We start from the raw sequence: 40491 nt of genomic DNA on the forward strand, positions 1-40491 counted from the left end.
AACGACGGCCTCCGGCCGGCGGCCTGGGGGCGCTACACCAACCTTCCCAACCAAGGGAAAACAGCGCGCACACTTTCAAACACTCGTGTACCGTACCGTTAAACAGCGGCACATAGAACAACGGGCCCACACATAATGATTCGCCGTAGAAGTTCTATACCGCCCGAAGGAACGGAAGACGATCATGACCATCGCTCGCACCCACGGACTGGTGAAGAAAATCGCCGCGGCAGTCGCCCTGACCGGCGCACTCGTCCTGGCGCCCGCCACCCTGACAACCCAGGTGGCCCAAGCCGACGTCGGCCACAGCACCCGCGGTGATTCACACCCGGGTAACGGCACATACAACGACACCCATTCGATTCCCGCCGATACCAGCAACCGCAGCGAGCCGGTGCACGCGATCCCCGCACATCGCAGCGAGACCTACGACGGCGACGGAGTCTTCCACGATATCTGCGCGTACAAGCCGTACTTCTACGCCTGTAGGTGAGCCGGATGCGGCCTTACCCTGATCCCGGTTCCCGGCGCCGGCCCCGCCGACCGGCGCCGGCCCGTTCGGAATCGACGGCGGCGGCCAGCTCGTCCGGAACATGACCGGCGATCTCGCGGCGCGAGCCGATGAGCAACTTCTGCCGGATACTGGCGACCTGTGCGTCCACGGTGCGCACCGAACTCCCCCGCCGCTCGGCGATGGCGCTGTTCGTCCAGCCCGCGGCGGCCAGCACCGCGACCGCGCGTTCGGCCGGTGACAGCACATCCCAGCGCTCGGGACCCGGTACGGCGGGCACCACGACCGGGTCCGCCACGATCGGCCAGCTGTGCCGGAGATATTGCTGAACCATCGTGCTGCCCGGCCGGTACTGCCGGCCGCGGCGTTCGGCCGCCGCGACCTCCCCCGGCCCCATGATCGCCGCGGCAACCGCCGTCGCCCGGCGCACACCCCGCGCCATCATCGGGACTCGTTCGACATTGATACCCATCGAGCGGTGGCAAGCTCGGAAAACACCGGCCAGCCACGCCAGTTCACCGGCCCGCGCGTACACGGCGGCCGGTGTACCCACCGCTGCGGGATCGCCGGACAGCACATGAGTGAGCACGACCATGCATACGCCGACCGACCACGAGGCCTTCCAGGTATCCCCGACGGCGAACCGCCCGGACACCACCGCGTACGCCGGTTGCAGTGCCGACGCCGGCTCGGCCGACCGTGCCAGCGCCAGCGCGCGCGCTACCTGGGCCCAGTGCACCGAGAGCGCCGATTCCACGGCCAACGAACGGTCCAGGTGCGCGCGGGTGTACGCGTCGGCCTGCGCCGGCTCACCGAGCATCGCCGCCGCCAATGCGGTGAACACCCGGGCGCGTTCGATTCCGATCCGGTCCCCCAGCTCGGTGAACTTACGGTCCGCGCGGTCCAGCACTGGCACGGCACGGGGGTCCAGTTGGAACAGCATGAGTTCCAGGCCCCTTATCCATTCCACCGAAGGCGGCAACCCGATATCGGTTTCGGGATCCCGGCGCCACGAATCGTCCCCGGCCCGCCCGGGCAGCCATCCGGCCACACAGTCGTTCAACAGCCGGCCGGCACGCTCGCTGTCGCCCTCCCACAGGCTGAACCAGCCCAGCAGTGCGGTGGCACGGACCCGGTGCGGGTTGTCGGTACGGTCCCGCGTGACCTCGAGCGCCGCGGCGGTCAGCCGGGAGAGCGCACAACTACCGCCGTTCACGAACGGCACCCAGACCGACAACAGCACCGAAGCCGTTTCCAGACCGATCAATGCCTCGCCGGGATCGGCCAATCCGGTTTCGATTCCGATCAAGATATCGTCCCACGAGGTGCGCGCCCAGGACAGCCACGTTTCTTCCTCGGGTCCATACCAGCGCGAACGGGCCTCGGCCACCCGATCCCGGTAGTACCGCCGGTGGCGGCCGGCCAGCCGTGCCGATTCGCCCGGATCGCGCCGCAGCCGGTCACCGGCGAAAAGGCGCACACTCTCCACGAGATACCAGCGCACACTGTTCTCGGTGCGGAAGGTGGAGACCAGTGAGCGTTCGGCCAGCCGCTCCAGTAGTGGCGCCACCCGCTCAGGCGGTAACAGCTCGTCGGCACAGACCGCGGCGACGGCATCCAGTTCGACACCGTTGCGCTGCGGTTCCACCCCATCGGTCTCGTATCCGGCTGCGAAGACCGACATCCGGCACAGCAGGAGTTGCTCATCGGCGGAGCACAGATCGAACGACCAGGCGATCACATCGAAAACACCGCGGTGGCGCCGCTCACTGCCCGATCGGATGCTCTGTGACCAGCGCATCCGCTGATCGTCGGCGCCGCCGGTGAGTTCGGCCAGCACCATGGCCGGCGGCTGGTGCCGAAGCCGCGCCGCGGCCAGCCGGATGAGCAGCGGAGAATGCTCGACCCGGCGGCAGATGCGGCGCACGATCGCGAGCTGGCCGGGTTCGTCGGATACGGGGCGACCGGTGAGTTCGGCACGCTGGCGGAACAATTCCAGCGATTGCTCCGGAGACAGCGGCCCCACCGCGACGAGGTATTCGTCGGCCCAGCCGATGGGTTCGCGGCTGGTGGCCAGAATCGTCAGGTCCGACGTGCCGGAGAGCAGGTCGATCACCACCCGGCCCACCGCCGCCAGCACGTGTTCACAGTTGTCCAGGACCAGGACGGCGCGGTCGCCCCGTACACCGGTTCGCCCGGGCACCCCGAGATCGAACGAGCACGGGTCGCTGATATCGGTGCGTACCACCGACCGCAGCACGTTCTCGGCCGAATTACCGCAGTCCCGGTCGAGTTCGGCCAGCCGGGCCCAGTACACGGGGCGACCCGGATCGATCCGCCGCAGCGCCTCGGCAGCCAGCCGCGTCTTACCGATACCGCCCGGACCGACAAGCGTGATCAGCCGCGCCGCCGGCGAGTCCAGCAGGTCGTGTAGGCGTGCGAGTTCCCCTTCCCGACCGAAGAACTCGGTCGCGGATGCGGCGGGTACCGCACCATCCGGGTAGATCACCACCATAGAGACGTAAATTAGTGCACGCGGAGGTCGGCCGTGCGGCGAACCCGTTCATTTACGGTTACCTGAGGTTGCGCTCAGGCGTAACGCTCAGCACAGCATCCGTTCCGGATGCCGGTAATGCATCTGTACCACCGCACTGTCGAAGGTCAGGACATCCACCAGACACAGTCCGGTGGTGTCGACCGGTGAGCGGAACAGCGGCACCCCGTCCCCGAGCAACATCGGATGGACGAACAGGCGGTATTCGTCGACCAGATCGTGTTCGATGAACGTTGCGGCCGTTTCGGCTCCGCCGAGCAGGACGATGTTCTGCCCGGCGGCTTTACGGCGCCGCACCTCGGCAACGAAGCCGGGGCCGAGGACCTCGGTGTTCCAGGACGGATCCCGGAGCGTCCGGCTGACCACGAGTTTGGGAATCGCTCGCCAGAACCGCGCGAATTCCACATAGAACGGCGAAACCGGGGTGAGATCGGCGGTCGGCCAGAATGCCGCCATGATGTCGTAGGTCTTACGCCCGTACAGCAGAACGTCGGCCTGCCGGAGTTCACTCAGGTACCGGGTACAGAGTTCCTCGTCGACGACCGGCCAGTGGACCGCCTCGTCGGGGCCCTCGGCGAACCCGTCGAGGGATATCTGCATCCACAGCGTCACACTTCCCATTGCCCATGCCTCATCTACCGCGTCGGGACCAGGCAGCAGATTGTGCCCGTACCGCGGGAACCGCGCATCGGTATCGGCCGGAAACATACTTAGGTATATGGACGCCGGCAGTCTATGGGTATATCGACGCGGAAACTGGAGCGCCACCGCCGAATGTACCGTCACCGAACGAAACATCGCCACATTCGTTCCCAGCGCGGAGAAGAGGGCAATAGGCCGGATTCAGCTGTCGGCAGGCAGTTCGGACAACTCGCTGTCACTTTCGATGTAGTGCGCGACGAACCGGTTGACCAGGTCGGCGGCCGCCTTTCCCGGTAGCGTCCGCGCCAATTGGAGCTGACCGGTCAGCTCCGCCAGATCCGCGGCGTTCTGCTCCGATTCCCGGTACTTCTGCCAGGCGGTGCGATGGAACAGATCGACGAACCGGCGTGCCATCCGGTCACAATCGGACCGCATCCGTTCCAGTTCGCCCAGAACTTCCGCGTCGGGCACCCCTGCCGCCGCCAACTGCTCGGCCATCCGGATGAGCTGCCGATCGGCGGGCCGATAAGTGGCGGCATCCACCGGCTCGTACAAACCGATGGCCACGATCCGCGCCAGCCCGTTGGGTACCGACGCGTACCGTTCCTGCAGCTCGGTCGCCGGAATGGTATCGGGAGGCGGAGCCGGTACCCCGGCCGACGGCTCTCCGGGTTCCGCACCGCCGAGCAACGCGCCGACGCCGAGGATATCGCCCAGATCGTCACCGCGGTCCCACGCGTTGAGCAGCTCCTTGATGCCGTTGAGCTTGATCCCCCTGTCCAGCAACCTGCTGATCGTGCGCACGCGATTGAGGTGATCGGGACTGTAGTAGCCTGTCCGCCCCTTTACCTGCGGTGGGGGCAGAACCCCCCGTTCGTGATAAACCCGCAGGCTGCGCACGGTCGTACCGGCGGCGCGCGCCAGTTCATCGATCGTGTACTCCACACCAGCAGCCATACATCAAGGAAACCACATCGAAACGATAACCAGCCGCGCTGGACACAACCGAAACGTCCGATTCGTCCCGAGTTGGCCGAGGATTCGTCAATTAGTTGCTCTCCGACCGGCGGTACGTTGGGCATGGGTGCGTCGTTCGTCTTCCGACATGCCGCCCCAGACGCCGTACGGTTCACCCACCGCCAGCGCGTAACTGCGGCAACTGTCCAGCACCGGACAGGCGTCACAGATCTGCTTCGCCCGGCGCACCCGGGCGGCGCGAGCCCGGCCGCGCTCGCCCTCGGGATGGAAGAACACCGTCGATTCCAGACCGCGGCAGGACCCGAGCAGCTGCCAGTCCCATACCTCGGCGGCTGGGCGCCGATACGGGATCACGGTGGCCATATAGAAACTCCTTACCCGCAATTTTGTAGGCCAGCCTAATTACTCCCCACCTTTGGGAATCGACTTTCCGAGGGCGTCTCGCGGCTTCCCGGCAGTGGCGAATCCGGTTTTCACCCGACTCGGCGAAACAGTCTTATTCTGCGGATATGAGCGAGCTACCGGGGGCACGGATAACCGTCGGGGAGCGCGAACGCGCGTTGCGGGAGCTCGCCGAACATCTGGGCGCGGGCCGGTTGACACTCGACGACTACGAGGACCGCGCCGTGGGGGGGCCCCCCCCCCCCCCCCCCCCCCCACGCCGGGCTGTGGCCGCTGGGACAACCGGATTTTCGTACCGGCACCGCGCCGGTACGCCCGGCCTTCGCGAACGCCCGCGCCGGTACGAATCGGCCCGCGCCGTATCGCGACAGGCAGCCGGACCCCCGTTCCGATTCGCACTACGCTCTCTCGGAGTACCGGATTCACATTCCGGCCGAAGCGAGGGGGTCGCCGATGCGACAAGTGCTCAGAGGCGTGGTGCTGTCTCTGCTAGTGGTGCTCGCCGGGGCTACGCACGCAGGCGTGGCGACGGCGCAGGATCCCGGCCGGCCGGTGGTGAAGGTCGGTACCGAAGGCACCTATCCGCCGTTCTCGTTCCACGATCCCGGCAACCGGCAGCTGACCGGCTACGACGTCGACGTGATCCGGGCGATCGCCGACCGGGCCGGATGGGAACTCGAATTCGTCGAAACACAGTGGGACGCGATCTTTCCCGCACTGGATTCCGGCCGGATCGATGTCATCGCCAACCAGGTCTCGGTCAACGACGAGCGCCGGGCGAAGTACGGGCTGTCGGACACATATACCTATTCCCGCGGCGTGATCGTCCGGCGCACCGGCGACGAGCAGATCCGGACCCTGGACGATCTGGCCGGGCGCACCACCGCGCAGTCCAGCACCAGCAACTGGGCCCAGGTCGCGCGGGACGCCGGCGCCCGTGTCGAAGCGGTCGAAGGGTTCGCACAGGCGGCAGCGCTGCTCACCCAGGGGCGCGTCGACGCGATCGTCAACGACAACATCGCCGTGCTCGACTACCTGGCCAGTACCGGGGCCACGGATATCGAGATCGTGGGCGACGCCGGAGCGGAGACCAGCGAGCAGGTCCTCGCGTTCCGCAAGGACGACACAGCGTTGCTCGACCAGGCGAACCGGGCGATCGCCGCGCTGGCGGCCGACGGCACGCTCGCCACCATCTCCCAGAAGTATTTCCGGGCCGATGTCTCGATACCCGACGGCGGCACCGCCGACCTGTCCGAGGGACGCGGCCCCCGCAGCACCTGGGAAGTGCTGCAGGGGGCGGCGTGGCCGATGTTCGTCGGGCTGGTGAAGGTGACGGTCCCGCTGACCGCGCTGAGTTTCGCCATCGGGCTCGTGCTCGCGCTGCTGGTAGCGCTGGCGCGGATATCGTCCTATCGGCTCCTCGCCGGTCCGGCCCGCGCGTTCATTTCGATCATTCGCGGTACGCCGCTGCTGGTGCAGTTGTTCATCGTCTTCTACGGGCTACCGCAGATCGGGTTGAAGTTCGATCCGTTCATCGCGGCGGTGATCGCGTTCAGTCTCAATGTCGCCGGCTATGCGGCCGAGGTGATCCGGTCGGCGATTCTGGCGGTGCCGAAGGGTCAGTTCGAGGCGGCGGCGACGGTCGGGCTCGGGTATGCGCAGACGCTGCGTCGTATCGTCCTCCCGCAGGCGACCAGAACGGCGGTGCCACCGCTGTCCAACACCCTTCTCTCCCTACTCAAGGACACCTCGCTGGGCTCGGTGGTGCTGCTCACCGAACTGTTCCGGGAGGCCCAGCTCGCGGCGGCCGAGAGCAATGACTTCCTCGCGCTGTACACGTTCGCCGCGCTGTACTACTGGGTGATCTGTGTAGCCCTCTCCGCCGGACAGAAACGACTGGAGACCCGACTCGACAGGTATGTGGCCAAATGACCGACACCACTGAGCACAACGCCGAACCTGCCCGAATCCGGGTGCGGGGCCTGGAGAAATCCTTCGGCGACCGACAGGTGCTGCGCGGTATCGACTTCGAATCCCGGCGCGGCACCTCGACCGTCCTGCTGGGCCCCTCGGGATCGGGCAAGACCACCGTGTTGCGCTCCCTCAATGCACTCGATATCCCCGAGCGCGGGGTGGTCGGCATCGACGATGTCGAGGTCGACTTCGCCCGGCTGCCCCGCGGCCGGGCCGGGCGCCGGGAGGCGAGCCGGCTACGCGCCCAGAGCGGAATGGTTTTCCAGTCCCACAACCTGTTCCCGCACCGCACGGTGCTGGAGAACATCATCGAAGGCCCCGTCGTCGCCCAGCAGCGACCCCGGGAGGAAGCCGTCGCCGCGGCCCGGACCCTCCTGGAGCAGGTGGGGCTCGGTGACCGCGCGGACGCCTATCCCTTCCAGCTTTCGGGCGGCCAGCAGCAGCGCGTCGGGATCGCCCGGGCGCTGGCCCTGAAACCGCAGGTGGTGCTGTTCGACGAGCCGACCTCGGCGCTGGACCCCGAATTGGTCGGCGAGGTGCTCGCGGTGATCAAGGATCTGGCCGCCCAGGACTGGACGATGGTGATCGTGACCCACGAGATCCGTTTCGCCCGGCAGGTAGCCGACCAGGTCCTGTTCCTCGACGAGGGAGCTATCGTCGAACGCGGCCCGGCCGACCAAGTGATCGGCGAACCCGGGGAAGAACGAACCCGCCGCTTCCTGAAACGCGTACTAGACCCTGGCTGACGGTTATCGGCGGGACAGGCGCCTCGGTCCCGCGACACACGGACGGTCCCAGTGTGGCGAGAGACCGACGCCTGGAGTCGTCCCCGGTCTCCAGCGTGCGTGCATGCAGGGCGGCGGAATTATGCCGATAAGCCAGCCCGCTGTGCAAGGTCCCGGCCGTCCCACCGGCTCCCCATCGAACGCCTCTACCTCCACCCCCGAACCAAGCGCCGGCGCTAGATCAACTCGAACGCCGATCGGATTGCCGCGGTCAGATCCGGCTCAGCGTCGGCGTGAAGGTAACCGAGCAGGCGGCCGAGGGCGTCTTTCGGCACGGTCACGATGTTGTCGCAGGACACCACGCTGTCATGCTCCAGCCCGTTTCGAGGGCCCACGGGCAGCTCAGTGGACAGACCCCGGATGGTGCTGGTGATCGGAGCGACGGTGACCCGCGCCAGGTAAGGGCGTACAGCGTCGCGGGTGAGCACCAGGACAGGGCATGTCTTATCCAGCCGCGCGAGGTGAATTGCCCTCACTCTAGATCATCCATAGGCGTGCTCGCCGCATAGGTGGCGAGTGCGTCCATGTCGTCATCGACCAGGGCGCCGGCGAGAATCGCGGCGTCACGCTCGGCGGTCCTGCGTAGCCGATCACGCTCTAGAGCCTGCTCGATGATGGCAGCGCGGCTCGGCGCCGCGCCACTGGAGACGGTGCGGTCGAGGTAGCGCACTGTGGCATCGGTGAGCCGAACCGATATCTGAGTACTCATCCCATAATGGTACCCGTTTCGGGATTCATGTCGTCGGGGTGCTGAAGTTGCAAGGATGCGCCGCCTACGACGACTCGGACGCCAGCGTCATCGCCTCCTCGAACGTGCCTCTCCCTTGAAAGAGACTTTCGGCTGGACTGAGGTGCACTCCGCCGTCACGGCCGGGCCGCGTTGCGCTGCATCCGGCGGCGGGCACACTGGGAGGATGATCCCCGCCGGGGCTTTCACTCCGATTACCCACCCAGCCGTACCGCGTGAGCCCATTTGCCACGCACCAAGCGGGACATCACCAGGCTCAAGTATCTTTCTTGCCGCATACATATATCAACGAAATAACGTCCACAGGCCCTTCTTTGCCGAGTTCAGAAACATCGTCCAAGTAGGGTCGGCCTGCCTCCGAATCGGTATCTATTCGCTTGACGAAAACCCTGCAGTCATCGCCGTCGAACTCACCATGAGCTACCCAGTTGTACCGTGGAGGACCTTCGACCTCCCGGATCCAGTAGATATCCAGACCAGGAGCAGAAATCCTCTCGGTAACGTGTTCGTCCCGAGGCCCTGCGTACACGGTCTCGATCCCGTTCTCGTCCACTCTGCGCTCATAGATTTGTTCATATCCGGGTATTACTGTCTCGTCGGCGTGTCGACGTTCCGGCGACGGCCGAACTGCAACGAAAAAAAGAATGACGCCCACAGAAAGCACCAGAACAACGAGGAAGAGCACCCACTTCCCTTGCCCGGATCGGGAAATTATCGGCAATTGTACGCTCCATCCATCAGGTCCGTAGCGATCTTCCAATTTTCATTCGTCATATTGATGTAGTTCTGCCCGTGGGTTCCCACTTCGCCCGCAGTGTTGTAATCGCCCAGAAAACTTTCGGCATTGTAACCTAAAGCAAGGTATTCATTGTGCGAGTACTGTTCGGTGATATTTTCATTCACCACTCCCGACCAGTCGGAATCAATCCTTTTCAGGCTGTAGGCCACGGCCTTGATAGCGAGGGAGTCATCCTCGGTCATATCTTGCCAGGTCGCGTTTCCGAAATCTTCGGGATATTTCGACTTGAGTGCGTTGAAAGTGTCCTCTTTGATATTCGCCAGTCCTAGTGACATACCCACCCCGTCGTCGATCAGCTTGCGTGGGCCGTTTCCCATTTCTCGCACTTGATCCCACCAGTGCGAACCGATACGGTCCTCGATCCAGGTATCCGATCGTTTTGCACCTTCGTTGTAGAGAACGGTCAATACCAGGCGCGGATCGACACCCGCCTGGTTGCCGTATTCGACCGCGTCCTGAATCCAGCCCTTCACCCGGTCGTTGACTCCCCCGAAGTCTTGCTCACCCTCCGGCTTCAGCGCGCATTTCACCGGACCGGAGTTCCAGGTGGCGCGATTGGCCAGCTCGTCTATCGGCGACTGGGCGATTTCTTCCAGCTTGGCCTGGATTGTGGGCAGAGCATCGGTGTCGGGGAAATTCGGCTGTGCGGTCACGGCGTAGAGGTCATGACCGGACACCGCAGCCGCGAGGGTCGCCGCGCCGGTGCGAGCCGACTCGGTGAAGATCTCACCGGAGCATGCGATCAACACGGCCGCGTCGAGTGTCGACGCCGATGCCGCCGCATCGGGGAATGCGCCGGGGACTGTGCCCGACAGGCAGGATCGGAAATCCGCCAGGCTTGTTTCGAAGCCACGCACTGCTGTGGTGAAACCCTTCGCAGCGGCCCCGACAGCGTTCGCGCCGTCTCGCAGGATCGTGAGATCATCGAGGATGTCGGGTGCTTCCGGTGCGCGAACCGAAGCGAAGGTTCCGATCAGATTCTGTAGCCTACTTCCCCCGCCGGAGCAGGCATTGTGGTCGGCGAACGCTTGCCATGCCGCCGCGGCTCTGCCGAGGGCGGCCGTGTCGCCCTCAGGGATCTGGGTGTTGTTCTGTCTCAGCGCGGTGAGCAGCTGGTCGGCGAGCGCGGCCGGTTGAGCCGTGAGCCCACGATCGTGTGTCGTATAAGGGGCGGGCTGGGCGTCCGGTATCCCGACACGGGCAGCGTCCATCTTCTGCCCCACGCGCGGCGGCGGCATCGCCGGCTGCGGCCCCTTGTTCGGATTACGGTCGGCGTCGTAGTTCGCCGCCGCCCAGTTGTAACCGGCCAGGTTCAACATATCGCTGAATGTGAGCAGCGCGTTCCCGTACGACACGACGGTCGCGATCATATGGTCGGCGACTCTACGGTATTCACTGTTCCAGTGGCCGGCGACATGGTCGTTGCCGCCCATACCATAGGTATCGGCCAGCTGAGGAACGAGAACCTGCGTGACCGCATTGTCGAGGGTGCCGTACTCGGTGAGAAGTTCTCGCGCGCATGCGTAGTAGACCTCGGGGTCCACCTGAATGGGGGGTGCCATGAATGGTTGCCTCCGAAGGTCGTCGGGCCGGATCAGCGGCGGCGGAAGATTCCGGCATTTGCAGTGGCAGCATTTGTGTAACTGGTATGCGCCGCTGCCGCGGATTTTTCCAGGTCGGTCACGCTGTCCCGGATGTCCTGCACTTCCCTGCTCCAGTCCCTATGGGCATCGTTGAACGCCGTCGCGGCCAGACCCGACCACGATGGGTCCATCCCTCGAATATGCGATTCCAGGCCGGACAGACAATCTTCCAGAAAGCCCTGGTATCCGCGCAGGCGTGCGGTCAGGTCGTCCAGTGCGGCCGGGTCGACAGCGAATTCACCGGTCATCGTGGCTACTCCTCGATCCGAGCGTCGGTGGTCACAGATTCAGACTGGATACGGCGGCTGCGGTGGAGTCGTCGGTCTCGACATAGTTGTCGGCGGTAATTCCGAGTTTTTCCGCCAGTTCGAACAATTCGTTCCACACGACCTCGGAACTGTCGCGCATCTCGGCCCACGCCGCGCGATACGAATCGGCTGCCGTACCGGTCCAGGAACCCAGGAGTGTTGTCACGTCCAGATCCAGCGTCGATGCTCCCGAGCGGAGCTCGGTCGCAATACGATAAGCGACACGACCGATGTTCCTGACCTCCTCAGGAACTACGGATAGCCCACTATCCACCACGCCGCTACCCCCATCGATCAAACTTCAGTCGTCCTGCGGGGGTGCTGGAGACACGCGCGAACGAAGTACAGCATACCGGCCGAAGCCGTCCAGAGAACCGCAGCGGGAGTGCTTTCCCAGCACACCGGTACGTCAGGGACCGGTCTCTGCGTAGGCGAGGGCATGGGTCCGTTGATAGGTAACGTTCGGGCGGCGGCACCGACGTACCATGCAGTGCGGATACGGAGGCCGAGTCACCACGCGCTCGGGATCGCGCACAGGGGCGGCGGCCGCCGGCGGATCGTCATCGATCTGCCCTACGACGAAGGCCCGCGCACCCCGATCGAAGACGCCAATCGCATGCGCGGGCTGCGGGAACGCCAGCAGGACAACCCGGCGCGCACCGTGGCCTGGCTGCCCACCCATCTGTCCGAGAAACGCCGCGCCGATTTCGGCCGGCTCGTGGTGATCGACAAAGCGCTGGCCGACGAGCGCCGGTTCGACACCCAGTACGCCCAGCACCTCAACGCCGATAATCGCGCTGCCGCGAAACAACTGTTGCAGTCGCAGCACGAAACCCTGCGCGGCCAGCTGAAAGCCGCTTTCGAACAGGCCTACGGCCTGGCCGAGAAAATCGATGTCACCACCGAAATCGAACAGCACTTCCATCCGCTACCCGAGGCAGAGGGGCTGACGCTCCCCATCGGTCAGTCGATGCGCGAGGGGATTCGCGATATAGCCAGGAAGCTGATGGCCCACCAGTTCCCCGATCACCCGGATCTGGACCCGGAACGCACCTGTTCCGCGGTCCGCGCGGCAGATACGAAAACCGTGCTCACCCAGAGCCGTTCAGCTGCGGAATCGCGAGACGGGCGCGTGGAGGTGCCCGCGAAGGACCGGGCGCTGATGCGCCGACTGGCCACGGCACCCTCGGCGACCGGGTATGTACCGAAGAATGGAACGGGCTCCCTCCGTTCGACGCAACCGCCGCCCCCATCTTGCGAAATCTCCTCGCCAACGGTTACCTCGACGAGGACGGCGGGCTACTGCATATCGGGCCTGCCGCCGAGAAACGCTTCGGCACCCGGCACTTCCTAGAGCTCACCGCCGCGTTCACCGCCCCACCCCAGTTCACTGTGCTTGCCGGCCGTCAGGAGGTCGGAGAAGCGGATCCCAGCATGCTCACCGACGACCGTCCAGGTGCCCGACGTCTGCTGCTCGCCGGGCGCAGTTGGCAGGTGGGCTACATCGATTGGAAGCGACGTCGGGTGTTCGTCGAACCCGCGGACGGCGGGGGCATCGCAAAATGGTCCGATCGAGGAATCCGCGGACTCTCGTTCGAATTCACCCGCACGGTACTGCGCGGAGCTGATCCTCCTGTCGACCTCACACAGCGAGCGACGGCCAGGCTCGCGGAACTGCGCGCCACCCGGTCCGGCACGATCGACGGTGGGGCGACAGTCGTCTACTTCGAGCCCGCCGCAGCGCGGTGGTGGACATGGGCCGGATATCGGGCCGATGCCACGCTGGCCACCGCACTGCCGACAGTTACCGCAGGACACCGACCGGACGATTTCGGCATTACGCTTCGACCCGACCTCACTGCCGAAGAATGGCGAATTTTCCTCACGACAGCACGCGCCGAACTCCCGGATCTGGAACTGCCTACCGCTGATAGGCAGGCTGTGGACGGACTGCAGTTCTCCGATGTGCTCCCACCCGATCTCGCCGCGGCGACCGCCTCCGCTCGACTCGCCGATCTCTACGGCGCACGCCGAGTGTTGAGTGAGTTATGTGCGGTTCATCCGCATCGCTCGAGCGTTCACACGGAGTCAACTCACTCCTACCCGCATCCCATTCCGTCGAGCGGCCCCGGCCGACCAGACGATCGGCGAGCCACGGGAGAACTAACAACCCGCTTCCCGAAACGCGTACTCGATCCCGGCTGCCGGGTTACCCATCGCCTACATCGGCATCGGCAGGTCAGCCCGCACACCGCCGTGCAGCAGTATTCGCGACGCCTGCAACCTCCGGCGAGAGTCGTTGCGAAGACGCCGCGCTCATACCCGCGTATCGCAAGCGGGCTGACAGTTCGGCACCACAGAGTGAGGCGAGTCTGGCCAGGGCTTCCTAGCATCGGTCCTGCCGAGCCGATGGAGGACGAAATGCACAGCAGAATCGAAACTTTCGGCGCTGTATGCGTCGCGGCCGCACTGACTGTGTGCGCATGCGGAACCGGGAACGACCTGGGTACCACCCCTACCCGCGGCTATGCCGCCGTACAGGATGTACTGCAGCGGCTGACCACCGTCGACGGCGCACCGGGGGCCTTGCTCGAAGTACGCGATGGACACGGCAGAACGGTTCTGACCAGCGGTGTCGCCGATATCGAGACCCGTGCGCCGATGGCCGGCGACAGTAGGTTCCGGATCGGCAGTATGACCAAAGTCTTCGTGGCCACTGTGGTGCTGCAACTCGTGAGTGAGCACCGGGTAGCGCTCGACGCGCCGATCGAGCAGTACCTGCCCGGAACGATCCGGGGCAACGGCCACGACGGAAACGACATCACCGTGCGGCATTTGCTCCAGCAGACCAGCGGGCTGCCCGACTATCTGGACCATCTGACCCCGGAGCGGATTCTGCGGAACCCACTAGAACACCATGATCCACAGGAACTGGTGCACATCGCGCTGGCTCATCCTCGGCTGTTCCCGCCGGGCACCGACTGGGATTACTCCAGCACGAATTATCTGCTGGCCGGCCTGCTCATCGAGAACGTGACCGGCCGGCCCTACGGGGAGGCGGTCGGTCGGCGCATCATCGAGCCACTCGGCCTGCGCGACACCTCCGTTCCCGGAAGCGAACCGAGCATTCCGGGCGATCATCCGCGTGGTTACGGCAGGCAGGGAAACTCCGGTCCGATCGACCTGACCGAGTTCAGTCCGTCCAGCGCGGGCGCCGCCGGGGCGATGATCTCCAGCGCCGCGGATGTGAACCGATTCCTCGACTCGCTCGTGAACGGCCGCCTGCTGCCCCGGCCCGAACTCCAGGCGATGATGACGACCCGGCCGACCGGCAATTCCCGCAACGCTGCCTACGGGCTGGGTTTGCAGAGCACGCCGCTGCCCTGCGGAGGGTCGTCCTGGGGCCATTCCGGGGAGATATTCGGCTTCCAGACGATCGGCGCGACCACGACAGACGGCCGGAGCGCGACGGTGATGGCCAACCTTTCTCCCGGTGCGAGCGACGCACAGGACGCCGATATTCACACCGCCCTCAGCGCGGCGTTGTGTGCGAGTAAGCCCTAGCCGCCTCGAAAACAGCGGAGTCCACTCGAGATCGGCCGTATCGCCGTCGACGCGGGCCACCTCGCCGGCCTCGTCATGCCCTCGGCCGCGCCCACGCCGTCCATATCGACCTCCGGCACTGCCACCGCCCCGCCGCCGCACAGTTCCGCAAGCCGCCCCAGGCAATGGGGCGCTCACGTCTGCCCGCACTTGCTCGGAGCACCCCGCCCGTAGTCGTCTAGAACAGTTCAGGTGTCGCCGGTGGCATATCGTCGAGAAACGAACTCACCATCGGTACCAGCACCGCCGACTCCCCGCTGATACCGATATGCGATGTCGCGGGTAGAATCACCAAGCGCGCAACCGGTGCCTTCTGCAGCATCCCCGAGGCCGCCGCTTCTTCGTCACCGCCCCCGCGCAACGTGAACATCCGCAAGGCATGCTCCGGTTTCACGCCGTCCGCATCACCGACTATCACCATCGTCTTCGCCGAAATCGAACGCATCTGCGTGTCACTGATGTTCTGGTCTTCGATATTCAGCACTTTCATCTTTTCGACATAGGCGTCGAATGCCGTGGGGTCCGGCGTGTGCTCCCGGAACGCCTTTTCGACAGCTGTACCGGCGAAGGCTGACGCGTCGAGACCCCCGATGCCCTCCAGCACCGAGGGATACCAGCCGTCCCGGCGGAAGGTGGCCGACATCGGAACCAGCTTGCCCACGAGCATCGGATGGCGAAGCGCGAGCTGCAGCGCGACCCCGCCACCTTGCGAGTAGCCCATGACATCCGCGCGCTCGATATTCAAGGCGCGCAGTAATTCCGCCGCATCGTCGGCGAATTGCTCGTACGACATAGCCCGCGCAGTATCCGAAGTGCGGCCGTGCCCTTGCTGATCGAAGACGATCACTGCCCGCTCACCCGCGAAACCGGATACCCACGGCGTCATCGAGTCGGTGGCCATGAACGCACCGGGTATGAGCAGCAGCGGAGGTGTTGTCGAATCGCCGAGCTCTCCGTGTACTTCGTAATACAAGCTCAGACCGTTGATCGGCAGGTGACCACTGCGCGAAGGCTTCGTTACCGTCATTTCGCGCGTCCCCGGGAACCGGCGGCGCTCGCGGGCCCCGCAGTAGCGTCTGCCTCCGGACCGTAGAGCCGGGCAACGTCAGGAGAGTCGAGCCACTTGGAGTAGGTGGGCGATTTCGGCCACCCGTCGGGTGAATCCTGCCATTCCTCCTGGCGACCCCACGGCAGGATATCGACCAACGCGAACGTGTAGCTGAGCTGCTCGGTACCCCGGCCGTTGGTGTGCCAGGTGCGGTAGACCTTGTCGCCGTCGCGGAGAAACACATTCACCGCGAACCCCCCGCCGGGCGGTGCGTCCACATCGGCGCCGAACGAACTCTCCGACGACGAATACCAGTCCATCGTATTGCCGACCTTCGTCTTGTAGGCCAGCGCCTCGTCGATGGGTCCGTTGGTGACGATGACGAAGCGGGCGTCGTAGTTGTCGAGCCAGCCCAACCGGACATACTGCGATGTGAGCCCGGTACAGCCGCCGCACTGCCACTCCGCGCCGTCGGACCACATGTGGTTGTAGACGATGAGCTGAGAGCGCCCGTCGAAAACGTCGACCAGCCGGACCGGGCCGTCCGGGCCGATCAGTGTGTAGTCCGGGAGCTCGACCATCGGCAGCCTGCGGCGTTGCGCGGCGATCGCGTCCAGTTCACGGGTGGCGGCCTTCTCCCGCTTCCGCAGGTCGTCGAGCGCGGTCTGCCAAGTCTGCCGGTCGACGATCGGTGGCAGGGCGCCGGCGGTGTGCTCGGTCATGATTTCCTCCAGAGTCCGGATGGATCTGCTCTGGAGGTATCGACCGGGTACGAACCCAGAAATCATCGGTCCCGGGGCCATCTACGATAATTTTCTGCCCCGGCCGCTGCCGCTCGGCATCGACGTGGCGTTCGTCGGAGAGGCTGACAGCTACGACGCCACGGTAACGATCACCGTCAAGAGATAGAGAAAGGCCGTGGTGGCGATAGCGGCGACCAAACCGATTCCGAAGCGTCTGGGCTTCCCCCGAAAAGCGCATAACACCACCGCGAGAACGAATTCGACACCGTACATTGCGGCGAATAATACGCTCAGTATCGGGAAAACAGTGACGGGCACAATATTGATGAACATGAGCAGGAGTGCGGTGATCCACGATGAACTTCCGAAATCGGCTCGCGGAAGTTCCGGGTGAGTGTTCCCCTCGTGAGCGGTCACGTTATTCCGCCATCGCTAATGAAACCAACGAGATCACTACTCCCGAAAACAGCCACAACGCAGTGGTGCCTGTAGCCGCTAGAATCAGTCCTCGGTTAGATCCCCATCGCCACCGCACAACGGCCGTCACGGCCGAGCCAAAGGCCGCGACGATGAAATATGAAACGGTTGGAATCGCCCCGTAGTCCGGCTCTCGGATGTCGTGCAGACTCACCAACAGGACAACCTGCACTATGAACAAACCTCCCGAGGCGAGGGTCGCCGTACGCCAGACGTCACCGTCGTGATCGATCGACCGCCTCATGCCACACCCGGAGGCAGAGTTATGGGCGGAACGGTCGGCGGCGAATCTACTGGACCGAACGAAACAGATGGCATTTCACCACCCGGTATGGGAACGTCGTATTCGAGATTCCAGCCATCGGGTTCGTTGAAGTCCCTGAACGCTTCACCACCTCGCGGTCCCACGTCATGATGGAAAGGCAAAGATCGACTTTATCTCCGATATCGGGTATTCCATATCACGAACTGCACCGGTACAAGCTGCGCCGAGGTCGTCGTACGCAGTGGCAATTGCCCGTATCTGGGCCTGATCCCTATCCGCCCTGTCACCGGCCGCCCTCGCGGCATCGCCTTCCCAGCGCAGATCATTGTGGATGGCGTTGTACATCGAGTCCGCCGTCTTCAATATCGCATCAGCGATACCTTCGGCACGAGTGGCGATGGCTGCTAGCCCCGACAGATCGAGTGCACGCACCTCACCAGGCGTCGCCATTACCGGATCCCCGCATTGATGTCCCCTGCCGCGGCGAGCCGGTTGGCTACATCCTCATCGGCGCCATTGAACGAGTCGGCAGAGACCATCAGTAGAGCAGAAAACTGATTGTATCTCGCCTTCAGCACATCCTTCGCTCGTGTACTCGCGGCGTTCGACTTCGACAATGCCGCGCCGACAGCGGTCGATTTCAAACTATTTGCCACCGGATCCGCATCCAGACGTGGCGCCCTGTCGATCTCGAGTGTTAGGAGCGCCAGCGATCCTGCGGTAGCACGCAGAGACTCCGGGTCGATTTCAAGCGGCATGGATTCCCCCTTCTGGCAGCTGACATGAAGGTATCACGCGTCATTCCGGTTTAGCTTCCTTCTGATCGAGGCGTATCCCGGAGCCTCGGTCTGTCCGAGGCGCCGCTCCGATTCACGGTCCGGCACCATAGTGTTCCTGCACGCCGACAATCCGGATCGGAACGGCCGATCCAGACAACACCGACGTAGCCGAACTGCTGTTCACCGCCATCGGCGGCGACCGGTCTCGTCTGGCAGCAGCTACCCAGCGCTACCGCACCGACAAGGCGACTGCTCTGATCACAGCGTCGAGCGGGAATACACTAGTCGGCGTGGCCGGTTGCAAAACCCGGACCGACCGCATCGTGCTCCTGCACATCGCGACAGCGGCTTCCCAACGCCGACGCGGCGTGGCCCGCCGACTACTGGCGGAGTTGCGTACCCCGACATCCCGGCCTCGCGGTGATCGCAGAGACTGACGACACCACGCTCGGCTTCTAACTCGCCGCTGGGTTCACCGCGACTTCTATCGGTGAGAAGTATCCCGGCGTAGAACGCTTCCCGGGCGCGGCTCGACACGCTCCCCACGCGTGGGGCCGGAGACCCATCTGTCGGCCCGGACCATTCTCGGTGAGGTGCTCACGGAACGTGAACGGAATGAACTCGTCGGTCGACGGAAGCATGTAGATGTGCGACCGTCCGCGCAACACCGCATGGCGGCCGGGTAGGTTGGCCGCATGCCCACTGTCGAGTCGGTTGTCTTCGATATCGGTGAAACACTCCTCGACGACACCCGCGAGTTCGGCTCCTGGGCGGACTGGATCGGCGTCCCGAGGCATACCTTCTCGGCCGTACTCGGCGCGGTAACGGCAGCAGGACGCAACAACGCCGAGACCTTCGAGTACTTCCGTCCGGGTTTCGACCTTGCCTCCGAACGGGCCGCCCGGGAAGCAGCCGGGCTGGGCGAACAGATCTGTGAGCAAGATCTGTACCCGGACGTCCGACCGGCACTCAGCGCACTGCGGGAGCGCGGCATCTGGGTCGGCATCGCGGGAAATCAGACGGCTCGAGCCGCCGATCTGCTGCGCCGACTGAGATTGCCGTGCGACGCGATCGCAACCTCTGGCGAGTGGGGCGTTGCCAAGCCGGATGCCGGGTTCTTCGACCGGGTGGCCGGGTTTGCGCCGGGAGACCGCAGTTCGATCCTTTACGTCGGAGATCATCCGGACAACGACCTGCTACCCGCCCGCGCCGCCGGTATGCGGTGCGCGCTCATTCGCCGCGGTCCGCTGGGCCACCTGTTCGCCGAACGCGTCCGGCAGCATGGTGAAGCCGACTGGGTGATCGATTCGCTGCCCGATCTCCTCGATGTGGCCGGTTAGCCGACCGCGCCCGCAAGCAATTCCTTCACCCATGGATGGTTGTCCGTGTGTTGCGGCGCAATAAAGCTCGCCTCACGCAGACTGGCGACCGCGTCGTCACGCCGTCCGGCTTCGGCGTACGCCCGAGCGAGATCGATGTAGAAGTGCGACCGACGCTCCGCCGGAACCACAGCGGGTGGCACCCATCCGGCGGCGGACAATGACGAGCCGATCTCCCCAAGCTCCACGTCGAGGGAGACCCGATGGATGCGCACCGATGCCGGCCCGAAAGCCGTACCGTCATACACGCCATCGGGAATGCGGTACCCGATTGTCTCGGCTTCGGCGGAGTACGCGTATGCGTCATCCGGGCGCGCGGCCCTCGCCGCAACAACTGCCGCCCTCATTCGCAACGCTCCGAACGCCGCAGCCTCCGAGATCGATGTGCCGGGGTCCAACGAGTCAGCTGCACGGTCCAGCATGCGCAGTCCGGCGGCGAGACAGCCGTTCACGAAGAACGCTTCCATCCGTACGTACGAAACGGACGCGGCCAGCGCCGGATCGTCCATATCCTCTACTATCCCGCGCATCATTGCGATAATCCGCGCTGAGAGATCGTGGTGACCGAACTTGTGCGCAATTGCGTCGGTGGCCCGCAGAGCTTGGACTGTGAGCCGGTCGATGTCCCCGGCTTCCTTTTCGGCCGCGTACTGCCTGGCGAGAAACAGTTCGCGCAGTAATTCCGGAAGCAGCCGGGTAAGCCGGACATAGTCGGAATTCAGCCGGTAGTTCACCGCTGCACCGACCGCCGCTCGCAACTGCGGCACCGACCGGATGGACGCGCTGTCCACAAGGTCATGGGAATCGAGGACCATGCGCAGCTCCGGGAGCCACGCGGCGACGATCTCGACCGGACCCGGTTTCCCTGCACGGGTCTCCGACGCCCCACCCAACGCAGAGCGAAGTCGTTCGCGCTGCTCGGTGTCCAACTGCTTCAGCAGGGTATCCATCCGGCAGCGAATTGACCTGCGAGTGTGATCGTTCGACCGCGGCGCTCCCAGTTACGAACCGCCGCTTCGGAGAACCCCGTGATCTCGGCGAACTCCTGCTGCGTGCATCGCAGTGCGACGGTCCGCAGCGCACGAACTTCCGTTCCGGTCCAATCGACAATCATCAGGCCCACCCCGTCCGTGTCATATGTCGTACGCGGCCAGCGTATCGGCAGCGCGCCTGCCATTACCCTGAATCGCACCATCACATTCGCTCCATGATCCCGGAAGCCGCGCCCGCAGCAGCGTTCAGTGCGGTTTGGAAGCTGTCGCGATACCGGTCGACGAGCCCACTTCCCGGTATTCGGTTCCGATGAATCCTGCCGCCTGCAGAGCGGGGAGATAGCGCCGGATATCGATTTGCTCGAAGGGGTCGCTGTCGCCGTGCCGATGGGCGGAAGGTCCGAACAGGAATCGCATCCACGGAGTCGGCCGGGCCTCGGCGAGCAGCAGCCTCCGCCCGAACGCAGTATGCGCCACATCTCGGCGATCGCCGGATCGCGCTGATCCTCGGGAATGTCGTGCATGACGAAAGTACACGTCACCACGTCGGCGGAGGCATCGGCGAGCGGCAGTTCCTGCGCCGGGGCCTGGACATAGCGGTGGTTGGGATGCGTGTCCCTGCGGCGGTTGTAGTCGACGGCTGCGGCGGAGGGATCGATACCGCAGACGCTGCCCGCCGGTCCGACCTGCACGCCGATAACTCGCACGAGTTTTTCGGGGCCGCAACCGATATCGATGGCATCGTCGCCGGGCCGAGCGCCACTGGCCCGGACGAGTTCGGTGAGCAGCCGGCGATGCCGGCCGAGGAACCAGACGGTGGTGAACAGGTGTAGCGACGGATGCCCTCGATGACGGGCCCGGTACCGGGTGCATCCGCGAACATGGGGTTACGGGTGTGTTGATCCGGTGTCATGGGTCGATCGTCGCCACGCAGACCGCTACGGACCAGAATCAGATAGGTCGGATCCGTCCGTTTCCGGACAGATCGGGCTGAATTGTTCGACGAAGGAGACAATGAGCACCTCCGACCGCCGGGTCCGGCGAACCCGTAACGCCATGCACCGGGCCCTCATCGAACTGATGATGGAACGGGCCTATGACCGCATCACGGTGAGCGATGTGATCGCGCGAGCGGACGTCGGGCGTTCCACGTCCTACGCCCGTTACCGGGACCAGGACGACTCGCTCGTGGTGAGTTGCGGCGAGCATCTGCGACAGGAGATCGCCCGCTCCCCCGACCAGGGGCGGTGGGCGCCCGTCCGCGTGATGATCGGCCTGGGAGTCCGGTATCCGGACGTGTACGAACCACTGATCGGGCCCAAGGCGTCGGCGACCGCCTTGCGCGGATACCGCAGCAGTGTCGCACCGGCCGCGGCTACGGCTGTGAAGCCAGCCATACCTGGTAACTCTGATGCCGAAACTGATAGGCGGCACCGGTAACTCGCAGCAGTCCCGCTCCACGCGCCCAGTCCAGGAAAGGACCGGGCGACGAGGCAAAACCAGCTCCGACCGTAAACAGTGCTCTCGCACATCCGTATCGGATACTTGCTTTGGCGCGTGCTAAGAAGATCAACGCGCCGAGTGCGATACCCATCGGAGTCCCGGCCACAGCCACCAGTATTACGAGCAAGGGGCTGAGCACGAGCAGCGGCAGCGACAGTTTGCCTTCGCTCGACTCTCTGACGAATGCCAGGACCATGACAATCGAAACCAACATGAGCCATATGACCGCACCGACGTGGACGGCGGCACGCGCATCATCACGAATGATCCGTTTCTCGTCGAGCCGGGGTTGCCGGTGGCCCGTGAGGCTGATGCCGAAAGTCAGCACCAGCGCGGTGAGGGTACCGACCAAACCTGCGGATTCCGCGGCCTCTCGCGGTGGCAGCGGGATTGCCGCGCCCGAATGCCTGTTCGCCAGGAAGCCGCAGATCGCAAGGACGAACCCCGCGCCGACACCTACGACCGAGGCTTTCGCCCAGCGCTTCACGTCGCCGGGTTTGTACGTCCGCCACAATGCCTTTCGCGGTATGGGTCGAGACGGCCAATAGCCACGGACGCCGCACACCAACGCGGACAAGGTGCCGATCACTACCCCGTCCTGTATGGACGTCCTTACGTCAATCCCTGCCCAAAGTGCCCAGACGGCGGGTGCAACGAAGAACGTGAAGGCCGCCCCGAACCCGGCTACCGCAACAACGAAAGCATGGAGCAGCCGACACCGCAGGTCTCCGGCCAGACTCCATATCTGATCCAACGCGAAGTCGCCCCTACCAACCGTATTCGGGCCGAGCGTGGAGTGGCGGGCAAGTGCACGCATCCATGCCGACACCTCGCCGCAGGTGTACTTCTGCCGGCTGTGGGCATCCCGGGGCTGTGCCGCGACCGCAGCCGGAATCAACGCAGCGAACAACACATCCTCGATCGTCGCCCGGGTGGTTGCCTCCGTCAGCACGGCGGCGTCATCTGCTCGCTTGTGCTTCAGGAACTGCAAAGTCAGGCCCAGCATCCACGGTGTGCGCAGCGTCTGCGCGAAGATCCCACCGGGATCGGCCTCGAGCTTGTCCTTCACCAACGTCCACTTCTGTCCGCCGTTGACGTCGCGCCGGTCCTTCAGGTAATCAGCGACCTGCTGCGCCGTCAGTGCTTGCAGCGCGATCACCGACGCCTCGTGCAATCCGGACTCGCCGTGGAGTTCCGACAGCTTGCGATAGGCGTCCATACGGGCGGTGACGATTATCGGCCTTCCGAGCCAATGCACTTCGTTGAGCTGATCCAACGCCGCGCGGGCGCGTACCGGTTCTCGCGGATCGCTGTCCATCTCATCGAGCCCGTCCAGGACCGGAAGTATCCGATCTGTCCTGACAAGCTCCCGCGCCACCCGCAGGCTGAGCGAGTAGTCCTGTGCGATCCGCCGAGCGAGCCACTCTTCGAAACTATTCGAATCGGGGTCCCAGCTGGAGACATTGAGACGCACAGGAACCGGCAGGCGATCACGCTTCGCGCCCGCCCGCCGATCCAGCAGGTCGAGCATGAGATTCAAGGCAGCGACAGTTTTTCCCGAGCCCGGCCCGCCCACGATCACCAAGCGACGGTCCGGCAACCCGTCGAAATACTCACGGACCTCCGCCAATGATCCGAATTCACCGCTGCCGACAGTCCCGGTGTCGACCAGCGCGTTCCATCGCAGGCCTATCCCTTTACCACGCGCAATCCCCAACTCCCCGAGCCGGCGCTTCTCGGTCTTCGCCACAAGACCCGCAAGGTCGTCCGCGACCAACGCCAACGACGTAGCCGATACATCCGGGCGCAATTTCCGCAACAGCCATCCGGCTCCCCGCGCCGCGGGCACCACCGCACGACCGGCGACAGCCAACTCCGAACCTGACACCATGTGGCCCCTCCATCCACCGTCGCGACTGCCGCGCACTTGGGTCGAACCCGAATCACCCTCTCGCTCAGACAATTCAACGCCAAAGCTAGTACATGCTGTGGTCCGGAACGCAGACGAGTCCACCCGAATCGCAATCGTGAAGTGATCGCGGAGCGGATGGACTCGTCTGGAACTACTGCGGACGCGTTTCGGGACGGAAGGTGCATCAGAGATGCTCCGCCGCAGGTCGGACCGCTACAGCGGCTTACACGTCGAAGTAGAGTTCGAATTCGTAGGGGTGCGGCCGCAGGTTCACCGGGGCGATTTCGTTGTCGCGCTTGATGTTGATCCAGGTTTCGATCAGGTCCTCGGTGAAGACATTGCCTTCGGTGAGGTACTCGTGATCGGCCTCGAGGCGGTCGATCACCGACGCCAGGCTGGTGGGGGCCTGCGGGATGTTCTTGGCCTCCTCCGGCGGGAGCTCGTAGAGGTCCTTGTCGACCGGGGCCAGCGGCTCGATCTTCTTCTTGATGCCGTCCAGGCCGGCCATCAGCATGGCGGCGAAGGCCAGGTACGGGTTGCCCGAGGAGTCCGGCGCGCGGAACTCGATGCGCTTGGCCTTCGGGTTGTTGCCGGTGACCGGGATGCGGACCGCGGCGGAACGGTTGCGCTGCGAGTACACCAGGTTGATCGGGGCCTCGTAGCCCGGCACCAGGCGGTGGTAGGAGTTCACCGTGGGGTTGGTGAACGCCAGCAGCGACGGGGCGTGGTGCAGGATGCCGCCGATGTAGTGGCGGGCCAGGTCCGAAAGACCGCCGTAGCCGGCCTCGTCGTGGAACAGCGGCTTGCCGTCCTTCCACAGCGACTGGTGGGCGTGCATACCCGAGCCGTTGTCACCGAAGAGCGGTTTCGGCATGAAGGTGACGGTCTTGCCCTCGGCCCACGCGGTGTTCTTGACGATGTACTTGAACAGCTGCAGATCGTCGGCCGCGGCCAGCAGGGTGTTGAACTTGTAGTTGATTTCGGCCTGACCGGCGGTGCCGACCTCGTGGTGGCCGCGCTCCAGCTCGAAACCGGCGTTCTGCAGGTTGGTGGCGATCTTGTCGCGCAGGTCGACGTAGTGGTCGTAGGGCGCGACGGGGAAGTAACCGCCCTTGTTACGGACCTTGTAGCCGCGGTTCGGGCTGCCGTCCGGGTTGACCTTCGCACCGGTGTTCCACGAGCCGGAGATGGACTCGACCTCGTAGAAGGCGCCGTTCATGCCGGAGTCGTAGCGCACCGAGTCGAAGATGTAGAACTCGGCCTCGGCACCGAAGAACGCGGTATCGGCGATACCGGTGGAGCGCAGGTACTCCTCGGCCTTACGCGCGATATTGCGCGGGTCGCGCGAGTAGGACTCACGGGTGAACGGGTCGTGCACGAAGAAGTTCATATTGAGCGTCTTCGCCGCCCGGAACGGGTCGAGCTGCGCGGTGCTGAAATCGGGCAGCAGCAGCATGTCGGACTCGTCGATGGACTGGAATCCCCGCACCGAGGAGCCGTCGAACGCGAGGCCTTCCTCGGCGAGGTCGGCGGTGAACGCCTTCGCCGGGATGGAGAAGTGCTGCTGTACACCGGGCAGATCGCTGAACCGGATGTCGACGTACTCGACATCCTGATCCGCCATGTACTTGATGACCTCGTCGGCCGTGCTGAACGTCACTTAGCTCTCCTTACGGATAGATCCCAGCCAGTATCGAGTGCGGGGCGTCGCGATCCGACGGTATGGACAGGGTGTTTCCCGGCCGTCAAGGGTTTGTTTCGCCAGTGTTACACGTAGCGCACAGCACGTGTCGTCGGCCACGCCACGGACATTACCGCGCGCCGTGCCGCCCGGACAGTCGCGACCGCACCGGCGGGCAGGCTGTTGCGCACGGTAACCGCCCGATATGCCGGAAACGACGACGCCTATCCTGGGATTCATGGCACGTGTCACCGGATCCTGGCTCACCGGACCCTCCGAGAAACCGGGCGATCCGGAACCGAGCGAATACGCGGGCGAACATATCGGGCTGCCCCGCACCGGTGCGGGATCGCTGGTCGGGATGGCCCGCCGGATCGTGGCGATGCTCGTGGACTGGGTGATCGCGATGGGGATCGCCGCGCTGATCGTGCGACCCGACCCGGATCGGATCATCGCCGAGGCCGAGCTGCCGGCCGGTGTCGCCGAACCGACGGCGTTCGAGGCCGTGGCCGGGGCGTTGAGCACCCCGACGTGGATGGTCTGGATGGTGATCGGCCTGGTCGCGGTCGCGCTCTTCGGTTTCACACCCGGGCAGTACTTCCTCCGGTTGCGCGTGATCAGGGTCGACGCGCCGGTGCGGGTCGGGTTCCTGCGCGCGCTGGGCCGGCAGGTCCTGCTGACCTTCGTGGTGCCGGCGCTGTTCACCGACGGTGACGGACGCGGTATGCACGACCGGGCAACCGGGACCGCGGTGGTACGCACGCGCTGACCGGGCCTGCGGGGGCGGTCATAGGATCGCCCGGTGTCGTTGAATCCCGCCCTGCTCGGCCTACGGTTCCTGCTGGAGCTGTCCGCCTTCGCATCGTTCGCGCTCCTGGGTTGGCGGGCGACCGACAGCCCGTTCCGCTGGCTGCTCGTGGTGGTGTTACCGGTGGTCGCCGCGGCCGTGTGGGGTGTGTTCGCCGTTCCGGAGGATCCGAGCCGATCGGGTATGGCACCGGTCGCCGTTCCCGGGCCGGTGCGGCTGGTCGTCGAGTTCGCGGTGTTCTGGGGTGGCGCGGCAGCGTTGTGGACCGGCGGTCTCCCACAACTCGCGATTGTCTCGGCGGCCGTCCTGGCGGTCTACCACGTCGTCGCCTACGACCGTGTGCTCTGGCTGCTACGGCACTAGCTCAGCGGCGGCGGATGGTGCGCTGCATACCGCGCATCTTGGCGTTCGTCGGCATCGGGCCCTTCGGCATCGCCGGTCCGCCGCGGGCGCTCAGGGCGCTGAGCCGGCCTTCGATCTGGTCCATCCGCTTGGTGTCGATATTGCGGGGCAGTTTGGTGAGGTAGCGCTGCAGTTCCTTGAGCGGAACCTGGCCTTCCTCGTTACCGACCAGCACGTCGTAGATGGGGGTGTCGCCGACGAGCCGGGCGGTGCGCTTCTTCTCCTGCGCGAGCAACGACCGCAGTCGCTGCGGCGAGCCCTCGGCCACGAAGATCACGCCGGGCAGCCCGATCACCCGGTGCACGGCGTCGAGTTGGGTGGTGGCAGCGACACCGTTGCTGACCCGCCATTTGCCCTGCAAGTTGTCCAGCACCCAGGCAGCGGCGCCGGCCTGGCCCTCGGCCTTGCCGTAGACGGTCTTCTGCACGCGCCGGCCGAAGATGATGAAGGCGAACAGCACACCCAGCAGCAGGCCCAGGGGCAGCAGGAACCACTGCACACCGAACAGGAAACCGATCCCGAACAGCACCAGCGTGGTGATCACCACGGCGCCGATCATCAGCGGCAGCAGCAGCTTGTCCTCTTTGCGCTGCATCTGGAACGCCTGCCAGATCTGCTGACGACGTTCCTTCGACTGCTGTTTGCGCGCCGCTTTCGCCGCGGCCTTCGCCTCTTTGTCGGGCTTGCCTGCTGCCATGACCCCCACAATAATGCCCGCACCCGAACCGCCGGTCACGGGACGGGCAAGCCATCCTGGCCGGTCGAGCCGCCCGAACCGCACGCCACCGGACCGCGGGCGGCGGCGTGCGCCCCCATGAAGGCGGCGGGTCGCAGACGGCACCTGGTGACGCGGGGATGAGCGGGCAGTCGCCCCGGTGCGGAGTGAGACCCGGATCCGGAACAGCGGCCCGAATTCACGACATCCGGACAGTGCCGGGACGCCGCGTTGCCGGGCGAGGACAATACAGGGATGTCCACCAACCTCGAGGCCCGTCCGTCTTCCGGCGACCCGGTCGACGACGCCACCGCGGAACGGCTCGCGATGGCGCTGCGCTGTGTCACCGTGTCCCGCGAGGAGGTAGCCGCGTCCGGTGTGGAGCCGGATTCGGCCGGGGCGCGGACTGCGCTCGATGCCGAGTTCCGCCGGCTCGGCGCCCACCTGGAAGAGTCGTTCCCGCGAGTGCACGCGGAACTGGAACTCGAGAAATTCGGGCACAGCCGTCTCTACACCTGGCGCGGGACCGACGACACCCGGACCGCGGCCATTCTGCTGGCGCACCAGGATGTGGTGCCCGCCGACGAACCCGGCCGCTGGACCCACCCACCGTTCGCGGGGGTGGTCGACGACGAGTTCATTTGGGGGCGCGGCGCGATCGACGACAAGAGCCGCGTACTGGCGATTCTGGAAGCCGCCGAATCCGCCTTGGCCGCCGGGCTGCGGCCACGCCACACCGTCTATTTGGCCTTCGGGCACGACGAGGAGGTCTTCGGCGATACCGGGGCCGTGCAGATGGCGGACCGGTTGCGTGAGCGCGGGGTGCGGGCGGACCTGCTGCTGGACGAGGGCGGGGTGATCACCGACGGGATCGTCCGGGACGTCGAGGTTCCGGTGGCCACGATCATGGTCGGCGAGAAGGGCTACGCCACGGTCCGGCTGTCGGTCACCGATCAGGGCGGGCATTCGTCCATGCCGGGACGGCAGACGGCGATCGGCCGGCTGGCCCGGGCGGTGAGCCGGGTACAGGACCATCCGATGCCCCTGCGGATAATGCCCGTGGTCACCGATATGCTCACCCGCCTGCGACCGCATCTGCCCACGGCCAAACGCCGCCTGCTGGGGTTCGCGGGAGCCGCCGCGCCGGTGGTCGCCCGGATCCTGGCCGCGACCCCGCAGACCGAATCGCTGGTGCGCACCACTACCGCTCCGACGGTGATCCGCGGCGGGGTGAAGGCGAATGTGCTGCCGCAGCAGGCGGAGGCGCTGATCAATTTCCGGATCCTGCCCGGCGATACGGTGGAGTCCGTACTGGCGCACTGCCGCCGGACGGTGCGCGATGCCCGGGTGTCGATCGAACTGGTGGGGATGTCGGCCGAACCCTCCCCCGCCCCCGCGCCGGGACCGCAGTTCGATCTGGTCGCCGAACTCACCCGGCAGGTGGCACCGGAGGCGGCCGTGACCACCGGACTGGTGCCGGGCGCCACCGATTCCCGCCACTACGACGATCTGGCCGCGACCCGCTGTAATTTCGCGCCGATCCGGCTCACCGCCGCGGATCTGGAGCGGATCCACGGAAACGACGAGCGGCTGTCGCGGGTGAATTACGCTCGGCTGATCGAATTCAACCGACGCCTGCTCAGCGCGCTCGCCGAACCGGACCGGGCACACTGACCGGCCGAGCGCTTCGGGAACCGAGCGGATGCGATACCTTCGCCGGCGCTTCGGCCGGCGCGACTCACATGTACCAGCTCCGAAGGAGAACCGGTGACCAGCAACCAGGACATCCATACCGAACGCGGAGAGTTCGAGCACGCCGGTCGACGGCTCGTCCGCCGTTCCTGGGTGCCCGGGACACCCGTACGCGGCGCGATCGTGCTCGTGCACGGGGTGGCCGAACATTCGGGCCGATACGACTATGCCGGGCGGACGCTGGCCGCGGCCGGGTTCGCGGTCCACGCCCTCGACCATGTGGGCCACGGTGAATCCGCGCGGGTCGGCGCGCCGGCCAACCTCGGTTCGATCGACGACGCAGCGGACAAGGTGGCCGCGCTGCTCGAGCTGGTACGCGCCGAGAATCCCGGCGTACCCCTCTTCGTGATCGGGCATTCGATGGGTGCGCTGATCACCCTGTACCTGGCTACCCGGGCGCCGCTGGACGTCGCCGGTGTGGTGGTCTCGGCACCCCCGCTGCTCATCGACGCCGGTAACCCGGTGCAGCGTCTACTGGCGCCGGTTCTCACCCGTATCGCGCCGAACCTGGGTGTGCTGAAACTGGATTCGTCGCAGATCAGCCGCGACCCCGATGTGGTCACCGCCTACGACAACGATCCGCTGGTATTCCGCGGAAAGCTCCCGGCGCGCACCGCCACCGAAATCCTTACTGCCGCCGGTCAGGTACTCGACCGCCTGCCGCAGTTGCGGGTACCGACCCTGGCGATGCACGGAACCGCCGACGCCATCGCCGCCCCCGCGAGTACCGATCGGATCGAACAGCATGCGGGCACCACCGATCTCACGGTCCGCCGCTACGACGGTCTGTTCCACGAGATCTTCAACGAACCCGAACGCGATCAGGTCCTCGCCGATGTCGTCACCTGGTTGACCGCCCGGCTGCCGGAGCCCAGTGAAACGGGCGCCGAAGGACTTTGATATCGGACGATCAGAACACGCGCCCGGGGTAGACGGTCGGCGGCGAGGGCACCGCGCCATTGAAGGGGCCCGATCAATAAACTGTGCGTATCCGTGGTGAAGGAGGACTGTGTACGTCGAAGAAATCCGTTCACCCGGCGCGCTGACCGCGGAATCCGCCGAAGAGCTGGCGGCGAGCGCCGTCGGCTACACCTCTCGCATCACCGTCGCCGCGGGTGGGCACGCGGTCAACCTGCCCGTTCTCCCGTGGTGCTGGGCCGACCTCGGTATAGCCGCGGGCACCCAGGTGACGATCACCGCCGAGGCCGGCAGCCGCCCGCCCGACCTCGAGGACCGGCGGGCACTCGAGGCCGTCGTCTCCTGTTTCCGCACGCTTGGCCACACCACCATTCGGCACCCGTAACGCCGCCGAGTCCCGAATCGGTACGACCGGAACGAAAACGCACCGGCGCCCGACCCGGGGGGCGCAGAGCGCCGCGGAACGCGCGTTTCAGACGCCGAACACCCGTTCCACCACCCGGCGCGCCCGCCGAGTGACCCGCAGGTAGTTGTCCAGGAATTCCCCGCCGTCGTCACTGGGCCACCCCGCTACCCGCGCCACCGCGGACAGCATGCGACCCGGTGCGGGAAGTTGGTCGCTGGGCTTACCGCGCACCAGCACGAGGGCGTTGCGGGCCGCGGTGGCGGTCAGCCAGGACTGCCGGAGCAGGTGGGTGTCCTCGGCACCGAGTAGTTCGTGGCGGGCGATGACGTCCAGCGCTTCCAGCGTGGAGGTGTTGTGCAGTTCCGGGACCTCGTGCGCATGCCGCAACTGCAGCAGTTGCACCGTCCATTCGATATCGGCGAGGCCGCCGCGGCCCAGTTTGGTGTGGGTGGCGGGGTCGGCGCCGCGGGGCAGCCGTTCGGAATCCACCCGGGCCTTGATCCGCCGGATCTCCCGCACCGCCTCGGCCGAGACACCGCCGGCCGGGTAGCGCACCGGATCGATCGTATGCAGGAACCGCAGGCCCAGGTCCTGGTCCCCGGCTACCTGATGGGCCCGCAGCAGGGCCTGCACTTCCCAGGGCTGCGCCCACTGCCGGTAGTACGCCTCGTAGGCGGTGAGGGTGCGCACCAACGGCCCGCTGCGCCCCTCGGGGCGCAAACCGGCATCGACCTGTAGCGGCGGGTCGGTACTGGGTGCGCCGAGCAGTTTCTGTACCTGTTCGGCGATACCGTTGGCCCATTTCACCGCGACGTGCTCGTCCTCGCCCGGCCGGGGCTCGCAGACGAACAGCACATCGGCGTCCGATCCGTAACCGAGTTCCATCCCGCCGAGCCGGCCCATCCCGATCACCGCGAAATCCGCGGGTGCGGGCCCGCCCCGTTCCGCGACACCGGCCCGGATCACCGCCCGCAGCGAGGCCTCGAGCACCGCCACCCATACCGAGGACAGCGCGGTGCAGACCTGCGGCACATCGAGCAGCCCGAGCAGATCCGCCGAGGCCACCCGGGCCAGTTCGTGCCGGCGCAGCGAACGTGCGGTCGCCACGGCACGTTTGGGGTCGTCGTAGCGGTCCGCGGCGGTGAGGATACCGCCCGCCACATCCGCGGGCTGGGTGCGCAGCAGCAGCGGGCCCTCGGGGCCGTCGGCGAACATGCGGATGGTTTCGGGGGCATTGATGAGCAGGTCGGGCAGGTAGGCCGAGGAACCCAGCACCATCATCAGCCGCTGCCCCACCGCACCTTCGTCGCGCAGCACGCGCAGGTACCAGTCCTGGTCGTTCAGGCCTTCGGACACCCGCCGGTAGGCGAGCAGGCCGGCGTCGGGGTCGGGGGTGTCGCCGAGCCAGGCCAGCAGGGTCGGCAGCAGCAGGGCCTGGATCCGGCCCTTCCGGGAGATACCGCTGGTCAGGGCCCGCAGATGACCCAGGGCATGTTCCGGGTCGGCATAACCCAGTGCGGCGAGCTGCCGCACGGCGGCGTCGGGGCTGAGCCGCAGTGCGGCGGTTTCGATACTGGCCACCGATTCCAGCAGCGGACGATAGAAGAGTTTGGTGTGCAGCCGCCGGATCCGGCTGGTGTTGCGGCGCAGCTCCACCTGCAAGACCCCGGCGGCATCGCGTTTACCGTCGGGCCGGATATGTGCGGCCCGGGCCAGCCACCGCATACCTTCCTCGTCGTCGGCGGCCGGCAGGGTATGCGTGCGTTTGAGCCGCTGCAGTTGCAGCCGGTGTTCCAGCAGCCGCAGGAATTCGTAGGAGGCGGTGAGGTTGGCGGCGTCCTCGCGACCCACATAGCCGCGCGCGGCCAACGCCGCGAGGGCTTCCACGGTGCCCTGTACACGGAGTTTCGGGTCGACCCGGCCGTGCACGAGCTGCAGGAGCTGCACCGCGAACTCCACATCGCGCAGGCTGCCGCTGCCCAGTTTCAGTTCCCGCTCCCGCAGGTCCGCGGGCACCAGATCCTCCACGCGGCGTCGCATGGCCTGTACGTCGGGCACGAAATCCGGGCGTTCGGAAGCGGTCCACACCATGGCGTCGGTGGCCGCGCGGTACTGCTCGCCCAGTTCCAGATCACCGGTCATCGGCCGCGCCTTGAGCAGTGCCTGGAACTCCCAGGTCCGCGCCCACCGCTGGTAGTAGGCCAGATGCGATTCGAGCGTGCGCACCAGGGCGCCTGCCTTGCCCTCGGGTCGCAGCGCCGCGTCCACCTCGAAGAACGCGGAACTGCCGACGGTCATCATCTCCGCGGCCAGGCGGGTGGCGGTGGCGTCGGCGGGTTCGGCGACGAACACGATATCGACATCGCTGACGTAGTTGAGTTCGCAGGCCCCGCTTTTACCCATGGCGATAACCGCCAGCCGCACCGGACACGGTTCGTCGCGGCACACCCGCGCCACCGCCACCGCGAGCGCGGTGGTGAGCGCGGCGTCGGCGAGGGCGGTGAGCTGCCGGCCCACCACCTCGTACGGAACGACCGGTTCGTCCTCCACGGTCGCGGCCAGATCGACGGCGGCGAGCAGCATGAGCTGATCGCGGTAGCGTTTGCGTAGCGCGGCCACCACTTCGGGCCCGGATTCGGTGGCGCGGAACAACATCGGCGCGGCGTTGGGCCCGGTTTCCGGCTCGGCACCGACCACCGCGAGCAGATCGGCGATCAGTTCGTCCCGGTCGGGCAGTTCGTCGCGGCGCAACATCGTCCAGGAGCGCGGATCGGCCACCAGGTGATCACCGAACGCGGTGGAGGAACCGATGAGCGCGAACAGCCGGCCGCGCAGCGTGGGGTCGGCGCGAATCGCGGAATCCAGGGCATCCCACTCGCTTCCGAGCGATTCCCGGATCCGGATCAGGGTGCTGAGTGCCAGATCGGCGTCCGGCGCGCGCGACAGGGCCCACAGCACCGCGATGCTCTCGACATTGTCCCAGCCGAGGGTTGTCAGCGATTCGGCGGCCGTCGGCTCGAGCAATCCGAGCCGGCCGGCACGGGGGACGGCGGACCGGGCGGACGGGGGGCGGACCATGAGCCAAAGTTACCCAGTTCGTACCGGGAAGTGTGCCGGACCCCCGCTCGCCGCCGCGTCGTTACAGGCCGAGGTACTCCTGCAGTTCGAACGGTGTCACCTGGGTCCGGTAATCCGCCCACTCCCGGCGCTTGTTGCGCAGGAAGAAATCGAAGACATGCTCGCCGAGCGTTTCGGCGACCAGTTCCGACCGTTCCATCGCCCGCAGCGCCTCGTCCAGCGTGCCGGGCAGTTCCTTGAACCCCATGGCGCGCCGTTCCGCCGCGGTGAGCGACCAGACATCGTCCTCGGCTTCGGCCGGCAGTTCGTAACCCTTCTCGATCCCCCGCAGGCCGGCGGCCAGCAGCACAGCGAAGGTCAGGTAGGGGTTGCAGGCCGAATCGGGGCTGCGGATCTCGACCCGCCGCGACGAGGCCTTGTTCGGGGTGTACATGGGCACCCGGACCAGCGCCGACCGGTTGGACCGGCCCCAGGAGGCCGCCGTCGGCGCCTCGCCGCCGTGGATGAGCCGTTTGTAGGAGTTCACCCACTGGTTGGTGACGGCGCTGATCTCGTGCGCGTGCTCGAGAATGCCCGCGATGAACGCCCGCGCGGTCCCCGAGAGATTGTCCGGATCGTCCGGGTCGGCGAAGGCGTTCGCCTCGCCTTCGAACAGGCTCATATGCGTATGCATGGCCGACCCGGGGTGCTGGGAGAACGGTTTGGGCATGAACGTCGCGCGCACGCCCTCGTCGATGGCGACTTCCTTGATCAGGTAGCGGAAGGTCATCACATTGTCGGCCATCGACAGGGCGTCGGCGTAGCGCAGATCGATCTCCTGCTGGCCGGGTGCGCCCTCGTGGTGGCTGAACTCCACCGAGATCCCCATCGATTCGAGGGCGTCGATGGCGTGGCGCCGGAAGTTCGGGGCGGAATCGTGCACGGCCTGGTCGAAGAACCCGCCGGTATCGGCCGGGACGGGCGGAAGGCCGTCGGCCTGGTTCTTCAGCAGGAAGAATTCGATCTCGGGGTGCACGTAGCAGCTGAAGCCCACATCGCCGGCCTTGTTCAGCTGACGCCGCAGGACGTGGCGCGGATCTGCCCACGAGGGCGAACCGTCGGGCATGGTGATATCGCAGAACATCCGGGCGGAATGCTGATGTCCCTTGCTGGAGGCCCACGGCAGCACCTGGAAGGTGGACGGATCGGGCCGGGCCACCATATCGGCCTCGGAGATCCGGGCGAACCCCTCGATGGCCGAGCCGTCGAATCCGATGCCCTCTTCGAAGGCACCTTCGAGCTCGGCGGGCGCGATGGCGACGGACTTCAGATAGCCCAGCACATCGGTGAACCAGAGACGTACGAAGCGGATGTCCCGCTCTTCGAGCGTCCGCAGCACGAATTCCTTCTGGCGATCCATGCCCGCGAGCGTAAGCACCCGGCGTTAAATCCGTGTTACATGGCGTGCTGCGCTGTGTGTCGGCTCGTCGGTCGAGCCGAAAATCACTCAGCAGCGCAACCCCTCGGGCGGGGATTTCAGGTCTACGAGATAGCTGACCACAGCATCGTCGACGCAGGTCGCGCCGCCGTTGAACACCACAGTGTGGCTATCGCCCTCATGGGTGATCAACGCCGCCCCGAGTTGTCCGGCCAGATCCACACCGGCCTGGTACGGGGTCGCCGGATCGCCGGTGGTCGAGACCACCACCGTCTGGGGCAGACCCGCCACGGAAATCTCGTGCGGCCGGCTGGTGTTCGGGACCGGCCAGCCCGCGCACAGTTCCAACGGCGCCGCGCCGGTACCGCGGCCGTCGTCCAGGAAGGGGGCCGCCGCGCGATATTCGGTGTCCTGGCGCCCGGCCACGGCCCGATCGGTGACCCGCGGATCGTCCACGCAGCGGATCGCGTTGAAGGCATCGGTCAGGTTGCTGTAGCTGCCGTCGTCGCGGCGGCCGTTGTACATATCGGCGAGCTGCAGCAGGGTATCGCCACGGCCTTTGCTCAGTTCGGTGAGCGCGACGGTGAGCACCGGCCAGAAATCGGCGCTGTAAAGGGTCTGCTGCACACCGGTGATCGCATCGTCGTAGCTCAGACCGCGCGGGTCTGTGGTGGCCGCGGGGGTCTCCCACAGCGGGTCCACCAGCTCCCGGAAACGCGGGATCACCCTGGCGGGGTCGGTGCCCAGCGGGCAGTCCGCCGATTTCACACAGTCCGCGGCATAGGTGTCGAAGGCTCGCTGGAAGCCGGCCGCCTGGCGCAGCGATTCCGCGACCGGGTCCTGCGTGGGGTCGATGGCGCCGTCGAGCACCATCGCCCGCACATTGCCCGGGAACCTCTCCGCATACGCCGTACCGAGCCGGGTGCCGTAGGAGTAACCCAGATAGTTGAGTTTCGGATCGCCCAGGACCGCGCGGATGATGTCCATATCCTGCACGACCTCACGGGTCCCGATATGGGCCAGCAGGTCGGCACCGGTGCGCGCCATACAGCGATCCGCGTAGTCGCGGTTCTCCGCCTCGTCGGCCGCGATCCCCTCGGGCGTGTTCGGCTCCGGTGTTTCGGCGCGTTCGGCATCGGCCTCCTGCGGAGTCAGACAGGACACCGCGGGAGTGGACGCGCCGACCCCGCGCGGATCGAAACCGACCCGGTCGAAGCGTTCGGCCACCGGGGTGCCGCCGCCGATGGTGGCGGTGGACAGTCCCGACATCCCCGGTCCGCCGGGGTTGAGGAGCAGTGAGCCGATCCGCGATCCGGTCGCCCGCAGCCGCGACAGCGCCAGTTGCGCGGTCGGGCCGGCGGGGTCGGCGTAGTCGATCGGCACCTCGATTCGCGCGCACTGCGCGGCCGGCGGCAGGCTCTCCCCCGGCGCGACGTACCCGGCGCAGGATTCCCATTGCGGAACCTGGGCGTAGAAACGGCTCAGCTCCGCGGGCACGGGCGCGGGTGGCGCCGTCGCCACCTCTTGCTCGTCCGCACATCCCGCGACGAGGATCGCCACCGCCGCCAGCACACCCGCCGGCACTCCACACCGCCCACTCCGCACCGGCGCCATGCTAGCGCCACCAGCGCCGACACCTGTGGATGTGACCAACCGCACCAGGTCGCGGGGTTCGTTCCGGCTCCGCCGCGGGTGCACACTGGAAGACGTCAAACCCACCCGGGGACCCGGTCAGGGCCTCGAGGAGACGAAAGGGACGATGATGTCCGAATCATCAGCCATGTCCGATTCCGCCGCGGAAACTCCGGCCTACGGCGCCACGAATGCTCCCGCCACCGCGGATTCCGCGAAACCGGCCCGCCGGCCGACCCGCGTCCAGCATCTACAGCAGATGAAGGCGACGGGCGAACGCTGGGCCATGCTCACCGCCTACGACTACTCCACCGCCCGGCTCTTCGAAGAGGCCGGTATCCCAGTTCTGCTGATCGGCGATTCGGCCGCCAATGTGGTGTACGGATACGACACCACCGTGCCGATCACCACCGACGAACTGATCCCGCTGGTCCGCGGCGTGGTGCGCGGCGCCCCGCACGCCCTGGTGGTCGCCGACCTCCCGTTCGGCAGCTACGAGAGCTCCCCCGAGCAGGCCCTCGCCACCGCCACCCGCTTCATGAAGGAGGGCGGCGCGCACGCGGTGAAACTGGAGGGCGGCGAACGCGTCGCCGAGCAGATCGCCCTGCTCACCGCCGCCGGTATCCCGGTGATGGCGCATATCGGGTTCACTCCGCAGAGCGTCAACACCCTCGGCGGGTTCCGGGTCCAGGGCCGCGGCGCGGGAGCCGAAGGCCTGCTGACCGACGCGATCGCGGTACAGGCCGCCGGCGCGTTCTCGGTGGTGATGGAAATGGTGCCCGCCGACGTCGCCGGCCAGGTCACCCGGAAGCTGACCATCCCGACCATCGGTATCGGCGCCGGCTCCGACTGCGACGCCCAGGTACTGGTGTGGCAGGACATGGCCGGGTTCACCAGCGGAAAGACCGCGAAGTTCGTCAAACGGTTCGCCGCTGTGGGTGACGAACTGCGCACGGCCGCCGCCGCGTACGCCGATGAGGTGCGCAGCGGCACTTTCCCGGGTCCCGAGCACAGCTTCTGAGCCCACGTCCGGGCCGGAGCGGCTTCCCACCTCCGCCGGAGATGGCAAACTCGGTGTCGAGAAGTTTTTCGACTCGAGTACAGAGGTACTGATGCGGCAACGCGCTTGGACAACCGTTCGTACGGCACGGGGCGCCCTGATGGTGGCGGGAGTGTGCGGGGTGGCGCTGCTCACCGCATGCGGTGGTGCGCAGACCGGTTCACCGACCGCGAGCCCTTCCGACACTTCCGCCACCACGACCGCGACCGCCGCGCCGACCCGCACCAGCGCCGCGCCCGCCACACCCCTGGAGGTTTCGGACAAAGCCGCGCAGAACTTGTGCGACATGCTGGAACCGGAGCTGTCGAATTGGCGGGTCCAGGGTCCGACGATCGGCCGGATCGGCCTGAACCTCATGGCGCACGAATGGGCACTCACCAACGGTGTCGGAAACACCCAGCTACTGGGTGATACCGCGGTCGTCGACCGGGCCACCTCCGCCACCTGCCCGGATGTCCGGACCCAGGCGCTCGAGGCGCTGGAACTGCCCGAACTGGCCGCCGGCGTACTCACGCTGTGACGAGTATGCGCACGCTGTACCCCGCGATCGAGCCCTACGACCGAGGCATGCTAGAGGTCGGCGACGGTCAGGTGATCTACTGGGAGACCAGCGGTAACCCGGCCGGTAAACCCGCGGTGTTCCTGCACGGCGGCCCGGGCGGCGGCACTTCCGCCCTCAACCGCCGCTACTTCGATCCCGAGCGCTACCGGATCGTGCTGCTGGATCAGCGTGGGTGCGGTAACTCCACCCCCCATATCGCCGACGGCGGCGATCTGTCGGTGAACACCACGGCGCACCTCATCTCCGATATCGAGGCGGTACGCGCCGAGCTCGGTATCGAGCGGTGGCTGGTCTTCGGCGGTTCCTGGGGTTCGACGCTGTCGCTGGCCTACGCCCAGCAGAATCCGAACCGGGTGACCGAGCTGGTGCTGCGCGGGATATTCCTGCTGCGCCGCAAGGAAATCGACTGGTACTACAACGGCAGTGCGGGATATGTGTACCCGGACGAATGGGAGAAGTTCCTCGCCCCGGTTCCGGTGGCCGAACGCGACGGCGACCTGGTGGAGGCCTACCACCGGCTGCTGCATTCCGGCGACCCGGAAGTCGCCACCGCGGCCGCCGTCGCCTGGTCCACGTGGGAGGCCGCGACCAGTTCGCTGCGCCCGGACCCGGAACGCACGGCCGATGCCGCCGATCCCCGTTTCGCGCTCGCCTTCGCCCGGATCGAGAACCACTACTTCCGGCACGGCGGATTCCTCGACGAGGGGCAGCTACTCCGCGATATCGGCGCGATAACCGATATTCCCGGAATCATCGTGCAGGGCCGCCACGATATCGTCTGCCCGGCTGTCAGCGCGTGGGACCTGCATCGGGCCTGGCCGCACTCACGGCTGCGGATTGTCGACGATGCCGGGCATTCGGCCACCGAACCCGGGATCGTGCATCACCTCGTCGAGGCCACCGATACCTTCGCGGCGGTACCCGGATGAGCCCGGAACCCGGCATCGCCGGGGCCGCGCTCACCGCCGCGTTACGCGCCGATATCGAACGGTTGCTCGCTGCCGAACCGGAGGTCCGGGCCGACGCCGAGGATTCGGTACACCAGATGCGGGTCGCCACCCGGCGGCTGCGCAGCGTGCTGCGCTCCTACAAACGGCTGCTCGACCCGGATGCGGCCAACCGGGTGCGCACCGAATTGGCCTGGCTCGCCGGCATTCTGGGGGTCGCACGGGATGCGGAGGTCCGCGGCGCCCGTTTTGCCGATCTCCTCGACAGGTATGCCGAAAAGGATTGCGCCGCGCGCAAGCCCACATACAAGCGGCTGGTCCGGGCAGAGCGCGACCGTTACCTCGAAGCGCACGATACGGTCCGCACCGCCTTGGACAGCGCCCGCTACCGGGCCGTCCGCGGCGAGCTGAAGAAGTGGCGCAAGCACCCACCGCTGCGTACCTCGGTCAGCCGGACGCCCGCGGCCGAGGTTTTCGACGCCGTCCTGCGGGCCGACCGTAAACGGGTACGCCGCCTGGTCCGCGCCGAACCGACTGCGGCACCCACCGACCGGGTCGAACTGCTGCACGATATCCGCAAGAGCGCCAAGCGGTTACGGTACTCCTGCGAGGCCGCGGAAGCGGTACTCGGCGATTTCGCCGCAGACCTGGGCGGGCGGGCCAAACACCTGCAAACCGTGCTCGGCGATCACCGCGACGCGGTCGAATCGTACGACGCCCTACGCGAACACGCCGCCGCCGCGCACGCCGCCGGTGAGGACACCCACCTGTACGAGACCCTCGCCGATGCCGAGGACACCGCCGCCGGCCGTTGCCTGGCCCGGTATCCGGCGGCCGCGGCGGCCATCGACAAATCCTGAGCCGTTACCACGCCGGTGCAAACGGCGCGGGGCCGTAACGAGGTGCCGGTACCGGCCCGGCCCCCCAAAAAGTTGGCGGCCGATTTCTTCAGCGAGTTGACGTACCAGGCGCTGGCCGGATCGTCGTTGGCGAAGATCAGCGCCAGGCGCGGTGCCCGGCCGATCTGCTCGGTGAGGGCCTGCGCCCGCGCGGTCGTCTCCGCGTTGT

41 protein-coding genes and 1 pseudogene are annotated in these 40491 nt (G+C 66.2%); 19 read left to right on the forward strand and 23 right to left on the reverse strand.

Annotated elements, in window-relative coordinates; genetic code table 11:
• The first annotated feature begins 184 nt into the window (after positions 1–184).
• Positions 185–493 carry a hypothetical protein gene (locus QH195_RS04085; RefSeq protein ID WP_280422970.1) on the forward strand — a complete coding sequence of 103 codons (309 nt, stop codon included), beginning with the start codon at positions 185–187 and terminating at the stop codon, positions 491–493.
• Between the two features lie 13 nt (positions 494–506).
• On the opposite strand, the gene QH195_RS04090 is transcribed toward QH195_RS04085, so the two are convergent.
• The 4 genes from QH195_RS04090 to QH195_RS04105 form a co-directional block, all read right to left on the reverse strand.
• Complete coding sequence (locus QH195_RS04090) at positions 507–3026, reverse strand: ATP-binding protein (RefSeq protein ID WP_280434362.1); 2520 nt, start codon at positions 3024–3026, stop codon at positions 507–509.
• A gap of 87 nt (positions 3027–3113) precedes the next feature.
• Positions 3114–3686: a dihydrofolate reductase family protein gene (locus QH195_RS04095; RefSeq protein ID WP_280422972.1), complete on the reverse strand. Its 573-nt coding sequence runs from the start codon at positions 3684–3686 to the stop codon at positions 3114–3116.
• Between the two features lie 222 nt (positions 3687–3908).
• The gene (locus QH195_RS04100; RefSeq protein ID WP_280422973.1) at positions 3909–4664 is read right to left on the reverse strand and encodes a MerR family transcriptional regulator; all 756 of its coding nucleotides are present in this window, start codon (positions 4662–4664) and stop codon (positions 3909–3911) included.
• A gap of 87 nt (positions 4665–4751) precedes the next feature.
• A complete protein-coding gene (locus tag QH195_RS04105) occupies positions 4752–5048 on the reverse strand; it encodes a WhiB family transcriptional regulator (RefSeq protein ID WP_280422974.1) in 297 nt (98 codons plus the stop codon).
• A gap of 492 nt (positions 5049–5540) precedes the next feature.
• Here QH195_RS04105 and QH195_RS04110 point away from each other — a divergent pair, with 492 nt between their 5' ends.
• Positions 5541–7019 carry an ABC transporter substrate-binding protein/permease gene (locus QH195_RS04110; RefSeq protein WP_280434363.1) on the forward strand — a complete coding sequence of 493 codons (1479 nt, stop codon included), beginning with the start codon at positions 5541–5543 and terminating at the stop codon, positions 7017–7019.
• A complete protein-coding gene (locus QH195_RS04115; RefSeq protein WP_280422353.1) occupies positions 7016–7807 on the forward strand; it encodes an amino acid ABC transporter ATP-binding protein in 792 nt (263 codons plus the stop codon). Before QH195_RS04110 ends, QH195_RS04115 begins: the two co-directional genes overlap by 4 nt.
• 215 nt (positions 7808–8022) lie before the next feature.
• Here QH195_RS04115 and QH195_RS04120 read toward each other — a convergent pair whose 3' ends face one another.
• The 6 genes from QH195_RS04120 to QH195_RS04145 form a co-directional block, all read right to left on the reverse strand.
• Positions 8023–8322: a type II toxin-antitoxin system PemK/MazF family toxin gene (locus tag QH195_RS04120; RefSeq protein ID WP_280434364.1), complete on the reverse strand. Its 300-nt coding sequence runs from the start codon at positions 8320–8322 to the stop codon at positions 8023–8025.
• Positions 8319–8555: an antitoxin gene (locus QH195_RS04125; protein WP_280434365.1), complete on the reverse strand. Its 237-nt coding sequence runs from the start codon at positions 8553–8555 to the stop codon at positions 8319–8321. Before QH195_RS04125 ends, QH195_RS04120 begins: the two co-directional genes overlap by 4 nt.
• Positions 8556–8850: 295 nt before the next feature.
• Entirely contained in the window at positions 8851–9279 is a 429-nt protein-coding gene (locus QH195_RS04130; RefSeq protein ID WP_280434366.1) for a hypothetical protein, read from the reverse strand.
• Between the two features lie 26 nt (positions 9280–9305).
• On the reverse strand, positions 9306–10955 hold the full coding sequence (locus QH195_RS04135) for a hypothetical protein (RefSeq protein ID WP_280434367.1): 1650 nt from the start codon (positions 10953–10955) through the stop codon (positions 9306–9308).
• 32 nt (positions 10956–10987) lie between these two features.
• Complete coding sequence (locus QH195_RS04140) at positions 10988–11284, reverse strand: WXG100 family type VII secretion target (protein WP_280434368.1); 297 nt, start codon at positions 11282–11284, stop codon at positions 10988–10990.
• Positions 11285–11315: 31 nt separating this feature from the next.
• Positions 11316–11621, reverse strand: coding sequence for a WXG100 family type VII secretion target (locus tag QH195_RS04145; protein WP_348537340.1), 306 nt, complete (start codon positions 11619–11621; stop codon positions 11316–11318).
• Between the two features lie 213 nt (positions 11622–11834).
• Here QH195_RS04145 and QH195_RS04150 point away from each other — a divergent pair, with 213 nt between their 5' ends.
• Positions 11835–12698, forward strand: a complete 864-nt coding sequence (locus QH195_RS04150; RefSeq protein WP_280434369.1) for a hypothetical protein — start codon at positions 11835–11837, stop codon at positions 12696–12698.
• Entirely contained in the window at positions 12599–14908 is a 2310-nt protein-coding gene (locus tag QH195_RS04155; RefSeq protein ID WP_280434370.1) for a serine hydrolase domain-containing protein, read from the forward strand. The genes QH195_RS04150 and QH195_RS04155 overlap by 100 nt, the downstream gene beginning before the upstream one ends.
• A 217-nt stretch (positions 14909–15125) precedes the next feature.
• Here the strand turns inward: QH195_RS04155 and QH195_RS04160 are convergent, their stop codons facing one another.
• Both QH195_RS04160 and QH195_RS04165 read right to left on the reverse strand, forming a co-directional pair.
• Complete coding sequence (locus tag QH195_RS04160) at positions 15126–15974, reverse strand: alpha/beta fold hydrolase (RefSeq protein WP_280434371.1); 849 nt, start codon at positions 15972–15974, stop codon at positions 15126–15128.
• Positions 15971–16717, reverse strand: coding sequence for a DUF899 domain-containing protein (locus QH195_RS04165; protein WP_280422349.1), 747 nt, complete (start codon positions 16715–16717; stop codon positions 15971–15973). Before QH195_RS04165 ends, QH195_RS04160 begins: the two co-directional genes overlap by 4 nt.
• 19 nt (positions 16718–16736) lie before the next feature.
• On the opposite strand from QH195_RS04165, the gene QH195_RS04170 reads away from it, so the two are divergent.
• On the forward strand, positions 16737–16904 hold the full coding sequence (locus QH195_RS04170) for a hypothetical protein (RefSeq protein ID WP_280434372.1): 168 nt from the start codon (positions 16737–16739) through the stop codon (positions 16902–16904).
• 720 nt (positions 16905–17624) lie between these two features.
• Here QH195_RS04170 and QH195_RS04175 read toward each other — a convergent pair.
• Positions 17625–17930 carry a hypothetical protein gene (locus tag QH195_RS04175; protein WP_280434373.1) on the reverse strand — a complete coding sequence of 102 codons (306 nt, stop codon included), beginning with the start codon at positions 17928–17930 and terminating at the stop codon, positions 17625–17627.
• On the reverse strand, positions 17930–18238 hold the full coding sequence (locus QH195_RS04180) for a hypothetical protein (protein WP_280434374.1): 309 nt from the start codon (positions 18236–18238) through the stop codon (positions 17930–17932). The genes QH195_RS04175 and QH195_RS04180 overlap by 1 nt, the downstream gene beginning before the upstream one ends.
• A gap of 230 nt (positions 18239–18468) precedes the next feature.
• Between QH195_RS04180 and QH195_RS35160 the strand changes: the two genes are divergently transcribed.
• Together QH195_RS35160 and QH195_RS04185 are read left to right on the forward strand one after the other, a co-directional pair.
• Positions 18469–18696 (forward strand): GNAT family N-acetyltransferase, encoded by a 228-nt coding sequence (locus QH195_RS35160; protein ID WP_432278827.1) that lies wholly within the window; start codon positions 18469–18471, stop codon positions 18694–18696.
• Between the two features lie 258 nt (positions 18697–18954).
• On the forward strand, positions 18955–19599 hold the full coding sequence (locus QH195_RS04185) for an HAD family hydrolase (protein ID WP_280434375.1): 645 nt from the start codon (positions 18955–18957) through the stop codon (positions 19597–19599).
• Here the strand turns inward: QH195_RS04185 and QH195_RS04190 are convergent.
• The 3 genes and pseudogenes from QH195_RS04190 to QH195_RS35165 form a co-directional block, all read right to left on the reverse strand.
• Positions 19596–20588, reverse strand: a complete 993-nt coding sequence (locus QH195_RS04190) for a hypothetical protein (RefSeq protein ID WP_280434376.1) — start codon at positions 20586–20588, stop codon at positions 19596–19598. The genes QH195_RS04185 and QH195_RS04190 overlap by 4 nt on opposite strands.
• A gap of 288 nt (positions 20589–20876) precedes the next feature.
• The gene (locus QH195_RS04195) at positions 20877–21107 is read right to left on the reverse strand and encodes a hypothetical protein (RefSeq protein WP_280434377.1); all 231 of its coding nucleotides are present in this window, start codon (positions 21105–21107) and stop codon (positions 20877–20879) included.
• A 14-nt stretch (positions 21108–21121) separates the two neighbouring features.
• Positions 21122–21457: pseudogene (locus QH195_RS35165) on the reverse strand (methyltransferase domain-containing protein); the annotation flags it as partial.
• A gap of 187 nt (positions 21458–21644) precedes the next feature.
• Between QH195_RS35165 and QH195_RS04205 the strand changes: the two are divergent.
• Positions 21645–22070, forward strand: a complete 426-nt coding sequence (locus QH195_RS04205) for a TetR/AcrR family transcriptional regulator (RefSeq protein ID WP_280434379.1) — start codon at positions 21645–21647, stop codon at positions 22068–22070.
• On the opposite strand, the gene QH195_RS04210 is transcribed toward QH195_RS04205, so the two are convergent.
• Both QH195_RS04210 and glnA read right to left on the reverse strand, forming a co-directional pair.
• Positions 22006–24024, reverse strand: a complete 2019-nt coding sequence (locus tag QH195_RS04210; RefSeq protein ID WP_280434380.1) for an NACHT domain-containing protein — start codon at positions 24022–24024, stop codon at positions 22006–22008. The two genes, QH195_RS04205 and QH195_RS04210, sit on opposite strands and share 65 nt — an antisense overlap.
• Positions 24025–24268: 244 nt before the next feature.
• Positions 24269–25705: a type I glutamate--ammonia ligase gene (gene glnA / locus QH195_RS04215; protein ID WP_280422339.1), complete on the reverse strand. Its 1437-nt coding sequence runs from the start codon at positions 25703–25705 to the stop codon at positions 24269–24271.
• A gap of 259 nt (positions 25706–25964) precedes the next feature.
• Between glnA and QH195_RS04220 the strand changes: the two genes are divergently transcribed.
• Positions 25965–26495 (forward strand): RDD family protein, encoded by a 531-nt coding sequence (locus tag QH195_RS04220; RefSeq protein ID WP_280422338.1) that lies wholly within the window; start codon positions 25965–25967, stop codon positions 26493–26495.
• 33 nt (positions 26496–26528) lie between these two features.
• Positions 26529–26897 carry a YrdB family protein gene (locus QH195_RS04225; RefSeq protein ID WP_280434381.1) on the forward strand — a complete coding sequence of 123 codons (369 nt, stop codon included), beginning with the start codon at positions 26529–26531 and terminating at the stop codon, positions 26895–26897.
• Between the two features lies 1 nt (position 26898).
• Here the strand turns inward: QH195_RS04225 and QH195_RS04230 are convergent, their stop codons facing one another.
• The gene (locus QH195_RS04230; RefSeq protein WP_280422336.1) at positions 26899–27633 is read right to left on the reverse strand and encodes a DUF4191 domain-containing protein; all 735 of its coding nucleotides are present in this window, start codon (positions 27631–27633) and stop codon (positions 26899–26901) included.
• Between the two features lie 273 nt (positions 27634–27906).
• Between QH195_RS04230 and QH195_RS04235 the strand changes: the two genes are divergently transcribed.
• The 3 genes from QH195_RS04235 (at position 27907) to QH195_RS04245 (ending at position 30706) form a co-directional block, all read left to right on the forward strand.
• Positions 27907–29325, forward strand: coding sequence for a M20/M25/M40 family metallo-hydrolase (locus tag QH195_RS04235; protein WP_280434382.1), 1419 nt, complete (start codon positions 27907–27909; stop codon positions 29323–29325).
• Positions 29326–29418: 93 nt separating this feature from the next.
• Positions 29419–30303, forward strand: a complete 885-nt coding sequence (locus tag QH195_RS04240; RefSeq protein WP_280422334.1) for an alpha/beta hydrolase — start codon at positions 29419–29421, stop codon at positions 30301–30303.
• A gap of 109 nt (positions 30304–30412) precedes the next feature.
• Positions 30413–30706, forward strand: a complete 294-nt coding sequence (locus tag QH195_RS04245) for a hypothetical protein (protein ID WP_280434383.1) — start codon at positions 30413–30415, stop codon at positions 30704–30706.
• A gap of 87 nt (positions 30707–30793) precedes the next feature.
• Here QH195_RS04245 and QH195_RS04250 read toward each other — a convergent pair whose 3' ends face one another.
• The 3 genes from QH195_RS04250 to QH195_RS04260 all read right to left on the reverse strand — a co-directional run bounded on the left by QH195_RS04250 (position 30794) and on the right by QH195_RS04260 (position 36836).
• Positions 30794–33805, reverse strand: a complete 3012-nt coding sequence (locus QH195_RS04250) for a bifunctional [glutamine synthetase] adenylyltransferase/[glutamine synthetase]-adenylyl-L-tyrosine phosphorylase (protein WP_280434384.1) — start codon at positions 33803–33805, stop codon at positions 30794–30796.
• 61 nt (positions 33806–33866) lie between these two features.
• Positions 33867–35204: a glutamine synthetase family protein gene (locus tag QH195_RS04255; protein ID WP_280422331.1), complete on the reverse strand. Its 1338-nt coding sequence runs from the start codon at positions 35202–35204 to the stop codon at positions 33867–33869.
• An 87-nt stretch (positions 35205–35291) separates the two neighbouring features.
• Positions 35292–36836, reverse strand: coding sequence for an alpha/beta hydrolase (locus QH195_RS04260; protein WP_280434385.1), 1545 nt, complete (start codon positions 36834–36836; stop codon positions 35292–35294).
• 148 nt (positions 36837–36984) lie between these two features.
• On the opposite strand from QH195_RS04260, the gene panB reads away from it, so the two are divergent.
• The 5 genes from panB to QH195_RS04285 form a co-directional block, all read left to right on the forward strand.
• Positions 36985–37875 carry a 3-methyl-2-oxobutanoate hydroxymethyltransferase gene (gene panB, locus QH195_RS04265; protein WP_280434386.1) on the forward strand — a complete coding sequence of 297 codons (891 nt, stop codon included), beginning with the start codon at positions 36985–36987 and terminating at the stop codon, positions 37873–37875.
• A gap of 91 nt (positions 37876–37966) precedes the next feature.
• Complete coding sequence (locus QH195_RS04270; protein ID WP_280422328.1) at positions 37967–38434, forward strand: hypothetical protein; 468 nt, start codon at positions 37967–37969, stop codon at positions 38432–38434.
• A gap of 5 nt (positions 38435–38439) precedes the next feature.
• The gene (gene pip / locus QH195_RS04275) at positions 38440–39405 is read left to right on the forward strand and encodes a prolyl aminopeptidase (RefSeq protein ID WP_280434390.1); all 966 of its coding nucleotides are present in this window, start codon (positions 38440–38442) and stop codon (positions 39403–39405) included.
• On the forward strand, positions 39402–40283 hold the full coding sequence (locus tag QH195_RS04280) for a CHAD domain-containing protein (RefSeq protein ID WP_280434387.1): 882 nt from the start codon (positions 39402–39404) through the stop codon (positions 40281–40283). The genes pip and QH195_RS04280 overlap by 4 nt, the downstream gene beginning before the upstream one ends.
• Positions 40284–40298: 15 nt before the next feature.
• On the forward strand, positions 40299–40491 hold a 193-nt coding region (locus QH195_RS04285), incomplete at its 3' end, for a hypothetical protein (RefSeq protein WP_280434388.1).

This window comes from Nocardia carnea, from assembly GCF_029868855.1.
Lineage (GTDB): Bacteria > Actinomycetota > Actinomycetes > Mycobacteriales > Mycobacteriaceae > Nocardia > Nocardia carnea_A.

Bases quoted from the DNA above. Each gene is read 5' to 3' on its own strand.
- QH195_RS04125 (WP_280434365.1), bottom strand. From the start codon at position 8,555: ATGAGTACTCAGATATCGGTTCGGCTCACCGATGCCACAGTGCGCTAC.
- QH195_RS04170 (WP_280434372.1), top strand. From the start codon at position 16,737: ATGGATCTGCTCTGGAGGTATCGACCGGGTACGAACCCAGAAATCATC.
- QH195_RS04135 (WP_280434367.1), bottom strand. From the start codon at position 10,955: ATGGCACCCCCCATTCAGGTGGACCCCGAGGTCTACTACGCATGCGCG.
- QH195_RS04140 (WP_280434368.1), bottom strand. From the start codon at position 11,284: ATGACCGGTGAATTCGCTGTCGACCCGGCCGCACTGGACGACCTGACC.
- QH195_RS04110 (WP_280434363.1), top strand. From the start codon at position 5,541: ATGCGACAAGTGCTCAGAGGCGTGGTGCTGTCTCTGCTAGTGGTGCTC.
- QH195_RS04090 (WP_280434362.1), bottom strand. From the start codon at position 3,026: ATGGTGGTGATCTACCCGGATGGTGCGGTACCCGCCGCATCCGCGACC.
- QH195_RS04255 (WP_280422331.1), bottom strand. From the start codon at position 35,204: ATGGATCGCCAGAAGGAATTCGTGCTGCGGACGCTCGAAGAGCGGGAC.
- QH195_RS04180 (WP_280434374.1), bottom strand. From the start codon at position 18,238: ATGCCGCTTGAAATCGACCCGGAGTCTCTGCGTGCTACCGCAGGATCG.
- QH195_RS04190 (WP_280434376.1), bottom strand. From the start codon at position 20,588: ATGGATACCCTGCTGAAGCAGTTGGACACCGAGCAGCGCGAACGACTT.
- QH195_RS04250 (WP_280434384.1), bottom strand. From the start codon at position 33,805: ATGGTCCGCCCCCCGTCCGCCCGGTCCGCCGTCCCCCGTGCCGGCCGG.
- QH195_RS04230 (WP_280422336.1), bottom strand. From the start codon at position 27,633: ATGGCAGCAGGCAAGCCCGACAAAGAGGCGAAGGCCGCGGCGAAAGCG.
- QH195_RS04105 (WP_280422974.1), bottom strand. From the start codon at position 5,048: ATGGCCACCGTGATCCCGTATCGGCGCCCAGCCGCCGAGGTATGGGAC.
- QH195_RS04085 (WP_280422970.1), top strand. From the start codon at position 185: ATGACCATCGCTCGCACCCACGGACTGGTGAAGAAAATCGCCGCGGCA.
- QH195_RS04260 (WP_280434385.1), bottom strand. From the start codon at position 36,836: ATGGCGCCGGTGCGGAGTGGGCGGTGTGGAGTGCCGGCGGGTGTGCTG.
- QH195_RS04185 (WP_280434375.1), top strand. From the start codon at position 18,955: ATGCCCACTGTCGAGTCGGTTGTCTTCGATATCGGTGAAACACTCCTC.
- QH195_RS04220 (WP_280422338.1), top strand. From the start codon at position 25,965: ATGGCACGTGTCACCGGATCCTGGCTCACCGGACCCTCCGAGAAACCG.
- QH195_RS04165 (WP_280422349.1), bottom strand. From the start codon at position 16,717: ATGACCGAGCACACCGCCGGCGCCCTGCCACCGATCGTCGACCGGCAG.
- QH195_RS04100 (WP_280422973.1), bottom strand. From the start codon at position 4,664: ATGGCTGCTGGTGTGGAGTACACGATCGATGAACTGGCGCGCGCCGCC.
- QH195_RS04175 (WP_280434373.1), bottom strand. From the start codon at position 17,930: ATGGCGACGCCTGGTGAGGTGCGTGCACTCGATCTGTCGGGGCTAGCA.
- QH195_RS04235 (WP_280434382.1), top strand. From the start codon at position 27,907: ATGTCCACCAACCTCGAGGCCCGTCCGTCTTCCGGCGACCCGGTCGAC.
- panB (WP_280434386.1), top strand. From the start codon at position 36,985: ATGTCCGAATCATCAGCCATGTCCGATTCCGCCGCGGAAACTCCGGCC.
- QH195_RS04205 (WP_280434379.1), top strand. From the start codon at position 21,645: ATGAGCACCTCCGACCGCCGGGTCCGGCGAACCCGTAACGCCATGCAC.
- QH195_RS04115 (WP_280422353.1), top strand. From the start codon at position 7,016: ATGACCGACACCACTGAGCACAACGCCGAACCTGCCCGAATCCGGGTG.
- QH195_RS04210 (WP_280434380.1), bottom strand. From the start codon at position 24,024: ATGGTGTCAGGTTCGGAGTTGGCTGTCGCCGGTCGTGCGGTGGTGCCC.
- QH195_RS04095 (WP_280422972.1), bottom strand. From the start codon at position 3,686: ATGGGAAGTGTGACGCTGTGGATGCAGATATCCCTCGACGGGTTCGCC.
- QH195_RS04270 (WP_280422328.1), top strand. From the start codon at position 37,967: ATGCGGCAACGCGCTTGGACAACCGTTCGTACGGCACGGGGCGCCCTG.
- QH195_RS04160 (WP_280434371.1), bottom strand. From the start codon at position 15,974: ATGACGGTAACGAAGCCTTCGCGCAGTGGTCACCTGCCGATCAACGGT.
- QH195_RS04280 (WP_280434387.1), top strand. From the start codon at position 39,402: ATGAGCCCGGAACCCGGCATCGCCGGGGCCGCGCTCACCGCCGCGTTA.
- pip (WP_280434390.1), top strand. From the start codon at position 38,440: ATGCGCACGCTGTACCCCGCGATCGAGCCCTACGACCGAGGCATGCTA.